At 45.1% G+C, this 56,214-nt stretch carries 63 protein-coding genes, 2 tRNA genes and 1 pseudogene (1 of these 66 only partly in view); 20 read left to right on the top strand and 46 right to left on the bottom strand.

Features of this window, described 5'->3' with window-relative positions:
- On the top strand, positions 1–119 hold the 3' end of the coding sequence (locus J4227_05475) for a hypothetical protein (GenBank protein MBS3109950.1). 808 nt of this gene lie to the left of the window's left edge; 119 of the gene's 927 nt are visible here — the last part of the coding sequence; its start codon lies off the left edge, out of view; its stop codon occupies positions 117–119.
- Between the two features lie 40 nt (positions 120–159).
- Here J4227_05475 and lysS read toward each other — a convergent pair whose 3' ends face one another.
- Positions 160–1,881, bottom strand: a complete 1,722-nt coding sequence (gene lysS / locus J4227_05470; protein MBS3109949.1) for a lysine--tRNA ligase — start codon at positions 1,879–1,881, stop codon at positions 160–162.
- Between the two features lie 240 nt (positions 1,882–2,121).
- The gene (locus J4227_05465; GenBank protein MBS3109948.1) at positions 2,122–3,483 is read right to left on the bottom strand and encodes a beta-ketoacyl-[acyl-carrier-protein] synthase family protein; all 1,362 of its coding nucleotides are present in this window, start codon (positions 3,481–3,483) and stop codon (positions 2,122–2,124) included.
- A gap of 142 nt (positions 3,484–3,625) precedes the next feature.
- Between J4227_05465 and J4227_05460 the strand changes: the two genes are divergently transcribed.
- From J4227_05460 to J4227_05440, 5 genes are all read left to right on the top strand, one after another.
- Positions 3,626–4,888: a PQQ-binding-like beta-propeller repeat protein gene (locus J4227_05460; protein ID MBS3109947.1), complete on the top strand. Its 1,263-nt coding sequence runs from the start codon at positions 3,626–3,628 to the stop codon at positions 4,886–4,888.
- 212 nt (positions 4,889–5,100) lie between these two features.
- A complete protein-coding gene (locus J4227_05455; GenBank protein ID MBS3109946.1) occupies positions 5,101–5,898 on the top strand; it encodes a hypothetical protein in 798 nt (265 codons plus the stop codon).
- A gap of 75 nt (positions 5,899–5,973) precedes the next feature.
- Positions 5,974–7,557, top strand: a complete 1,584-nt coding sequence (locus tag J4227_05450) for a hypothetical protein (GenBank protein MBS3109945.1) — start codon at positions 5,974–5,976, stop codon at positions 7,555–7,557.
- A gap of 29 nt (positions 7,558–7,586) precedes the next feature.
- The gene (gene pth2 / locus J4227_05445) at positions 7,587–7,925 is read left to right on the top strand and encodes a peptidyl-tRNA hydrolase Pth2 (protein ID MBS3109944.1); all 339 of its coding nucleotides are present in this window, start codon (positions 7,587–7,589) and stop codon (positions 7,923–7,925) included.
- 232 nt (positions 7,926–8,157) lie between these two features.
- On the top strand, positions 8,158–9,039 hold the full coding sequence (locus J4227_05440) for an amidohydrolase family protein (protein MBS3109943.1): 882 nt from the start codon (positions 8,158–8,160) through the stop codon (positions 9,037–9,039).
- Positions 9,040–9,056: 17 nt separating this feature from the next.
- Here J4227_05440 and purH read toward each other — a convergent pair whose 3' ends face one another.
- The 10 genes from purH to J4227_05390 all read right to left on the bottom strand — a co-directional run bounded on the left by purH (position 9,057) and on the right by J4227_05390 (position 18,099).
- On the bottom strand, positions 9,057–10,595 hold the full coding sequence (gene purH / locus J4227_05435; GenBank protein ID MBS3109942.1) for a bifunctional phosphoribosylaminoimidazolecarboxamide formyltransferase/IMP cyclohydrolase: 1,539 nt from the start codon (positions 10,593–10,595) through the stop codon (positions 9,057–9,059).
- Positions 10,579–11,229, bottom strand: coding sequence for a hypothetical protein (locus J4227_05430; protein ID MBS3109941.1), 651 nt, complete (start codon positions 11,227–11,229; stop codon positions 10,579–10,581). The genes purH and J4227_05430 overlap by 17 nt, the downstream gene beginning before the upstream one ends.
- Before the next feature lie 26 nt (positions 11,230–11,255).
- A complete protein-coding gene (locus tag J4227_05425) occupies positions 11,256–11,867 on the bottom strand; it encodes a phosphoribosylglycinamide formyltransferase (GenBank protein ID MBS3109940.1) in 612 nt (203 codons plus the stop codon).
- Positions 11,868–11,928: 61 nt separating this feature from the next.
- Positions 11,929–12,444 (bottom strand): hypothetical protein, encoded by a 516-nt coding sequence (locus tag J4227_05420; GenBank protein ID MBS3109939.1) that lies wholly within the window; start codon positions 12,442–12,444, stop codon positions 11,929–11,931.
- A gap of 76 nt (positions 12,445–12,520) precedes the next feature.
- Positions 12,521–13,366 carry a bifunctional methylenetetrahydrofolate dehydrogenase/methenyltetrahydrofolate cyclohydrolase FolD gene (gene folD, locus J4227_05415; protein MBS3109938.1) on the bottom strand — a complete coding sequence of 282 codons (846 nt, stop codon included), beginning with the start codon at positions 13,364–13,366 and terminating at the stop codon, positions 12,521–12,523.
- Positions 13,367–13,402: 36 nt separating this feature from the next.
- Positions 13,403–14,677 carry a serine hydroxymethyltransferase gene (locus J4227_05410; protein ID MBS3109937.1) on the bottom strand — a complete coding sequence of 425 codons (1,275 nt, stop codon included), beginning with the start codon at positions 14,675–14,677 and terminating at the stop codon, positions 13,403–13,405.
- 69 nt (positions 14,678–14,746) lie between these two features.
- Positions 14,747–15,406 (bottom strand): 3,4-dihydroxy-2-butanone-4-phosphate synthase, encoded by a 660-nt coding sequence (locus tag J4227_05405; GenBank protein ID MBS3109936.1) that lies wholly within the window; start codon positions 15,404–15,406, stop codon positions 14,747–14,749.
- A 79-nt stretch (positions 15,407–15,485) separates the two neighbouring features.
- The gene (locus J4227_05400) at positions 15,486–16,034 is read right to left on the bottom strand and encodes a 5-formyltetrahydrofolate cyclo-ligase (protein MBS3109935.1); all 549 of its coding nucleotides are present in this window, start codon (positions 16,032–16,034) and stop codon (positions 15,486–15,488) included.
- A 32-nt stretch (positions 16,035–16,066) separates the two neighbouring features.
- Positions 16,067–17,398 (bottom strand): phosphoribosylamine--glycine ligase, encoded by a 1,332-nt coding sequence (purD, locus tag J4227_05395; protein ID MBS3109934.1) that lies wholly within the window; start codon positions 17,396–17,398, stop codon positions 16,067–16,069.
- A gap of 59 nt (positions 17,399–17,457) precedes the next feature.
- Positions 17,458–18,099, bottom strand: a complete 642-nt coding sequence (locus J4227_05390) for a cytidylate kinase family protein (GenBank protein ID MBS3109933.1) — start codon at positions 18,097–18,099, stop codon at positions 17,458–17,460.
- 294 nt (positions 18,100–18,393) lie between these two features.
- Here J4227_05390 and albA point away from each other — a divergent pair, with 294 nt between their 5' ends.
- Entirely contained in the window at positions 18,394–18,675 is a 282-nt protein-coding gene (albA, locus tag J4227_05385; GenBank protein MBS3109932.1) for a DNA-binding protein Alba, read from the top strand.
- 18 nt (positions 18,676–18,693) lie between these two features.
- On the opposite strand, the gene J4227_05380 is transcribed toward albA, so the two are convergent.
- From J4227_05380 to J4227_05370, 3 genes are all read right to left on the bottom strand, one after another.
- Positions 18,694–18,918, bottom strand: a complete 225-nt coding sequence (locus J4227_05380) for a histone family protein (protein ID MBS3109931.1) — start codon at positions 18,916–18,918, stop codon at positions 18,694–18,696.
- A gap of 131 nt (positions 18,919–19,049) precedes the next feature.
- Entirely contained in the window at positions 19,050–19,361 is a 312-nt protein-coding gene (locus tag J4227_05375) for a 30S ribosomal protein S17e (protein ID MBS3109930.1), read from the bottom strand.
- The gene (locus J4227_05370; protein MBS3109929.1) at positions 19,361–20,995 is read right to left on the bottom strand and encodes a TCP-1/cpn60 chaperonin family protein; all 1,635 of its coding nucleotides are present in this window, start codon (positions 20,993–20,995) and stop codon (positions 19,361–19,363) included. Before J4227_05370 ends, J4227_05375 begins: the two co-directional genes overlap by 1 nt.
- 197 nt (positions 20,996–21,192) lie before the next feature.
- Here J4227_05370 and J4227_05365 point away from each other — a divergent pair, with 197 nt between their 5' ends.
- Positions 21,193–21,438 carry a hypothetical protein gene (locus tag J4227_05365; GenBank protein MBS3109928.1) on the top strand — a complete coding sequence of 82 codons (246 nt, stop codon included), beginning with the start codon at positions 21,193–21,195 and terminating at the stop codon, positions 21,436–21,438.
- Here J4227_05365 and J4227_05360 read toward each other — a convergent pair.
- From J4227_05360 to J4227_05325, 8 genes are all read right to left on the bottom strand, one after another.
- Positions 21,435–22,997 carry an amidophosphoribosyltransferase gene (locus J4227_05360; protein MBS3109927.1) on the bottom strand — a complete coding sequence of 521 codons (1,563 nt, stop codon included), beginning with the start codon at positions 22,995–22,997 and terminating at the stop codon, positions 21,435–21,437. The two genes, J4227_05365 and J4227_05360, sit on opposite strands and share 4 nt — an antisense overlap.
- Before the next feature lie 105 nt (positions 22,998–23,102).
- Positions 23,103–23,885 carry a 50S ribosomal protein L11 gene (locus J4227_05355; GenBank protein ID MBS3109926.1) on the bottom strand — a complete coding sequence of 261 codons (783 nt, stop codon included), beginning with the start codon at positions 23,883–23,885 and terminating at the stop codon, positions 23,103–23,105.
- Positions 23,886–23,999: 114 nt separating this feature from the next.
- Positions 24,000–24,136 (bottom strand) — tRNA-Leu (locus J4227_05350).
- Between the two features lie 270 nt (positions 24,137–24,406).
- Positions 24,407–25,012, bottom strand: coding sequence for a hypothetical protein (locus J4227_05345; protein MBS3109925.1), 606 nt, complete (start codon positions 25,010–25,012; stop codon positions 24,407–24,409).
- A gap of 120 nt (positions 25,013–25,132) precedes the next feature.
- Positions 25,133–25,918 carry a transcription elongation factor Spt5 gene (locus J4227_05340; GenBank protein ID MBS3109924.1) on the bottom strand — a complete coding sequence of 262 codons (786 nt, stop codon included), beginning with the start codon at positions 25,916–25,918 and terminating at the stop codon, positions 25,133–25,135.
- 76 nt (positions 25,919–25,994) lie between these two features.
- Positions 25,995–26,198 carry a protein translocase SEC61 complex subunit gamma gene (locus J4227_05335; protein ID MBS3109923.1) on the bottom strand — a complete coding sequence of 68 codons (204 nt, stop codon included), beginning with the start codon at positions 26,196–26,198 and terminating at the stop codon, positions 25,995–25,997.
- A 110-nt stretch (positions 26,199–26,308) separates the two neighbouring features.
- Positions 26,309–27,376, bottom strand: coding sequence for a cell division protein FtsZ (gene ftsZ / locus J4227_05330; protein MBS3109922.1), 1,068 nt, complete (start codon positions 27,374–27,376; stop codon positions 26,309–26,311).
- A gap of 192 nt (positions 27,377–27,568) precedes the next feature.
- Positions 27,569–28,351 carry an FKBP-type peptidyl-prolyl cis-trans isomerase gene (locus J4227_05325; protein ID MBS3109921.1) on the bottom strand — a complete coding sequence of 261 codons (783 nt, stop codon included), beginning with the start codon at positions 28,349–28,351 and terminating at the stop codon, positions 27,569–27,571.
- Positions 28,352–28,857: 506 nt separating this feature from the next.
- On the opposite strand from J4227_05325, the gene J4227_05320 reads away from it, so the two are divergent.
- The gene (locus J4227_05320; GenBank protein ID MBS3109920.1) at positions 28,858–29,604 is read left to right on the top strand and encodes a hypothetical protein; all 747 of its coding nucleotides are present in this window, start codon (positions 28,858–28,860) and stop codon (positions 29,602–29,604) included.
- 222 nt (positions 29,605–29,826) lie between these two features.
- Here the strand turns inward: J4227_05320 and J4227_05315 are convergent, their stop codons facing one another.
- The 4 genes from J4227_05315 to J4227_05300 form a co-directional block, all read right to left on the bottom strand.
- On the bottom strand, positions 29,827–31,245 hold the full coding sequence (locus J4227_05315) for an oligosaccharide flippase family protein (protein ID MBS3109919.1): 1,419 nt from the start codon (positions 31,243–31,245) through the stop codon (positions 29,827–29,829).
- A 53-nt stretch (positions 31,246–31,298) separates the two neighbouring features.
- Positions 31,299–31,439, bottom strand: coding sequence for a hypothetical protein (locus J4227_05310; protein ID MBS3109918.1), 141 nt, complete (start codon positions 31,437–31,439; stop codon positions 31,299–31,301).
- Positions 31,440–31,506: 67 nt separating this feature from the next.
- A complete protein-coding gene (locus tag J4227_05305; GenBank protein MBS3109917.1) occupies positions 31,507–32,694 on the bottom strand; it encodes a radical SAM protein in 1,188 nt (395 codons plus the stop codon).
- 78 nt (positions 32,695–32,772) lie between these two features.
- Positions 32,773–33,753 carry an Lrp/AsnC family transcriptional regulator gene (locus J4227_05300; protein ID MBS3109916.1) on the bottom strand — a complete coding sequence of 327 codons (981 nt, stop codon included), beginning with the start codon at positions 33,751–33,753 and terminating at the stop codon, positions 32,773–32,775.
- Positions 33,754–33,872: 119 nt separating this feature from the next.
- Between J4227_05300 and J4227_05295 the strand changes: the two genes are divergently transcribed.
- Together J4227_05295 and J4227_05290 are read left to right on the top strand one after the other, a co-directional pair.
- Positions 33,873–34,247: a hypothetical protein gene (locus J4227_05295; protein ID MBS3109915.1), complete on the top strand. Its 375-nt coding sequence runs from the start codon at positions 33,873–33,875 to the stop codon at positions 34,245–34,247.
- Positions 34,228–34,635: a hypothetical protein gene (locus tag J4227_05290; GenBank protein MBS3109914.1), complete on the top strand. Its 408-nt coding sequence runs from the start codon at positions 34,228–34,230 to the stop codon at positions 34,633–34,635. The genes J4227_05295 and J4227_05290 overlap by 20 nt, the downstream gene beginning before the upstream one ends.
- Before the next feature lie 79 nt (positions 34,636–34,714).
- Here J4227_05290 and J4227_05285 read toward each other — a convergent pair.
- The 3 genes and pseudogenes from J4227_05285 to J4227_05275 all read right to left on the bottom strand — a co-directional run bounded on the left by J4227_05285 (position 34,715) and on the right by J4227_05275 (position 36,536).
- A pseudogene (locus J4227_05285) lies at positions 34,715–34,897 on the bottom strand (DUF4256 domain-containing protein).
- A gap of 27 nt (positions 34,898–34,924) precedes the next feature.
- On the bottom strand, positions 34,925–35,200 hold the full coding sequence (locus J4227_05280) for a YdeI/OmpD-associated family protein (GenBank protein ID MBS3109913.1): 276 nt from the start codon (positions 35,198–35,200) through the stop codon (positions 34,925–34,927).
- A 397-nt stretch (positions 35,201–35,597) separates the two neighbouring features.
- Complete coding sequence (locus J4227_05275) at positions 35,598–36,536, bottom strand: Fic family protein (protein ID MBS3109912.1); 939 nt, start codon at positions 36,534–36,536, stop codon at positions 35,598–35,600.
- Positions 36,537–36,685: 149 nt separating this feature from the next.
- On the opposite strand from J4227_05275, the gene J4227_05270 reads away from it, so the two are divergent.
- On the top strand, positions 36,686–37,294 hold the full coding sequence (locus J4227_05270; GenBank protein ID MBS3109911.1) for a hypothetical protein: 609 nt from the start codon (positions 36,686–36,688) through the stop codon (positions 37,292–37,294).
- Positions 37,282–37,764, top strand: a complete 483-nt coding sequence (locus J4227_05265) for a HEPN domain-containing protein (protein ID MBS3109910.1) — start codon at positions 37,282–37,284, stop codon at positions 37,762–37,764. Before J4227_05270 ends, J4227_05265 begins: the two co-directional genes overlap by 13 nt.
- Positions 37,765–37,901: 137 nt before the next feature.
- On the opposite strand, the gene J4227_05260 is transcribed toward J4227_05265, so the two are convergent.
- On the bottom strand, positions 37,902–38,267 hold the full coding sequence (locus J4227_05260; protein ID MBS3109909.1) for a DUF1801 domain-containing protein: 366 nt from the start codon (positions 38,265–38,267) through the stop codon (positions 37,902–37,904).
- Between the two features lie 81 nt (positions 38,268–38,348).
- On the opposite strand from J4227_05260, the gene J4227_05255 reads away from it, so the two are divergent.
- Both J4227_05255 and J4227_05250 read left to right on the top strand, forming a co-directional pair.
- Positions 38,349–38,528, top strand: coding sequence for a hypothetical protein (locus J4227_05255; GenBank protein MBS3109908.1), 180 nt, complete (start codon positions 38,349–38,351; stop codon positions 38,526–38,528).
- A complete protein-coding gene (locus tag J4227_05250; GenBank protein ID MBS3109907.1) occupies positions 38,525–39,340 on the top strand; it encodes a tyrosine-type recombinase/integrase in 816 nt (271 codons plus the stop codon). Before J4227_05255 ends, J4227_05250 begins: the two co-directional genes overlap by 4 nt.
- Positions 39,341–39,443: 103 nt before the next feature.
- Here J4227_05250 and J4227_05245 read toward each other — a convergent pair.
- Positions 39,444–39,539, bottom strand: a tRNA-Lys gene (locus J4227_05245).
- Between the two features lie 264 nt (positions 39,540–39,803).
- Between J4227_05245 and cax the strand changes: the two genes are divergently transcribed.
- The 4 genes from cax to J4227_05225 are packed head-to-tail and all read left to right on the top strand — an operon-like array spanning position 39,804 to position 45,134.
- Positions 39,804–40,856 (top strand): calcium/proton exchanger, encoded by a 1,053-nt coding sequence (gene cax, locus J4227_05240; GenBank protein MBS3109906.1) that lies wholly within the window; start codon positions 39,804–39,806, stop codon positions 40,854–40,856.
- 55 nt (positions 40,857–40,911) lie between these two features.
- Positions 40,912–43,173, top strand: coding sequence for a DUF2157 domain-containing protein (locus J4227_05235; GenBank protein MBS3109905.1), 2,262 nt, complete (start codon positions 40,912–40,914; stop codon positions 43,171–43,173).
- A 2-nt stretch (positions 43,174–43,175) separates the two neighbouring features.
- Positions 43,176–43,691 carry a GDYXXLXY domain-containing protein gene (locus J4227_05230; protein MBS3109904.1) on the top strand — a complete coding sequence of 172 codons (516 nt, stop codon included), beginning with the start codon at positions 43,176–43,178 and terminating at the stop codon, positions 43,689–43,691.
- Between the two features lie 57 nt (positions 43,692–43,748).
- Positions 43,749–45,134 (top strand): hypothetical protein, encoded by a 1,386-nt coding sequence (locus tag J4227_05225; protein ID MBS3109903.1) that lies wholly within the window; start codon positions 43,749–43,751, stop codon positions 45,132–45,134.
- On the opposite strand, the gene J4227_05220 is transcribed toward J4227_05225, so the two are convergent.
- The 5 genes from J4227_05220 to J4227_05200 all read right to left on the bottom strand — a co-directional run bounded on the left by J4227_05220 (position 45,131) and on the right by J4227_05200 (position 48,909).
- Complete coding sequence (locus tag J4227_05220; protein MBS3109902.1) at positions 45,131–45,490, bottom strand: hypothetical protein; 360 nt, start codon at positions 45,488–45,490, stop codon at positions 45,131–45,133. The two genes, J4227_05225 and J4227_05220, sit on opposite strands and share 4 nt — an antisense overlap.
- A 53-nt stretch (positions 45,491–45,543) precedes the next feature.
- Positions 45,544–45,744, bottom strand: coding sequence for a DUF2283 domain-containing protein (locus J4227_05215; protein MBS3109901.1), 201 nt, complete (start codon positions 45,742–45,744; stop codon positions 45,544–45,546).
- Positions 45,745–45,924: 180 nt separating this feature from the next.
- A complete protein-coding gene (locus tag J4227_05210; GenBank protein MBS3109900.1) occupies positions 45,925–46,080 on the bottom strand; it encodes a hypothetical protein in 156 nt (51 codons plus the stop codon).
- 220 nt (positions 46,081–46,300) lie between these two features.
- Positions 46,301–48,187, bottom strand: coding sequence for an ATP-dependent DNA helicase (locus J4227_05205; protein ID MBS3109899.1), 1,887 nt, complete (start codon positions 48,185–48,187; stop codon positions 46,301–46,303).
- Complete coding sequence (locus J4227_05200) at positions 48,184–48,909, bottom strand: HAD family hydrolase (protein ID MBS3109898.1); 726 nt, start codon at positions 48,907–48,909, stop codon at positions 48,184–48,186. Before J4227_05200 ends, J4227_05205 begins: the two co-directional genes overlap by 4 nt.
- A gap of 156 nt (positions 48,910–49,065) precedes the next feature.
- Between J4227_05200 and J4227_05195 the strand changes: the two genes are divergently transcribed.
- Positions 49,066–49,335, top strand: coding sequence for a winged helix DNA-binding protein (locus J4227_05195; protein ID MBS3109897.1), 270 nt, complete (start codon positions 49,066–49,068; stop codon positions 49,333–49,335).
- A 39-nt stretch (positions 49,336–49,374) separates the two neighbouring features.
- Here the strand turns inward: J4227_05195 and J4227_05190 are convergent, their stop codons facing one another.
- The 9 genes from J4227_05190 to J4227_05150 form a co-directional block, all read right to left on the bottom strand.
- Entirely contained in the window at positions 49,375–50,676 is a 1,302-nt protein-coding gene (locus tag J4227_05190) for a hypothetical protein (GenBank protein MBS3109896.1), read from the bottom strand.
- A 130-nt stretch (positions 50,677–50,806) separates the two neighbouring features.
- Entirely contained in the window at positions 50,807–51,286 is a 480-nt protein-coding gene (locus tag J4227_05185; protein MBS3109895.1) for a hypothetical protein, read from the bottom strand.
- Between the two features lie 70 nt (positions 51,287–51,356).
- A complete protein-coding gene (gene rpsJ, locus J4227_05180) occupies positions 51,357–51,668 on the bottom strand; it encodes a 30S ribosomal protein S10 (protein ID MBS3109894.1) in 312 nt (103 codons plus the stop codon).
- Positions 51,669–51,753: 85 nt separating this feature from the next.
- Positions 51,754–53,040, bottom strand: coding sequence for a translation elongation factor EF-1 subunit alpha (gene tuf, locus J4227_05175; GenBank protein MBS3109893.1), 1,287 nt, complete (start codon positions 53,038–53,040; stop codon positions 51,754–51,756).
- A 174-nt stretch (positions 53,041–53,214) separates the two neighbouring features.
- A complete protein-coding gene (gene idi, locus J4227_05170) occupies positions 53,215–53,736 on the bottom strand; it encodes an isopentenyl-diphosphate Delta-isomerase (protein MBS3109892.1) in 522 nt (173 codons plus the stop codon).
- 59 nt (positions 53,737–53,795) lie between these two features.
- A complete protein-coding gene (locus J4227_05165; GenBank protein ID MBS3109891.1) occupies positions 53,796–54,410 on the bottom strand; it encodes a hypothetical protein in 615 nt (204 codons plus the stop codon).
- A 105-nt stretch (positions 54,411–54,515) separates the two neighbouring features.
- Positions 54,516–55,022, bottom strand: coding sequence for a DUF192 domain-containing protein (locus J4227_05160; protein MBS3109890.1), 507 nt, complete (start codon positions 55,020–55,022; stop codon positions 54,516–54,518).
- Positions 55,023–55,062: 40 nt separating this feature from the next.
- Complete coding sequence (locus J4227_05155) at positions 55,063–55,710, bottom strand: SdpI family protein (protein MBS3109889.1); 648 nt, start codon at positions 55,708–55,710, stop codon at positions 55,063–55,065.
- Between the two features lie 313 nt (positions 55,711–56,023).
- Positions 56,024–56,214 (bottom strand): hypothetical protein (locus tag J4227_05150; GenBank protein MBS3109888.1); only part of this gene is annotated, 191 nt, incomplete at its 5' end.

The raw sequence follows: 56,214 nt of genomic DNA, 5'->3' as shown, positions 1-56,214 counted from the left end.
TTGGCGGGAGCGATGCCCCCATGCTGTTCTTCAAGAAAAAATTCAGGCCCCATAAAACATACAAAACAGTTGTTTATTCCATAATGCCGCCAAAGAAGAAGAAAACAGCGAAAAAATAATATCCTGATAGTCGGCAGTATTGCCCACAAGCCCGATGCACTACACTTCTTTAAACATTCCTGCCACTTTTTCCCTGCCAAGCATCAAAATAAATGGGGCGAGCTTTGGCCCCCTTGTCTTGTCCAGCAAAACCCTGTAGCCTGCCTCAAAAACCTCCCTGCCCTGCATGCCCAGCTCCTTCGCAATGGCATAAATTTCCTCAAAAAGCTCCTTTTCCTGCCATTCTTTTTCCAAAAGCCTCCCGGCAAGAGTGTGCAGCGCTTTTTTTTGTGCTGAACTCAATGACAATCCCTTTGGAATCTCTTCCATGACTTCGAATTTTGCCTCGACTGGCGCATATTTGTCAAGCCATCTCCTGACTTTGCCAATCCTTTCCCAAATTATATCCTTCCTGGCGTCATCGTACTGCCCTGTTTTTTTCAGGCTCTTGACTATGTCTTCATCCTTGTTTGAGATCTGGGAAACAACAATTGCATGGGAAAATGACACGGGGCATGTCCTGGTTTCAGCATGGCCGTGGGATATCTGGAAGAGCCTTTTGATGTGCGCCTCTTCCTTCTTGTTCTCCAGGATAATTTCGCCGGCGCTGACACCTGCATAATAATCCTCCTCATCATATAAAACAGGCAAATCCTTCCAGGAAAAGCTTCTTGTGGTCATGAGCCTCTTGTTGTAAAAAAGCCTGAGAAGCTCGGGCGACGCAACCTCCAGCCAGTCCGACGGGTAAACCACATTGCCAAGCGAGGCTGACATCTTGACATTGTCAATCATCAAATGCTCATAAAAAATCGGGACCGGGCTCGGAAAGCCATGCACCTTTTCCACAATTTCAGCATTAATCCAGAATGCACTGTTCGGCACCTGGTATTCCTTTCCCGCGCCCTCTGAAACAACTTTCCACAAGGCCCATTGGCTTGCCCATTCGCTTTTCCAGACCAGCTTGCCATTGCCCTTCAAAGGGTCATTTTCCCCACGATGGCCGCATCCTGTGGCAGTATATTTTTCAAATGCATAATCCTTGCAAACATACTGGACTTTGCCGCCTTCAAAGCCAGTCACCTTCGGGGTAATTATTTTCCCGCAATTGTCACAAATCGGGGTCCAGGGCGACCATCCTTTTTTCAGGGCATTAGTCCTGTACCTGTTCTGGATTTCAATTATTGTCTCGATTTGGTCCAGGATTTTTTTGATATAAGGCCTGAAATTTCCTGCCTTGTATTCCGCGCGCATGGAAAACTTTTCCATTTTTTCAGTCACGAATTCATCCAGGACCTTGAAATACTCGGCAACGTGGTGGTCGGCATAGCTTTTGTGGCATCCTTCCGGGTCCGGCAGGTCTGTAACTGGCATCCCGATATATTTTTCATAGTCTTTGGGCACTCCTTCAGGGACTTTTCGCAAGGGGTCCATGTCCTCAGCCACCCAGATCAGCCGTGCCTTGGCTCCGGCATCCTTCAAGGCCTGGTAAACCGAGCTTCCCCTTATTGTATCACTCAATCTCCCTATATGGAGAACGCCTGACAGGGAAGCAGAAGTTTTCACTGTAAATTTGTCGAATTTGGGAGTTTCCTGCTCCAGATAACGAAATTTTTCCCTGCCAATAATCTCTTCAGCCAGCTGGTCAGCCCAGAATAATCCCTCAAAGTCTTCTGCCTTCTGGTTATTGTGATTATTTTTATTATCATTTTTATGGTTGCCATTCTTTCCATTGGTTTTATTATTGTGCAAATTATTTTTGTGATTGTTGTTCTTATTGTCCATTGTCTCAATCAACAATAGGGGTTATATAAATTTTGTCTAGAATAAGGCTTTGTCCGAAAACTCGCCTTTCGGCTTGGTTTGGGCATCCGCTCAGCATTGCAGCTTCTCGCAAATTGCATTTTTCTCCTCTGCAACCCCGAAAAATGCCTAACCCATCCTGGAATGGACTTCGCAAAATTGATGCCCAAACTAACTTTTCGGACAAAGCCCAAGAATAAAACAAAATACTAAAATCGGAAATTAGCCTTCATATTTTGCCAAAAGCAAAGTTGCATTATGCCCGCCAAATCCATAAGAATTAGTCAAAGCAATTCTAATCGGCTGCACAACTGCCACATCAGGCACAAAATTTAAATCAAGGGCCGAGCCTGGTATTTTGGGGTCGCCAGGATCAACCGTTTCATAATTAATTGTCGGGTGCACCTTGCCATGCTTGAGCGAAAGTGCAGTGGCAATTGCTTCCAGTGCCCCGCTGGCGCCCAACGAATGCCCAATCATTGACTTAGATGAATTGACCAATAGATTATACGCATGATCCCCAAAAACAGCCTTTATTGCCTGAGTTTCAGCTTCATCATTTTTTATTGTTGATGTGCCGTGTGCATTGATGTAATCAACTTCTTTTGGGTCAATGCCTCGTTCAGCCATAACTTCCTTCATAAGCCTGATTACTTGTGTGCCATTTGGATCAGGATCTGTAAGATTATATGCATCAGTTGTTGAATGATAATTTACAACCTCAGCAAGTATTGGTGCATTTCTTGCTTTTGCATGTTCAAGCTCTTCAAGCACTAGTACACCTGCTCCTTCTCCCATCACAAACCCATCCCTGTCTTTATCAAATGGCCGGCTGGCTTTTGTGGGGTCGTCATAGTGCCTTGTTGTCATTGCACCTGCCTTATTAAAAAGATAAAATGTATAACCTCCATCCCTAAGCAGAGCTTCAGAACCACCAGCCAGCATTAAATCAGCTTTTCCGAGAATAATTTGCTGATATGCATGTCCAATGGTGTCTGTTCCTGTTGCACATGCGGTTGCAATTACGCCCGATGGACCGTGAAACTTGTATTTTATAGCAGGCATTCCGGGCACAGCATTTGCCATAATCATTGGCACTGCCAATGGGCTAATGTTTCTATAATCACCTTTTAAGTATCTTTCATAATTTTCGACATCTGTTGTCTGGCCGCCGATGCCCGTTCCTATCATTACACCAGCCCGATCTGTATCAATCCCAAGAATTTCATATTGTTTCTGCTTGTCCGGGCCAACCAATCTAGTTTCCAGGCCCGCATTCTCAATAGCTTGTCGAGCTGCATCGATTGCAAATTTTGAGACAAAATCGCTTCTTTGGCCTTCCCTGAAGCCAAGCCTGCTCTCATCAAAATCCCTAACCGGTGCGTAAACACGTGTTTGAAAAACATCAATTATTTTTTTTTCACCGCGGTCCATAACCTCAGTCTGTCTGCCAATCCAGTCTTCATCAACTGCAATTACGCCTGACTTTCCCGCAAGTAAATTATTCCAGAATGTTTCAACATCATTGCCTATAGGGGAAACAACTCCGGCACCTGTTATAACAACACGTCTATTTGCATCCATTACACAGTGATAATAATGGTCATTTAAAAAGATTTGCAAAGGCATTCCAACCTATTTTTACATCTAACGCCTTTCAATAAATGAGTCCTTTATGCGCCACTGAGAAAAATTTATATATCCGCCAAAATATGGTAGAGCCTGGATGGGACTTTACAATTCAGTGCAGCATCTTCTTGGAAAAAGGACAGGCAGGCTTGAGATGTCCTCCAGCCTAGATATCAAGACTGACATAACCACAAGGCCTATCATTGCCGACCTCGACAAAATGAGGCAGCATGTGGCTGTTTTCGGCACCAAGGACGGCAGGCTGTTTGCCGTGAAGGAAGACAAGATCGAATGGGTGTTTTCGCCAGCCAAGGCTGCAAAAACAGACATGCAGCAATTGTTCCAGCCTACAGAATTCTCAGAATCCATACAATCAGAGCCAAGGATAATGGACATCAACTATGACGGCAACATGGAGATTGTCTTTGGCAGGGATGATGGCTCGGTCTATGCACTTGACTCAAATGGCAATTACATGTGGGAGTTCCAGGCAAAAGGCCCGGTAAAGACAACGCCCCTTATTTCCATTGACGGGCATGAAAGGATTGAGGACATCCTTTTCGGCAGCAGCGATTCAAATTTGTATTGCCTTGACAGCCTGGGCGGGCTTAAGTGGATTAGCAAGGCAGCATCCGGAATTGAGTCATCCCCTGCTTTCCTGATGGTGGGCGGGAAAAGGCGCCTTGTATTTGGGAGCAATGACGGAACCCTGTACTGCATTTCCATTGAAGGCAAGCTGGTTTGGAAGCACAAATGCCAGGGAAAAATCACTGCATCGCCTGCAGTTGGCGATGTTTTCGGGGACGGCGAAGACCATATTGTCGTGGGGACAAATGACGGGTTTTTGTACCTCTTTGACCATAATGGCGAAGTCCTTTGGACATACAAGGCAGGGGCCAGCATTCCCTCTTCTGCCACACTGGCGGACATAAACGGCGATAAAAAAATGGAAGTATTGTTCGGATGCTGTGATGACCAGGTATATGCGCTGGCTTCAGATGGCAACAAGCTTTGGAGCTACGAAACCAGCTTTTGGGTCGTTGCCCCTCCAATAGCGGCTGATGTGGATGGGGATGGGAGGCTTGAGATTGTCGCATGCTCATACGATCATTCAGTGTATGTCCTGGATGCTGAAGGCCAATTCCTGCTGAATTATGTGCCTGGTGTTGCAGGGATTACACAGCAGTCAGGGAGCTATTCTGATATCATGACAATCCCGCCTGGAAGGTACATCGGGAAGAAAATCTGGGAATACAAGACAGATGGCATGATAGTGGGCTCAAGCCTTGATGCTGCAAAGGTGAGCATAGTCGTGACAACAGGAAAGGGTAAAATGACTGTGCTGAAGCACAAAACTTAAATAAGCATTAAGCAATCAACATCCCATAAAAGCGAAATACTGCCGGATGCAATGTCCACCATGAAAAGGCAATATATAAAATATATAACCCATAAGACATAATATTCAAGGTTAATATAAGGTTAATATAATAACAATATAATATGTGATTGCACAGGGCATTGGCTCATGCATAATGCGATGCATGGCAGTTGAACAAAAAAGAGGTCAAGATGGCGGGAGAGTTCGAGCTTAGAAGGGTGCCAACATACATAAGCAATCTCGATAGTGAAATACAGGGTGGCATACCTGAAGGCCATGTAGTTCTTATAGCTGGAACAGCCGGCACAATGAAATCTTCCATTACATTCAATGTTCTTTACAACGAGGCGCTGAAAGGCAAGATCGGCCTTTACTTGTCTTTGGAACAGTCCTACCAAAGCCTGGTTAAGCACCTTGTGAACATGGGGTTTGACCTGAAGCAAATCAACTTGGTCATTTTGGATGACATTGGCAAGATCAATGACGCAGTTGCGAGGGTAAAATCAGGAAAAGGCGCAATGATAATCACTGACCTCGGGGCAATCAGAAAACAAGTCAAATCACTGAGCGACAAACAGGCCGGCGACTGGCTGAATGTCCTGAAAAACATACTGAAAAAAGTCAGGGAAAACTGTGATTTGGGCATTTTTGCACTGGACTCGCTGTCAGCGCTTTACGTGCTCTCAGATTTTGCCAATGCAAGGACACAGCTGTTTTACCTGTTTGAATTTTTCCGCGATTTGTCAATTACCTCACTTTTGATTTCTGAGATGCGGCTAACAGGAGATAAATATGGCGAATACCAAATTGAAGATTTCCTGGCGGATGGCATAATCCATGTGGAACTTGCCCCCCGGGCGCGCAAAATTGACAGAAATATCAGGGTCGTCAAAATGAGGGCGACCAAAGTGAACACAGATATCTTCACGCTGGAATTCAAGGGCGGCAAATTCTCTGCACTTTACGGCGGAAAGACACCGCTTGTGTAATTGTGCACAAGTGTCCCGGCTCCCTCATAACCATTAGCAGTAATTTTATAAACCACCTCCCCTTCTCATAAAATCATGTGCGGGGTCATAGGGATAATATCTAATCAAAACCGGAAAGATATGGGCGCCCTTGTAGCGCACGGGCTGTACCAGCTGCAAAACCGGGGCGATTTTTCCGCTGGCGTCGCGACAATCAGAAAATTCTCTATAAACAAGCAAAAGCAAAAAATGCTCCGCGAGCTGGCCGTTGAGCACACAGTCCTTGACCTGAATCCCTTAAAGATTGAAAAAGGGCATGGCAAGGTGTCAGAGGTATTCACAAAGGCCAAGCTTTCCCAGATGACCGGGTTCATGGGGGTTGGCCAGGTCAGGTACCCCACAGCAGGCTATACAGTCTCAGCATCGGACAAGGACTTGTCCCACGAGGAGAAATCCAGGATGAGCCAGGCCAGCATCCAGCCACTGCACGCCCCGCACGGCGGAATTGTAATCGTGCACAATGGAGATGTGCACAACTACGCTGAAATAGATGCATACTTTACAAATCTTGGGCTCAGGAAAGCTGGCAACAATGATGTGGAGGCAATCCTCAAGGTATTTTCAGAGGAATTCCATTCGAATTCGGAGAGTTTGGACGACGGCAAGAAGATTGAGATGGCTGTCAGGGGTGTCATGGAGCGTGTTAAGGCAACATACAGCGCTATTGCCATAATCAATAATGTCGGCCTGGTCGCATTCCGGGACCCGGAAGGAAGAAGGCCGTTGTTCTATGGCGTGGCACGGGAGCATGATGGCAATGAAGGCGAAATCACTGATTATGCGTTTGCCTCTGAAACAATTGCACTCGAAAAAATGCTTTTCAAGGGCACATCAAACAAGCTCTATGCATCAGGCCGGCAGGCTTATGATGAAATAGCGCCGGGCGAGATGATTTTTATCAACAGCAGCCTTGACGTGATAAGAAAGCAAATAATGCCTTCCAGAATAAAATTATGCCCTTTTGAAGCATCATATTTTATGCGGGCATCCTCCTATCTCAACAACAACCTTGTAAAAAACATCAGGAAATTAATAGTCGACGCAATGTGGAAGCGGTTCATGTCCACCCCTGAATACAATCATTTAATGAAGCACAAAACAGACTTGATCATTTGCCCTGTCCCGCGGACAGCTGAGGCAGCAGCCATACACCTGGCAAATACAACCGGCATTGCCTACAATTCATCAATTGAAAAGCACCCATTCTCGCCGAGGATATTCCTCCAGCCAACCCAGGAGCACAGGGAACTGGACACCATAGCCGACCATTATGTCTTCAGGGAGGAGGTTGAGGGGAAATATGTCATAATTGTGGATGATTCCATAGTCAGGGGCACAACCATCAAGCATGATATCAAGTACCTAAGGCATCTTGGCGCCAAAGAGATCCATCTGTTTATCACCTTCCCTGCCATAAGGCACCCATGCAACCATGCAATTGATTTCCACACAACTGAGGAGCTTATTGCGCACGGGAAATCACTTCCTGAAATTAAGAAGGCACTCGGGATGCAGGAGAATGAAGCCCTGGTTTATGCAACAAAAGAGGAACTGTCACAGGCTATCGGGCTTCCCGCTACACATATGTGTGACGAATGCTATGTAAATTCCGCTCATTGAGCTGCTTATTGAGCTGGCTGATCTTAAAAATGAAACAAGTAATAATAGTCAGAAAGGACTTAAAACTGCCAAAGGGCAAAATGGCTGCACAGGTTGCGCACGCCTCTTTGGAGGCAGCGCTAAAAACTGACAGAAAAATCCTGGACAAATGGAGGGCAGAGGGAGGCAAAAAAATCGTTTTGGAAGTCAGCGATGAAAAGGAGCTTAAAAAATACATGGCGCTTTGCCGTGACGGGGGGCTAAAGACTGCCCTAATAACCGACGCAGGCTACACAGTCCTCCAGCCCGGAACTGTGACCTGCCTGGGCATTGGCCCTGATGATGACACAAAGATCGACGAGTTCACAGGCAAGCTCAAAATGCTCTAATCCTCACAATATTGCATGCAAAATTCATTTGGATTGAATAAGATTGCAAAATCTTAAAAATGCCACCATCCTGCCAAAGATGAATAAAAAGAAGAGGTGCAGGGCACTTCAAGGTGTTCTCGGTTGGTATTATAATGTTAACCTGTTCGGGTTATAAGGTTATAAAATCAACGCAAAATAAACATTGAAATAATCAATTTATAAACTATAAACTGAGAAAACGCTGATTAGCATGAAAATTATCGACACCCAGGCAATGTACGGGCCACTGCTGAATGAGGGCTTTACACTTGATAATCTAAGGTTTATGAAAAAATTTTTTGACACGCAGGGAAACCACACCCATGACCTAAAATATTTTATTGTAGGGACAAATCCTGACTTGAACCCACTCATGGCTGATGTTGTGAAAGCCAATCCTGACTTATTGCTTGGGGCATATTTAATCTTGGCGCCGTATGCCTCCCCTCCCGACTCGCCTTTTGAGTACAGGGAAACCACACCTAAACAAATTGAGAAACTGGCGAAGAGGTCTGAAATCATCGGGCTGAAGGTGCCGACATCCCTGCTCGGCCTGGACATAGATGACCCTGCACTTGACCCTTATTATGAAATAGCCGGGAAAGCAGGCATCCCTGTGCTGAACCATTGCAGCTCAGATGACTTTGAAGAGAACACATCCGATGCAAAGATCAGGGACAGGCTTGAAAGGAACCCTGGAGTGAATGTTATCCTTGCCCACAACCTGGGTGGATTAAGGCAATCTGAACTGGGTTACAGAAAAAATTTCTTGCGTGATTATTCCAATGCCTTCACCAACACAACTGCCATGACTGGAGAATTAAGGAGGCTTGACAAGACAACCGGCCTGCTTGCGCCATCAACGCACAGCGACATCCATTCTGCCATAATGGAATATGACCTGCTTGCAAGCATGGCTGATGGGCAGCTGAATAAAAAATACTTATGGGGCACTGACTTTCCCTGGCTTTTGGATGTGAAACGGGCATTGACGCTCTTTGAAAAACTGCCGGAAGACGCCCAGCACCAATTTCTTGAAAATGCAAAAAGAGTTTTTCCACTTGAGGAGAGGCTTGGCATTAATTTTGGGTAAAATTAGGAACCTTCACTTCAGTGCTTGAACAACCTTATGCCCGAGAAAACCATTGAGATTCCATGCTCGTCAGCAGCCTTGACAACCTCATCATCCCTGATTGAGCCGCCTGGCTGCACAATGGCAGAAACGCCGGCCTTGGCAGCCTCATCCACCCCGTCCCTGAACGGGAAGAATGCATCAGAGCACATTACACTTCCCTTCACAAGGCCCTGGCTTTTTTCAACTGCAATTTTGACTGAGTCAACCCTTGACATCTGCCCTGCCCCGATGCCAACAGTGACCTTATCCTTGACAAAAACAACAGAATTTGATTTTACGTGCAAGGCAACCCTGATTGCAAAAATCATGTCCTCCAATTCCCCTGGCGAAGGTGTTTTCCTGGTAACAGCTTTGAATGTCCTGTTGTCCAATTTTGGGAAATCCCTTGACTGCACAAGAAGGCCGCCGGTCACAGTGCGCATTTCCATCTGCGGAGCCCTTTCCCCTATCTTTCCTGTTTCAAGCAGCCTGAGATTCTTTTTTGTTTTCAGCAATTCAAGCGCGCCAGGCTCAAATCCCGGGCAGATTACCACCTCAATAAAATTAGGCTTCATCAGCTCAGCTGTCCTTATGTCGCACTTCCTGTTCATTGCAACAACACAGCCAAATGCTGACAGCGGGTCGCAGGCCAGGGCTTTCCTGTAGGCTTCGGATATCTCATTGTCAACAGCAACGCCTGAGGGATTGGTATGCTTTATGATGGCACAGCAAGGCTCATCAAATTCCTTTACAAGCTCGAAAGCCTCATTGGCATCCAGGATGTTGTTATAGCTCAACTCCTTGCCGCTCAGCATCTTTGCATTCGCGACACAGGCCTCTTCCAACTTTTCACTCTTGTAGAACCAGCCTTTTTGATGCGGGTTTTCGCCATACCTCATCTCCTGTCCGTGCATAAAAAAAGGCCTGATCACTTTTTCGCCTGCAAGCCTTTCGCTCAGGTAATTGTCAATTGCAGAATCATAGGCTGCGGTTGTCCTAAACGCCTTGACAGCCAGTTTCTTGAGGGTTTCTTCGGCAATCCCGCCTTTTTCCACTTCATCAAGGAGACTGGAATAGTCCTTTGGGTCAACAATCACGGCGACATCCTGGAAATTCTTGCCTGCTGCCCTGATAAGCGAAACTCCGCCGATGTCTATGTTCTCAAGCGCATCTTCCATGCCTGGATTCTTGGCTATTGTGGCTTCAAATGGATAAAGGTTCACGACAATCATGTCAATTTCCTTCAATTTGTGCTCAGAAAGCTGCTCAGCATGCTCCTTCTTGCCGCGGATTGCAAGGATTCCGCCAAAGATGCTCGGATGCAGTGTCTTGACCCTGCCATCCAAAATTTCAGGGCTGCCAGTGTAGGATTCGACTTTAGTAATCTTTATCCCATTCTTTTCAAGAAGCGAGGCTGTTCCGCCTGTTGCGAGAATTTCTATGCCGTGCCTGGCCAGCCCTTTAGCGAAATCAGCAATCCCTGTCTTGTCAAATACGCTGATTAAGGCAGCCTTTGGCTTAATAATAATCACCATTCATCTCATAATTGTGCATCTCCGGGAACTCATCTTCCTGGAGGCTGTCCTGTACTTTCTCTTCCTTTTTTAGGTTATGCTTTTGGTTGAGCCAGTCCGCCATTTCCCTGAACGCCTTGGCACGGTGGCTCATCTTATTTTTCTCTGCCCTTGGCAGGAATGCCAATGGCTTCTCATGCCCATCTGCTATGAATATCCTCTCATACGGCATAACATCAATATCCTCGCCATGAACGCAATCACTGACCCTGCCAGTCAGCTTTCCGATAATCAGCTTGGTCTGCTGCCCGTCTGAAAATGCAACAGCGCTCCTGAATTCAGCCCCTCTGTTCTGCTCGTTTTCCAGGAGCTTCATCAGGCCTTTGTAGCCCAAAAGGCCATACATCAGTTTTGGATTGCTCCCTGGGAAATTTCCATAGGCATGAAAATAAAAGCCAGTGTCTTCCACTATTACCGGGACATTATGCTTTCGCGCAAATTTCTCGGCATTTTCAACTGCAACCTGCTCAATGGGCTTTTCCTTCATCTCATCCTTTTCCAGGTTGAGCTTATCTATCTTAATCCCATATTCCTTCATGATTGCCTTGACTTCTTTGACCTTATAATCATTCTGGGTTACAAAATAAACCTTCATTTCAGCGTCGCCCCTTCATAAGTGATTCATGCAGCTGACACAACCTTATTGCCCTCAACTTTCAGCTTGCCCTGTGAATAAAGTTTTACTGCAGTGATTATGATTTCCTGCTCTGCCTTCTGGACTTTTGCCTTCAATGTGTCCACACTCTCGCTTTCCTGAATTGCAACTGCCTTTTGCATTATTATTGGCCCGCCATCCACTGACTCGTCAACAAAATGCAGTGTGCAGCCTGTTATTTTTACTCCTGAGTCCAGGACAGTCTTGTGCACATCCTTGTCCATGCCGCCGGCAAAGGCGGGCAAGAGGCTTGGATGAATGTTCATTATCCTGTGCTTATACCTGTTGACAAACCAGGGGGAGACAATCCTCATATAACCAATCATCAAAACAAGTTCCACACTGTGCTGGTCAAGTATTTCCGAGATCTCCTTGTCAAAGTCCTCCCTTGACTTGTCGGCCGGGCTGACAGCAATCGCTGCAATGCCGTGCCTTTTTGCATTGTCCAGCGCCAATGCGCTCTTTTTGTCGCTTATGACCACTGTCACCCTGGCATCCACTTCACGGTTTTTTATTGCATCCAGTAGTGCAATCATGTCTGTGGCCCTTGTAGAGGATAGAACTCCGATTTTCAGCATTTTGGCTCAATCCCGGGAGAAAATGTAGGTTTATAAAAGTTACTGAAAGAATTCGCCTTCATCAGGCCTGGTTCTGGACCAATGCTTTAATCAAGCCGCCGGGCCCTGTCAATACCCCTTCAGGGGCTTTTTCACTATAAACCAACTGCGGCCTGCCATTGCCATACCTCTGCATTAAGTCCAATTTTTTTATTGTGTGAGGAGAGTTTATGTTCACCATCTCCAATACCTGAGCGCCTGACTTAAGTGGCCAGCTTATCAGGGCAAATTGAGAGGGATAACTTTCAATTATCCTGCCTTTTTTATCAGAGTCGTATGTTTCTATTTTCAACGAGTAGGGCCTTGTCTGCTGCCGGAGAGGCCCATGGGTTCCCACAACCCTATTAATTCCGTGAGCACTGAGCCTAACATAATTACCATCCTCAGTCCTGAAGAAATATTTCCCCCCAAATGGATAGTCAAAATTATAGATATCCAATTTCTCTGCGATGTCCCTAGTCAGAACCTTGCCGCGCACGATCGAGCCGTCAATCAGTTTAAGTTCCACAGATTTCGCAACAATTTTGTTTAGGTCCATGATATTACTGCCTCTCTACTTAGAAGTGATGAACTCTTTATAAACCTTATTTTTCACCTGCAGAATTCAATACTGTTTATTTGAAAGGATTATTCACCATAGCCTCATACGTATTTTCTAAAAGCATAGCCACAGTCATCGGCCCTACTCCGCCAGGCACAGTGGTAATCCATCCTGCAAAATCTTTTGCTGTATTGAAGTCAACATCGCCGCAAAGCCTGCCGTCCTCTGTCTTGTTCATCCCGACATCTATTACAATTGCGCCTGGCTTGATCATGCTCCCTGTTATCAGTCCGATTTTTCCGACTGCAACCACAAGGATATCAGCCTGTCTTGTGTGGCTGGCCAAGTCCCTTGTTTCCCTGTGGCATACAGTGACAGTGCAATCCTTTTGCAGCAGAAGATAGCTTGTCGGCCTTCCGACAATGTTGCTCCTGCCAACAACAACTGCATGCCTGCCTTTCAATGGTATTCCTGTTGATTCAATCAATTTTAATATGCCTTTGGCTGTTGCTGGAATGAATTTCGGAGAACCTGCTGCAAGGTTGCCAATATTGACTGGGTGAAATCCGTCAACATCTTTGTGTGGCAGAACTGCGTTCATGACCAGATTGGTGTCAAGCTGCTTTGGCAGCGGGAGCTGGACTATCATGCCATGAATCTCGGGCGAATTGTTCAGCTCATCAATCTTCTGGAGCACATCCTCATTCCTGCAATTCTCAGGAAGCTTGACATGCTGCATGTTGATGCCGACATCGTTGCCAGCGAGCATCTTCTTGTTGATGTAAACTGCCGATACAGGATTGTCGCCTACCTGGATTATGGCAAGGCCCGGCTTTGCATTGCCCTTGGATATTTTTTCCTTCAATTTATCTCGGATTTTATCGGCAAGCGCCTTTCCATTGATTATGTTGGCTGGCATACAATATGAGAGAAATCAGCGCTATATAAATCTTATTCACTTCATCTTCAATATGTCCAGCCCGGGATATAGCTCGAATTTCTTGCACATTTCAAGAATGTCCTCATTGACTCTGGTTATTGCGTCCCTGTCCTCAAACTTGGCAATGACCCTGGAAATTCCGTCCGCAATCACTTTCATTTCGCTTTCCTTCATGCCTCTTGTTGTTATTGCAGGAGTCCCGATCCTTATGCCCGAAGGGTTGAATGGCGAGCCAGGCTCATAAGGGATTGTGTTCTTGTTTGTGTAAATCCCTGCTTCCTCCAGGGCAATCTGTATCTCCTTGCCTTTTCCAGTCAAATCCCTGCCCATGCTTTTGGTCAGGTCTATTACCATAAGGTGGTTGTCTGTCCCGTCTGTGACAAGCTTTACCCCTTTTCGCATAAGCTCTTCAGCCATTGCTTTTGCATTTTTGACTATCTGCTTTCCATACTCCTTGAAGTCTGGCTGAAGGGCCTCGCCAAATGCAACTGCCTTTGCAGCTGTGATGTGGTCATGAGGCCCGCCCTGCAATCCCGGGAAAACAGCCTTGTCAATTGCCTTTGCATGCTTTTCCTTGCACATTATCATGGCCCCTCTTGGCCCCCTCAATGTCTTATGCGTTGTTGTTGTGACAACATCTGCATGCGGTACCGGGCTCGGATGCACGCCTGAAACGACCAATCCGGAAATATGCGAAATATCAGACATGTGGATTGCGCCAACTTCGTCGCAGATTTCCTGGAATGCCTTGAAATCAATTTTTCTTGGGTAGGCTGTCAGCCCGGAAATTATCATTTTCGGCTTGACTTCCTTTGCCTGTTTTCTTATGACATCCATCTCCATGAGCTCTGTGTCCTTGTTGACACCATAGCTGTGTATCTTGTACCATTTGCCTGAGAAATTAACAGGGCTGCCGTGCGTGAGATGGCCGCCGCAGGACAGGTCCAGGCCCATGAAATCATCGCCCAGGCTCATGAATGCAAAAAAGCATGCCAGGTTGGCAGGGCTGCCGGAATAAGGCTGGACATTCACATGCTCAGCGCCAAACAGCTTTTTTGCCCGCTCAACAGCAATGTCCTCAACCATGTCAACATATTCATTGCCTCCATAATACCTTTTATGCGGGTAGCCTTCAGAGTACTTGTTTGTAAAGACAGTTCCCATGACCTGCATCACTGCAAGGGAAACAAAATTTTCAGAAGGAATAAGCTCGACGCCATTCCTGATGCGCCTCAATTCGTGGTCTATAGTTTCAGCCACTGCCGGATCTTTTTTCCTGAGGTCGTCCATGAAAGAAATTGGTGCCATTTTTCCCCACCAATCAATGCGATTTTAGGGGTATTTATATGTTTTATTGTTTTATTGAGCTGGCTTTTCCTTCAGTTCAGCAGTGATATTCAGCTGCGGCTCGCCTGGCCTGGCCATAAAATCCAGAATGTCCTGGATCTTGACAACTGTAAGGCCATTTTTCGCGATAAATGCCTCAAGCTCCTCTCCAGTGGCTGACTCTGCGCGCTTATTGTCTATGATTTCAGCAAGAACAGCAATTTCAGGCTTGATGCCTGCCAGTTTCAGCAGGTCAATGGAAGCCTCTGTGTGGCCGCGCCTCTGGAATAATCCGCCAGGCCTGGCAATCAATGGGAAGGTGTGGCCCGGCATGCTCAGGTTTTCAAGCCTGCCTGCAACAAGGTCCTGGATAACGAGGCTCTTGTCACGTGCAGAAACGCCAGTGCCTCCCTTTTTGGAATCACATGACAGCGCGTACCTGCAGCCGTGGAAATCCTCTGAATAATAAGTCATCGGCGGAATCCCCATCTTCTTCAGCAGATGCTCGGTCATTGGAACACAGACCTGCTGGTAGCAGTTTTGCATGAGAAACTTAAGCTTTGGCGGGGTGGCAAATTTGGCGGCAATGACCAAGTCCCCCTCTTTTTCCCTTTCAGGGTCGAAAATTACTATGAATTTTCCGTTCCTGATGTCTATTATAGCCTGCTCGACAGAATGTGTTTTCAAGTCCATTTTTTCCGCTCTTTTTAATCTTGCACCAAAACTTAAATATGCCAAAACTTAAATATAGTTAATTTATTATTGCTGTCTATTACCTGCCAGGCTTTATAACTCTTTGCTCTGTCACAATGATATCCATTTTGACATCATTGCTGTGCCGCGGCACTTCTTCTGCAATCTGCATTTCAAAAGAAAGGGCAATTTTTGGGCAGCCAACCAATTTCAGGAACTTATCATAATACCCCTTCCCATAGCCGAGCCTGTTGCCAGTTTCATCAAAGGCAATCCCCGGGACAATAACCAAATCAATGTCCTCTTTGTCCATTTCAACAATCTTTCTGGGCTCAAGAATCCCAAACATGCCTTCCTTAAGCTCGTCAAAATAATTGATTACGGCCGGGATGATATGCGCCTTGGTTGTGGCAGGCACGGAAATCCTTTTTCTTGTCAGGTTTTCCTGGATTAAATCGTGGGTAAAAACTTCGCTGCCTTTGGAGACAAAGACCATGCAGCTCCTGGCTCTCTGGAATTCCGGCAGGGATTCGAGGTTAGCCCTGATAATTCTGCTCCAATCCTGAATCTGCTTTTCCTGAAGCGCGTTCCTCTTTTCCAGAAAATGCTTTCTTAAATTTTCTTTCATGGTGCGATATTTTCCTAACTGCCGGCACAAGCTTACCTTGGCGACATCTTCCTGATATGGTCAACTCTCTTATCAATCAAGTCAGTGGTGCCAATGTCCTTTCTGTGGAAAGCCGGGCCCTGCACAGCTGAAACAGCTTTTTCCGCCAGGTACTCTGCATTTTGAATTGTGTCGGCAATGCCCACAAATGCTATTGCCCTTGAGCCGAGCATGACCATTTTTTTTGGGTCACCCTTGCTTTGCTCCACTGATGCCAGGTAGATTTTCACACCAGCGATTTTTTCGCCCAGCGAAATCTCCTCTCCCCTGGCTGGCTTGTCAGGATATCCCTGTGGAACAGCATACTTGCACACAGTTGCCTTGCTGGCAAAGACAATTTCCAGATCGCCGAGCTCCTCATTTATTATTGCACGGCAGATTTCGACAAAATCTGTGACCAAAATAGTCAGGACATTCATTGATTCAGGGTCAGCAAACCTTGCATTGTACTCTATCAGCTTGACCCCTTCCCTTGTGAGGATATAGCCACCATACATGATGCCCTTGTAAAATTCGCCTGTCTCCTCATAAAGCGCAGCTGCCATCCTTCTCGTGATCTCTATCCCCTGGTCTGCTGCATCCTGTGTAAGAAACGGCAAGAGGTGGTTTTCCATGCTGTAGCTTCCCATCCCCCCTGTATTGGGCCCCTTGTCACCATCAAAAGCCCTTTTATGGTCCTGCGCTGCAGGAGTCGGCACAACTGCCTTTCCATCGCAGAAGCATTGGATGCTGAATTCCTCGCCGTCCAGCTTTTCCTCAATTACCACCTGGCCCTGCGCAAGAATCTCCTTGCAATAGTCCAATGCATCATCCTTGCCTTTCAGGTGGTCGCCCTGCACTTTGACTCCCTTCCCGCCAGTCAGGCCATCAGGCTTTATGACAAACTGCTTGCCTTCCTCTGCGAGCATGTCGATGAATTCAGCAATCCCGTCCATGGAATCAAAAACATGGAATTTTGGCAGCCCTGGAATCTTATACTTATCCATCAGCATCCTTGTGAATGATTTGCTGGTTTCCAGCCTGGCCAGGCTTTTTGTAGGGCCGACGCACGGAATCCCGTGGTCTGCGAGAAAGTCAACCACTCCCTCTGCCAAGGGCTGCTCAGGGCCGATTATGCAAAACTCAGGCTTAATCTTCTTCACGAAAAGCTCAAGCGCCTGGAAATCATTGTATTTTGCAACAATAAAGTCCTCGCACATTGCAATCAAAGCCGGATTTCTCCAGGCCATCACTGCATAAAGAACCGGCTTCTGGGGGCTGCGCTTGACAGCGTCAGCAATTGCGTGCTCCCGGGCGCCGCAGCCAATAAGCAGGATGTTTGCCATGGAAACCAAAACCAAATTATCATTTAAATAGCTTATTGATTTCAGGACGATTCATCAGGCTATTTTGCCCTTCCCGATCTTGCAGAGATGCGCCGGATCCCTGTCCTGTTCATGATTCGGGAATTTCCAGATGCCATCCTGCGCTCAGCGTTTTTCGCCTTATTTTTCCTGACAGTCTCGACCATCCTGAGAATTTCATTTGCACTTCTCCACTGGTCATTGTGGCTTGTGTCATAGACGATGTCAAAATTCTTCCTGCTGTTAATATCAACTTTGTAATAGCGCTTAAACCTTAACCGCTCTGATGCCGACCTTTTCTTAATGTATGCAATGGCTTCCCTGTACGTTGAGTAATTCTCATTCTTTCTCTTCTGGCTGAAAATCCTCTTGGCGCCTGTTTCCGGGTCGCATTGAAGCAAAATCCTGACAGACTTCGGGACAAAATGAAAGCTAAGCCTGCCGTCAAAAATCGCATTTTTTACACGCTTTCCCAGCCGTATCTGGTAATCATCAATCTGCCTGTCAATTTTTTTGTCCTTTTCGCCCCTTTTGTTCATCTCTGTGACGCTGATGCCCTTCTCCCTTGCCATTGACCTCATTATGGTCCCCACAGAATAATATTTCAGCCTGAATTTTTTTGCCAGAAACAATGCGACACTTGTCTTGCCGGAGCCGGGCATGCCTGATATGGTTATAATCATGGCTGAACAGAAGGCCAGGGCTTATTTAAATATTTTGCAATGATTGCGATTTTGCAGAAAATCCAGCTTTAGCTGCCATTCTTTTTGTTTAAATTGCGGGCATTTTTATTACTACCACTCCATAATGCTGACTGAATTTTATTGCTGTTATGCCCTGATCTTTTACACAAAGCTTTTTAAATATATAAACTCCATATGCGCTGAAGTTACCGAGTGCTTTCACCAATGGAAGACATTGGGGCGCGGCTGGCTCAGCTATGCTGCATAAGGATAACAGTTAACAGGGGGTGCAGTATGGGCAGCGACAATTCAATATTTATTGGCGGCAAGCCCTTCATGAACTATGTGACCGGGGTTGTGATGCAATTCACGACCAAGAACGCTTCTGAAGTCACAGTAAAGGCTAGAGGCAAATTTATCAGCCGTGCCGTTGACGTGGTGGAAGTGGCGCAAAAAAGATTTCTCACTGGCCAGATTGAAGTCATTAAAATCGACATTGACTCTGAGGAATTCCAGAACAAGGAAGGCAAGAATGTCAGGGTGTCATCCATTGAAATCCTATTGAAAAGGAAATAAGAAAAACTAACAACAATTCTACTGCTTTCTCGCAGCAAGCTTGATGTCTTCCCCGTGCACAGTCTTCCTTCCAGTGTGCTTGGCCATCTCAACTGCGCGTGCGCCTATCTCCACGCCTTTTGCTTCAAGATACTCTGCAAGTGCCTGGACTGCGCCTGCGCTGGCCCGCTTGGCTCCTGCTGCCATCAGCAATCTCCCAACCGGCGCTCCCGGTATTATCCTATTTTTATCCGCTCTTGGCATGATAGGCAATCAATTGCACTCCAATTATATTAAATTTGCGCTTAAACAGCTGAAAAAGCCATAAAGAACGGATAACTCAAGATGGAAAAAACAAAGAAACCCGGGAAAAACAAAAAAATATCCAGGCAAAATTATCGCTGGTTCCTGGAACGGCCGCTGCCGCCCCTTCTGCCTTGCCTGTCAGAGCTTCCGTACATGTCTCCCCTGTCAGAATATTTCTGCTGAGGCGGCGCTCTTGGCAGGGCCTGCCCTTCCTGGTAGCCCTTTTTCTTCAGCCTGGTAACATAGCCAGCAATGATATTCCTGATTTTGGGCGATGATTTTGTCGTCCACTTCGCTGTCAATGCCTTGTTCTTGCCGAAATCCTCGCTGAAAGAATCACTATGTGATTTCATGAGCTTTTTTGTCAGCCTCTTTATCATCTTTGTTTTAATTCGTCCCATTAGTATTCACCGCCCATACCGCCCATGCCCGGCGGCATCTGCGGCCCTCCTCCTGATGGCCCACTGGACTTGCCAGCTGCTATGAGGTCATCAATCCTCAATATCATTATTGCAACTTCGGATGCTGAGCTCACTGCCTGAGTCTTGATTTTCAATGGCTCGACTACGCCGTTTTTCATGGCATCCATGACCTTGCCTGTAAATACATTGATTCCGGCCCACTTCTGGCCTTTGTCATGCGCGGCCTTCAGCTCAGTCAGGACATCAATCGGGTCCAAGCCTGCATTTTCTGCAAGGGTCTTGGGTATGACTTCCAGTGACTGCGCAAAGGCTTTTGCTGCCAGCTGCTCCTTGCCTGATAGGGAATTCGCAAATTTGTAAAGCTGCTTGGAAAGCTCAATCTCGACTGCACCAGCTCCGCCCACAATCTTGCCAACCCTCAAGGCTGCAATAACATCCCCTACTGCATCACTGATTGCCCTTTCTATCTCATTTGTCACATGCTCTGTGCCGCCTCTTACAAGCAGGGTAACTGCCTTCGGGTTCTTGCAATCCTGGATGAATGTGTACTGCTCATCGCCGACCTTCTTCTCTTCAACAGAGCCGGAGAATCCTAAGTCTGACTTATCGAGGTCATGTATGTTGCTGACTACCCTTCCGCCGGTCGCCCTGGCCAGCCTTTTCATGTCTGATTCGCTGACCCGCCTCACGGCATAAACGCCCTTCTTTGACATGAAATACTGCGCAACATCATCAATGCCCTTCTGGCAGATGACCACGTTTGCGCCAGATGAAAGGATTTTTTCAACAAGGTTTTTCAGCATTTTCTCTTCCTGGTCCAAAAATGCCTGCATCTGGTCCGGCGAGGTTATCTCAATCTTGCTGTCAATCTCTGTCTTGGATATCTCAATCTCCTTGTCAATCAGCGCAATCTTGGCATTCTTGACCTGCCGCGGCATGCCCGGATGCACCCTTTCCTTGTCGATAAGCACGCCCTTGATAAGCATGGAATCATCAGCCGGCGCGCCTGACCTTTTTTCAATTTTCACATTTTCAGAATCAATGTTGCCGTCTGACTCAACAATCATCTTCACTGCGTCAACTGTCATCTTTGCCAGCTTTTCCTTGGAATACTCAGCGCCCTTTCCAGTCATTGCCGTTGTGGCAATCTTAATCAGGCTGTCATTGTCCTCCTTTGTAATCTTTTCAGAAATTGCATTCAGGATAACCTGTGCCTTTTCTGACGCAATCCTGTATCCCTTGGCAACAACTGTTGGATGAATGTTTTGGTTAAGCAACTCCTCTGCATTTTTCAGGAGCTCTCCTGCCAGCACCACAGCTGTTGTAGTCCCGTCGCCAACCTCATTTTCCTGTGTCTTGGCAATTTCAACTATCATCTTTGCTGACGGGTGCTCGATATTCATCTCTTCAAGAATTGTGACCCCGTCATTTGTGACTGTGACATCCCCCATTGAATCCACAAGCATCTTGTCCATTCCTTTGGGCCCAAGGGTTGTCCTGACTGTCTCTGCAACTGCCTTTGCAGCCATGATATTCGTTGAGTGCGCATCCTTGCCCACGCTTCTCTGGGCGCCTTCCGGCAAAATAAAAATCGGCTGAATTTGCTGAGCCATAATCTCATCCTCCTTCTGTTCTCTATTCAATTAGGTGTATTGCTTTAACTCCATATAATGCCCTATAATGGAGAGATACTAGAGGTTCATGGGAAAAATTGGGGTTTTATAAAGCTTATGAATGACGATTTGCATATCCCTGCGGATATCTCATGGGAACAGTTAATTTATTATACCCTATGGGATTTGGTAAGCGCATGGCAGGATTCCTGATATCGAACGCTGAAAAAATAAGGAAATGGGGATGGATTGGAATTGCCATTGGCGTTATACTGGTCATGATAGGAATTACGGGCGTATTTCTCCCAGTCCTACCTGGCGTGCCTTTCCTAATATTCGGCCTGCTGATTCTGGGATTTGAAGTGGCATTCCTCAAGAGAATGGAAAAGGCATTTTTCGAAAAAGCCAAAAAACCAAAGCCAAAGAATCATGACAATAATTAGCACGAACCTTTATCTTTATCCTTTTCATATGTCCTGCCCTTTTGCCCGTTCATTGCATTCTTAAGGGCTGTGCCATACAAAAGATTGCCTTGCTTTGTCGGATAATCTGTGTTTAGGCAGGCCATGCACAGCTTTTCCTGCGGGAACGAGATTGACCTGGCCAGCCCAGGAATAGTCTGGTAGATCAGGCTGTCAGCGCCCAATTCCTTTGCCATCCTGTCCAGCACTGTTTTTTCAATTGGCTTTTTAGGGTCGATCTTGAACCTGGGCGCAAACAACTCAGTTATGGTGGACATGTCTATCCCATAAAAGCAGGGTGCCACAATTGGCGGGCAGCTGACCCTTATGTGGACTTCCTTTGCCTTTCCAACCTCTTTCAGGTATTTTACAATGTTTCTGGTTGTGGTGCCGCGCACAATGCTGTCGTCAACCAGCAGGACTTTTTTCCCCTCGATTATATTTTTCTGGACAGTGAACTTGTTCCTGACCTTGTCCTCGCGGCTCCGGCCTTCAATAAATGTCCTGCCTGCAAACCTGTTCCTGATGAGGCCTTCACGGCTCGGCAGGCCAAGGGCATAGGCATATGCATCCCCAGCTGGTTTTGCGCTGTCCGGCACCGGAACAACCACATACTCATTTGTGTTAATGGGCAAAGTCTCAAGCTTGGCAAGCTCTTCTCCCAGCTTTGTCCTGGCCAAATACACTGATTTGCCGTCAAAATGCGATGCAACGTTGGAGAAATAGACCCATTCAAACATGCACCTTGCCTGTTTTTTTGATGGCACCAACTGCTTTATGGCAATCTTACCCTCCAGCACCTGCAGGACTTCCCCAGGTTGGAGGTATTTAATGTCAGTGACGCCAAAATTTGCCAGGGCGTTTGACTCTGATGATACGAGCAAGACATCCTCATAGTGGCCATAACACATTGGCCTGAAGCCTATCGGGTCACGAAGCACAATGAGCGTCCCCCTTGCATTGATGAAGGCAATATTGAATGCGCCATCAAATTTTTTGGCGAGGCTGGAAAAGACCTCTTTCATGTCCGGCCTGGATTTCGCCTGAAGCTCCCTTGAAAGATAATGCATCATGATTTCAGTGTCATTGTCAAACATTATGTGGTAATCAGCCTTTTCAACCAGCGGCTTTTTCAGGTCAGAATAATTTGCAATGTTCCCATTAAAGCAAAAAGAAAACCATTTCCACCTTCTGCCGTGCGTCCTTTCAAGGGGCTGCGCATTGTCTCTGTCATCTGCGCCGCATGTCGCATACCTTGTATGGCCTATTCCTGTGTTGCCTGCCAGGGACTTGAAAATTTTCAGCTGTTCATCCGGATTGGATTCCTTGAAAACCTCTGTGACAAGCCCAAGGTCCCTATGGGTTTCAAGCAATCGGGGCCTAAGGGGATTATAAGTTGTTATCCCTGCGCTCAACTGCCCGCGGCCCTGCAAATTCATGAGCAATTTATAGAGAAAATTCGGAGCCATGCCTTGGAATTTAGAGCCGTCCGGGATATGGACTGCTGCCACACCGCAGTTTTCATGGACATTATCTGTCATTGTGATTTCGAAATACAGCTTTTTTATAAAGCTTATTGTGCCATGCTTCAAAACATATAAAATGTTTTCTTGCTGAACATCCTCTTATTCAAAGATAAGAAAAAATTATTTCTTCGCGGGCGCTGCCTTGGCCACTGCTTCTTTTGCAGGCGCTGCTCCAGGCGCGCCAGGCGCTGCGGCGGCTCCGCCAGCTGCTTCCGCAGGCAGCAGTTCGTCGATGATGGCCTGCGGAATCTTGGCCTCGCCAAGCTTGCCCTTGATAAACCCTCTTTCCTTTCCTTCATTGGCCGCGATAATCTCTTTTGCCTTCTTGACAAACTCTTCGCGCCTCTTCAGGATCTCCTCTGCAAGCTTCTTCTTCTCCTCTTCCAGTTCCTTCAGCTCTGCTGCTGAAAGCTCTGTCTTCTGGAGCTTTATCTCCTCGTCGAATTTGCCTTCATCAACAAGCTTTATTGCTGCCTTTGCTGTAACGCCTTCAACCATTACGCCCATTGAGCCGCATGTTCCAATGATTTCCTTGACCTTCTCCTTCATTGTCTTGCCAAGGAGGCTGTCTTCTTTCATTTTTGCAATCTTGATAATCTGCTCAATCTTGATGTCTGCAATCAAATCCAGCAATGGGTTGCCGGAGCCCTTCTCTATGTTTGCCTCCTTTTTCACAAGCGCTGAAGCCGGAGGGGTCCCGATTGAAATCTCATATTCCTTTGTAGAAGTATCAACTGTTATCTTGACAGGCACCTGCATTCCCTTGAATGATTCGGTCTTTTTGTTTATATCTGCAACTACCTTGCCGATATTTACGCCGAGCGGCCCGAGTGCAGGGCCCAATGGCGGGGCTGCTGTTGCCTTGCCGCCTTCAACCAATGCTTCAACTTTTTCCTTGGCTATGTGCATCACCGTCTGATTATGCTATTTGGGATTTAGAGTTGCTTTAAAAGCTTTGCTCTTTGATATTGCTGTTTATGGCTTTATAAAGTTTGATTATTCAAAAGAAATTTTGTGCGGCGGAGGCGAGAGATTCGCGGCAGCTTCCAGCACGGTGCCGTTCTTCGCCTTTTTTAGGAGGATTCGAACTCGCATGGCGTGTGGGCGCCGCCTCGTCTTGAGCGAGGCGTCAAACCTGGCTAGACTTCTCCTCCTTTGCACAAAATCAGCAAATTATATATATTTGCGAAAATAAAGCAATACGTGGGCGCCGCTTCGCATTAGCGGGGTTTTTCTTTTTTATTCATAATTAAATAATTTAAATTTTATTCTTAATGGACTTAACCCTAATTTTTTCGTGATAAATCCACTATGTTGCAGAAGATTTTCGGATTAAACTGGAAAATATCTTGCCAGCTCAACAGAAGCTCAAATAATGTCCAGGAAAATTTGCCAGAAAATTAAAAACAGTTCTAACTATCTCACTAAGACAATGTTGGCCTGCCGCCTGGAAACATCTTGCTGTCCCAGAAAACCTGGGCTTCTTTCTCTCCTTCCTGCACCAAAATTCTCAAGAAGCTCAGCCAATCCTGTATTTTTAAGACACCAGGTGCATATAAGGCCGACATTTTGTCAAGATAATGGTCAAAATTTGCATTTCTTTCTATCCCCTGAATCCTGCTGAATTCAGCTTTGGCTTTGTCTGGCAACCCTGCCTTTATGTATGCTATTTTTAGATTGTGCCTGATGTCGATTTCCAGGGTAGGCTCATCTATGCCATGGGCTCCCAGGATGCCCAGTGCTTTCTCAAGGCTCTGGATGGCCTTTTCTGCTGAGCCAGTCTCGACAAGTGTTGGGGCAATGCTCATAAGGAGCCTTGGGTCATCCAAGAATTCAGATGGTATCTGATCCACATAACTTCTTGCGAGAGGAAATTTTTCCATGCGGGCATAATGCACTGCCGCGGTGATGATAACCACCGGATCACTTGGATTCTTTTCCAGAGCTGCTTTTACCTGGTCTGTAGCTTCCCTGAATTGCAACTCTGAATCAAGAGTGTACACCCTTCTGTAAAGCAAATCGCTATCCATGAGCAGGTGGCATATTGGATGCTTTTAAATCTTTGCAATTGTAACTACTGTTCAAAAGTTAAAATTCTGAGAAATCAAAAGAAACAACAATAAAAAAATAAAACTATAGAGGATAACCTCCTAAAACTCGTCCTCTTCTGGCCCGGAAGTGCCGGATGACTCGACTGAAGGCGGAACCTCAATTGATTTTTGCTCATCGCTGTCAGCATCCTCGCCCTCGTTTTCCCGCCTGATGACCTTGATTGCGTCCATCTTGACTGTGATTGGGATGGGCACGGCGGCTTCAAGCAGTTCAACAACAACCTCTTCCTTTGCCTTGTCTATCCTTGTAACCTTGCACTTCTCGCGCTTGAATGGCCCCGAGATAATCTCTGCAATGTCATTCTTGCGGATGTTCACTTCCTTCTTGACCTGCTCAAGCATGTGCTCTATTTCAGAATAATCAATCTCCTTTGGCAGAATGCCCCTTGCATAGGGCACGTTGAATGCCGACTGCTCAGCGTCGCTCCTTGATGGGGCCTCCAGGAAAATATATCCCCTCATGCCATGCGGCCTTATGACGGAATACAAATCAAGCTTTTTCTTTTTCGCATTGCTTGTGACAAAATCCATGACCTGGTCTTCCCTGTTTGCCGTTGTCCTCAAAGCAAAAATATGCTGCTTGACTTCAGCCTTGGGAGCCACTGCCACTTCCTTTGCAGGCAACTCCTTCTCAGCTTGCTCTTCTTCAGCCTCTTTGTCCTTGGCTGGCTCTGAAATCTCGTCCAGCATTTCAGCAAACTCGTCCTTGTCAGACATTTTTGCAGATTCCTGCTTTTCAGGCGCCGCACTTTCCTGCTTCTCATCTTTCTGGTCAACATGCTGCTTTTTCAGCTGCTCCAATTCCTTCTTGAAATCATCACTCATTTTGATATTCACCTTATATCCTTGTTTCCTCTTCAGTTTTGTTTTGTCAGGCTAAATTTGCCAATCGCATGGCATTTTACTTTAAAAATACCTGCTTGATCATTGTTACGACGAACCCTATAAATCCTATGAGCATCATCCCAAGCCCTGAAACCTTGACAATAGTCTTGAATTCCTCCCTGCTGGGCTTCTTTGTGACCCTCAGCACCCTGATGCATTCATTTACGAATGACTTGAATTTTCCCGGCGCTTCCGGTTCTTGCGATTGTGTCTCTTCCATTTTGGACCCTTTTTCACTTATTCATATACCTTGATGAAAATGAAGTTGCGCACAAGGCCAGCATAAAGCGCATTTGCCCTGCCTGCCTCTCACTCCCCTCTATCCCCTTATCAGTCAACAAATTCGATGCCGAGCTCTGTCTCAATCTCCCTCTTTTTTCCTGATGTTCCCTGCCCGGCACCAAGTATCTGGCTGGATTTAACGCCTGTTATTATAAGCATTGCCCTTATTGTGTGCTGCATGTCCTCGGATATCTGCGCTCCCCATATAATCCTGGCATCGCTGTCCAGTTTTTCCGAAACAGCCTCGACAACTGTCCTTGCCTCATTGAGAGTCATGTCAACTCCGCCGAGGACATTAATCAGCGCGCCATTTGCGCCTGAAATATCAACATCAAGCAATGGGTTTGAAATGGCCTTTTCAACAGCCTCAATCGCCCTGTTCTCTGTATCGCTTTCGCCAACGCCGATCAGGGCAACTCCTCCCTTGCCCATCACAGCCCTGATGTCTGCAAAGTCAAGGTTCACAAGGCCTGGCTTGGTGACCAGCTCGGCAATTCCCTTGACTGCATTTGTAAGTATTTCGTCTGCAACCTTGAATGCTGTGTGCAATGGGAGGTCAGGGGCGAGCTCCAAAAGCTTGTCATTTGGTATGACAATCAGCGTGTCAACGGTCTGCTCCATCTTTTCCAGGCCAATGACAGCGTTTTCATACCTTCTGTGCCCTTCCATCATGAATGGCATCGTTATTATCCCAACAACAAGAGCTCCGAGCTTTTTGGCAACTTCCGCCGCCACAGGAGCAGAGCCTGTCCCTGTTCCGCCGCCAAGGCCGCATGTTATGAAGACCATGTCGCAGCCTTCCAATGCTTTTTTAATGTCATGCTCTGATTCCCTTGCAGCATCTTCACCGATTTTTGGGATTGAGCCTGCGCCCAGGCCATGGGTCAGCTCCTTTCCAATGAGTATTTTCTTGTCAGCTGATGTGTAAAGCAGGTCCTGGGCATCGGTATTTATCGCAACTGTTTCTGCGCCTGCAACACCAACTTCGGTAATCCTGTTAATTGTGTTATTGCCGGCGCCGCCGCAGCCAACAACCTTGATTGTTGCCCGCTGTTTTGCGAGCAGCTCTTCCAGCTCAGCATCAATTGCGTTCTTTTTTGTCGGCGCCTGCTTCATCCCTGGGTAGGCTGGCTTTGCCTGTTGTTTCAGGTTGACTTCATCAACAATCTCTTTTAGGAAATCTGACATTGTGACACCTTCTTGCCTCCCTTGGCCAAAATATCAATCATTGGCTGGCAATGCCTGGATTTGCCCTCGGTGGCGCGCCGGCCTTTGTGGTAAAATCACTTGCATTTCTAATATATAAAATTAATGCTTGTGGCCTGAATGGTCATGCCCTGCATGGCTGTGCCCTTCATGCTCGTTGTGCGCATGGCCAGCATGCTCCTTTGCCCTGTTTTCATCCTGATGAGCCTTCCCTTCCTTATCATCGGCTTTGGGCTTGGCCACAAAAACAAGCTTTTTCACATCAGGAACAAGCTCAGCAAGCTGCTTTTCAATCATTTCAACGATTTCCTTTGGCATTTCCTGCGGGAAATCAACTTCAACTGTGCCATCCTTCATGCTGATTTCAGGCCCTTTCAGGCCAAGCTGCATCCTGAGCAGGCTTCTGACCTTCTCAAGGCTGTCTTCCACTATCCTCTTGATATCAATTGAGTAGACAACTTCTTTTCCAGACAGCGGATGGTTAAAGTCAACCAATGTCCTCCCGCCTGAAACAGTCTTAATGACTCCCATATGGTTGTCAATGTCAACCTGCATTCCAGGCATTGGCTGGATGTTTTCCTTTTTGAACCTAGCAGTTGGAACCAGCTGGAGAAGCTTGGCGTCCTTTTTCCCGAATGCACCTTCAGGCGGGATGTCAAAAGTATAACCCTTCCCTGCCTCCGTGCCTTCAAGATGGCCATCCAGGCCGGGCAGCAAATGCTTTTGGCCGACGCAAACAATCACCGGCGCATATTCAGCCTTGCCTGAATATAATCCATTCTCTTTTGCAACGCTTTCAATTGTTGTGTCAAAAATTATGCCCTCTTCCTTGCTTTTGCCGGTGTAGTCCAGCTCAATGAAATCCCCTTTCTTGATTTTTGTCATTCAATCCAACCCTTTATCCAATAAATAATGCATCTCAACGCCTGGTTGCCAAAAACTTTGCCGGCATTGCGTTGCCAAATGCCCAAAATATTCATTGCTTTCCCATCTACCTCCCGAGAATCTCCGAGAAGAAGACATTAATTTAGTGTTTTGGCATTATATTTAAAGTTTACTGTTTTGTGGCTTAGCAGGAAAGTTTACGTTTTGCCATCAATTCCGCGAGCACCTGGAAATAAGGCAGGCAGCAGTTTTCGGAGTGCGGTCACTCGCTCTGCTCGTTCGGCACTTAAGCGATTCCAAAAATCGTTAAGCTCCAGGGAGAAAACTGCCCTCGTGAGTAAGATGCCCATGCGAGCCGATGGCAAAACCTGAGCCTTCAGGCGAAGTTTTCTGCTAAGCTTGTTTTGTTATGTGCTGTTGAAAATGCTGGCAGCAACACCTGCTAAAACAGAGCCATCCCTCAGATAACTTTATAAAGGGTTCATTAGTCCCAATTCATTGGCAAAATGGCTACAGAAAAATCACAGCTTAGAATCAAGAGAAAAAACTGGTACCAGGTTTATACCAATTCGACTTTTGGCGAAACATTCATTGGCGAGCTGCCGCTGGAAATGCCTGACCAGATGAAGGGAAGGCACATCCAGGCAAACCTGATGAGCCTGACCGGAAATCCAAAGAACCAAAATATCAACCTGAAGTTCAGGGTTGAGAAGGTTGTCGGCGCAAAGGGAATAGCATACCCTGTTTCTTATTCAATTGTTTCATCCAGCATACGAAGGATTGTGAGGAGAAAGAAGGACAAGCTTGACTATTCCTTCAAGTGCAGTTCTGCAGACGGCATCAAGATGAAACTGAAGCCCATGTTCGTAACCAAGTCACAGACAAGGAAATCAATCCACATCAGCCTGAGAAAGGAAGCGCTTGCATTTCTGGAAGCAGTTGTCACAAAATCAAATTACCTGACCCTGTTCATGGATGTCATAAACTATAAAGTCCAAAGGGCGTTAAGGGACCATCTCAAAAAAACCTACCCACTGTCCATTGCTGAACTACGCGTCCTTGAAACAATTCCTGGCCAGGAGCTGAGCAAGGCCAGTGAAGAAACAAAGAGGCCATCCGAGCTTTTGGAAAGAAAAATGCCTGAAAGGCCATCTCCAAGGCAGGGCCAGCAGGACTCAGGCCAGGCAAGGGATGTGCAGCCTGACCAATCATCTGAAAATTCCGTGGAAACCACGGAAACAATCCAGCAATAATGTTTTTCTTTTGACTCCAATATAGAAACTTTGCTCAAGATTGAGCGCTGTAGAAAATCTCGGCTAACGCCTCGGTCTTGCCATCAGCTCGCATGCTCTGGCTCAGCGTGAAGATGCAAATTCCTCTTGCAATCTCCTTTGCATGTGCTTCTGTGGCATTGAAATGCTCGCATAAACGATGGCAAGACTTACATTTTCTATAGCACCTTAAGATCCCTTGCGTCACTCTTTTTTATCCGGGATGTCGCTCAAATCGAGAAACTCATCCAGCTCTTCCATCTTGATTTTCCTGGATGAAGTGTGCCGGTTATTATTACTGTCGGACTCTGTCTTGAGCCGCAAATAGGCCGAGACAGGATACTTCCTGTAGCCTGTTGTTTTCCTGAACATCTTGAGGAATTCCTCCTGGTTGAAATAAACAATCGAGACAAATGCGAGGAACATAGTCAGGCACATAAGGGAAAGCACCACAAACAACGAGCTGCGGAAAACGCTTATGACCACTATCTCAAGGACAGCAAAGGGCAGCAATGTAAAGGCAGTTGAAAATCTTTTGATTGCCATGTTGTACATCACAAACACATTTGTAAGCGCAAGAAATGTCGTGCTCAGCGCATAAAGGCCTATCAGATTTGCTATTTTGTAATCAGCGCTGAAAAGTATGTGCGCAAAAAAATTAGGGAATACCAGGTAGAGCAAGGTTATGGAAAAACCGATTGTTGCAGTGTAGGTCAAGGCATCCTTGAGCAAAGGGCTGCTGTCCTCACCATTGCTGTGCAATTCCGCTGCCTTGGGGAACATCACAGAGAGCATCCCTGTTGACACAAAGAATATAATCTTGCCCATCAGCGATGCAGCTGCAAAATAGCCCGCGTCCAGGCTGGTAAAAAATATCTTAACCATTATCACGTCAATATTCAGCATGATGCCAATTATAAGCGAAAGGCCGATTGACTTCAGGATGTAAGGCAGTATGCCAACATCGCCAATCCTTGCCGGCTGGATGGAAAAGAGGAATTTCAGCGGCACAATCACAAACGGGATTGTAAGCAGGGCCGCAAAGAAAAGGCCGAGCAGGGCGCCTGAGACTCCCATGCCGAGGCTGAGGAAGACTGCGCCGAAGACCAGGGTGAAAAAACCATCTGTCACCCTTCCGGCGCCCAGAAACCTGAATTTCTGGTTCCCGTTAAGCATGCCAAAAAATGTTGCAAGGATGACATAAGCCCAGATAAACAGCCCAAGGAACACAATCGGCACAATGGAGTCGTGCTTTATGAAATGCCTTATTGGCGCGCTCAATATAACCAGGGCAAGAAATATGGAGAAACCCACTATTGTCATGGACTTTGTTGTAAGGTCAAACATCCTCCTGATCTTGTCAAACTGTGTCTTTGCACGGAAATAGGAGACGTATTGAATCACAATATAGTTCATTATGTTCGTAAGAAAGAAGAATATGAAATATATGGAAAGCAGCGCCCCGAAGACGCTGTACTGCTCAGGGCCAAGCTTTCTTGCAGTGTAAAAATAAAAGATATAATTGAACATGTTCGCAAGCACTGAAGTGACCGCTATTATCATGGTGTTCTCCAGCAAACCATGATTAGCCTTCATCTTTCGCCGAAAATGCTCCAAGACCATGGTGAACCCTCCGCAAGCACTTGTTTTTTAGAATCAGCGGTATTTAATACTTTTTATTGCTGAGGCGCTTCAAGCTTTTCGAGGACGCTGATGTCTGCAAAATTCTCCGTTGCGCACTCGAAGCAGTAAAAATCATTCGTGCCCCTAATTGAAAAGACTGCAGGGCCTTCGCATATAATGCATTTCTTTGGCATCGACGGTAAAATAACTTTGGTGTTTTTAAATATTGTGATTTTACGAGGGAGAATGGTTAAACAGGAATTATTTCGGTCCTGCATGATATTCCTGTCTGTATAGAGGATCATCTGCAATTAATCTTGCGACATTTGCAACAGTAGGATCTGTCTGCGGCAAATTTTGCTGCCTTGCAAGGTCCATAATGCGATGAGGCAGATTTAGAACCAGGCAGGCATTCCCACCTTCTTCATGCAATTCACGAAATTGTCTCGCTGCCGGAGAAGTAATTATTTGCTCCAATGGTGTTTCTTTAACATTGCCCATTGAGAAGCTGGTTGTAAAGCAAGGCAACACTTCTCCTGAAGACCTTACATAAAAATGCCCTCTGCCCGCTGCGCAACCAGCATATTTCAACCTGTCAACATAATTTATCAAAACCATCGGCGTTTCATCCTGGATATGCTTAATTCTTTCGTCAAATGCAGCTCGCTCTTTAGATGTCATCATCACACCCTTATACCAACCATTTGCCGGACCGTAAGGAAAAAAAAGAGCCACAACTGCCCCATTATCATTGAAAAATTTCAGTGTCTCCGGATCTGAAAGATGGTCCTGGTTATGTTCTCTTACAGTAAAGGAGATTCCGTACGGAATCTTCGCTTTATGCAACCTGTCCATTGCATCCTCGACAAACCTGAAGGATCCTCTCCCACGCGACCTTTCAGAATATTCCCCAATTCCGTCAGCGCTCAAATTCCAAAAAATATTAGCATTTTTTTGCGTTAAATCGACGAATCTATTTTCTAAATTTATTGCGTTTGTAAAAACAAAGAAGAACATGTCTCTGTGATTGTCAATCAGGCTATAAACATCATCCGAAGTTTTTGGGTGGAGGGGTTCTTTGCCCAGAAGAACAATAGAATGTGAACCAAGTTCTTTTGCCTGGTTTACAATGGAATCCATCTCTTCTAATTTAAGTTTTTCAGTTGATTTGTCATGCGTACCGCAGCCATCGCATTGAAGCTGACAATATTCACCAGGGTTAATAAAAATGACCCTGGGCCCTGGAAATTTGTATTTTGCTTCGAATTTTTCAGAATTCTGCCATATCCTCGGAACGCGCATAAGGTGATTAATTCCGGCTTTGAAGACAAGTTTCGGATTCTCGCTGATAACTCTTTCCAGAACTGCAATAATCTGTTCCGACTGAAACCAAGGCTTTACTGCCTGCACAATTGATTTTACAAGGTAATGTGAGGCCTCCCTAGTCATAAAAAATTAACCATGGACACCTATTTAAAGTTTATTTATTCCCAGGTGAACAATGACCATGCCCGATGTGGTGTTTCTTTAGATCTGCTTGGTAAGGTCCAATTCCGCCTTTGGCTCTCCGGTAATCAGCAGAAGCTCATAGTCCCTAATAAAATCAGGGAACTTTTCCTTCATCCTTTTCATTTGCCTGTCAGCTGATTCATAATTCCCGGCGTCAAGCTCAAGCTCCAGCATCCAGGAGCCTATTTTCTGCTCATAATGGAATATATTCCCCTCGTCAATGCAATGCTGCTTGAGGGCAAAATTTTTCCTTTCAGTGTAGTTTTTCAGGTGCACCACAACCTTATAGAAGCTCATCCCTATCTTGGATACATCCAAGACCAGCCTGAACCTATGGATGATCCCATTTTTTTGAAGCTCAGCTATGCGATAAGACACAATCCTTGATGTCAATCCTGTTTTTTTTGCCACATCTGTCGACATTAACCTGGCATTTTCTGCAATGGCCTTGAGGATTTTCAGGTCTTTGCCATCTATCATGCTTTTTTCTATTGCCTTGTACCACGTCGAGCCCATGCCTCCCTTCTTAACGAAGTACCCGCGCGAAATTATCTCAACTTCAGCATGCGCCTCTATGTTTTGGTCGGTTATGAATTCCCCATACCTGTTATGGACATCAGCTGCAATTGAGTAAAATTCCTTTACATCCTTGACGCACAGGCTATAGATGATATCCCACTTCCCTGAACAGGAGGCCACCCACCAGGTCCGTTTTAATGATGCGAGATAATCAAGGATTTCCTTTTCTTCCTTGCTTGTGGCGTTCTGCAGCTTAAGATAGACATTCCAAACCATCAGGCCCAGCTTGCCCGCATCAAGGAAGGTGATATACTTCCTGATCAGGCCTGATTTTTCCATCCTTTTCATCCGGTACTCAATGACTGCGGGGCTTGACCTGGTTTTTTTTGCCAACGCCGATATGGACTGCCGTGCATCCATATCCAGCTCATAAAGCAGTTTTCTGTCAATGGCTGTCAATTTGAGTTGCGAATTGCCCATATCCTTATTTTACTACAATTATTATATAAATTTTGTTGTTTTTTATGAAAAATTATTAAATAATTTTAAATATTGGTATACACTATTAACTATTATATAATAGTAATATTGGTGAGAATATGGCAAAACAAGAATACCTGACAATAAAAGTGGCCGACGCGCTTAAAAAATACTATGACCGGAAGACTCCCCGTCCCATATACCTTTACGAAGTAACATACCCTATCATTGCGTGCGGCCAGGCATATATAGGCACCCAGTTCCGGATTGAGCATCGGCGTGATGAGACTATACAGGTCCATGCCATGAATATCCAACACCTGTGGAGGAAAATAGGCAAAGAGATTGTTGATGATTTGAGATGGACTTTGGGGACGCTGGAACATGGCCTGATTGACACCAATACATTTGAAAATCTGGAAGTGAAAATAAGGAAAATACGCCAGGTACCAATGGCTGGCAAGGCGGATGCCCATGAACAGAAGCAAGGGTGAGAAAATGGCAGATGTGAGCGAGCCCCTAAATGTGCACCAGGAATTGTACACCATAAATGCAGATGATCTGGTGTATGAGCGTTTTCCAGAAAGACTGAGGCAGGATTATGTTTATCAAATCCTGTATGACTATTATGAGTTTGTCCCGAACCCAAGAGGTCAAGTTTTTCAAGTTGCCAAAAGAACTGCCACAAGATATACAGAAGCCAAGGACCTCCTGGACCTGTGGAGCAAGGAAGGCAATGATATAACCAAACATTTCCGCGCATCAAAAGATGTTTTTGACAAGAACCGGATACACAAGGATGATTATAACAAACTGGAGCTTAGAATTCGCAAATTAGGGAAGGCTGATTTGCCCCCTCCTGCGCATTCTTCGTTTGTTTGATTAGAAAAACAAAAGCGCACAGTATCCCTTAAACACATGCATTAGAACTATGTTACTTTTCTGAAGCGTGTAGCAAGGTTTACCACCTTCGCTGTCTGCGTAAAATCCAGGCCCTTAGCGAGCCACGGAACGCCCTGGCGGCATAGTAAGATTCCGCGCCGTTGTGATATACGAAGACATTGCCGTAGCGGCGGTCAGCAAAGAGGGCGCCGCCGAGCCTTCTAATATCAGAAGGCATTTTCACCCAGCTCGACGTTTTCGTAAGTTAGGGGCTGGTGCTCCACGTATGTCAAAACCACTTTTTTGCCTTTGGTCTGCGGTGCGGGCAGCCAGGCCAACAGCAGGGTTGGCGTTTGCCTTCTTTTAGTTCCGCAACCATCCGCTGTATATGTTCAACCCTCGTTTCCGGCTTTTTGACTATGGTAATCCAGCAAATCCACTCATTACGTTGAATCAGAGTAAGGTTGTTCCATTTTTCAAGGATGTCTGAATTGGAAGACAAAGTTTTTTTTATATCTTCTGGCACATTGTGCGCAACACCATTTGCGATGGACTTTTTTGTCATAGTTTCTCCTTTATTATAAACAACTTTGAATATTTATTAAAGTTTTTGTTTTCAGTCACTTAATTTTCTTGCAGAAAAACACTAAAAACCCTCGGTTTTTGGCGCCCAAAAATGCATGGCATTTTTTATGGAATTTGGACGGAGAAAAATGAGACGGAGACCTTCAGAGTAGAGCCCATTTTTCGGAGTCGGTCAAGCCTTGCCAAAACGTCGACCATACTCGGCATCGATCGACTGACGAATGTCCCGGGGATAGCTATGACGCAGGGGCGCACAGTCCAATCAAAAGAGCGAAGCGATACTTTAAGGACAAGAATCAAAGGGCACACTCACAAAAATAGTAGCAAGAATCGGGGAGTTATTGTTAAAAGTAATTGTATGTGCACAATCCAAAGAATTATTCTTTCTTATTGTGCCCGTAACTTCTTATCTGGTCTATAATTAACTGAAGCATTCTGGAGATGTATTCTTTATATTCTCCTTTATCGGCAATATCTAATGATTGATAGTACTCTTCTCTTTTCTCAAATGGTATAAAAAACATAGGGAAACCCTTTTTCATTAAGATAAAATTCATAACTGTTCTTGCAGTTCTGCCATTTCCATCCTCAAAGGGATGTATCCATGCCAATTTTGCATGAACCAATACTGCTAATTCAAATGGGTGTAGTTTATTCTTATTTGCGCTATACCATTTAGAGAAGTTGAGCAAGTGCTTTTTGACTTCAGCATGAGGTGGCGGAACATGCGTTGAACCTTGTATCTGTACATCAAAAAATCTGATTCTTCCTCCATAAACAACTCCAGTGTTTTTTGTTAGAATCCCATTTATTCTTTCAAGGAATTTTGTGTTTAATTCGCCTTTATACAAGTTTATATAATCCAGACATTCTTTTCCGTTTATTGCTTCATTGTAATCTTCTGCACGTATTCCAGAAGGTATTACCTTATCTTTTAGAATAAGGGCGGTTTGTCTTAATGTAAGCCGATTGCCTTCAATTGCATTGGAATGGTATGTAAAACGTATTACGAAATCCTCATTCAGTTTTTCCTTGACACTTTTTGGAATTTGTTTAAGCCAAGTTGTGTAGCTTTCCTTTAAATCCTGCAAGGTTTCTGCATCATGCTCTGAAAGATATGTATAATTTGAGATTTTTGAAAAAGGTTTTGATTTATCCTCTATTTCTCGGGCATATTTTTTTAGTTCTTCTTTTGAAGGTTTCTTATCCCCTAAGAACACCCTTATCTTCTTCCATTTGTTTAAACTAAGCCTTATATTTTTTGTGAGGTAATAATACTCTTTTTTATTTCGTTTTAATATTTCGATATAAGCCATATGATGCTGTAAGGGCACGTAATATATAAAATTTTCGGTTAATTGTGCACTTACAAGGACAATAGTAAAGGGGCACACTCATGCTAAAAGCAAAAATTATAGGCTTAAAATCATAAAATTTATATATTATGTATGTTTTCAGCATACATATGGATGTTAGTAACATACAATTTACAAAAATTGAAGTTCAGATAGCCAACTATCTGTTTAAGCATTATAAGGATAGATACAACGCTAGGCAATTGGCTAGAATTTTGAATATAAATCACGCTCACGCTAATAAATTATGTAATATTTTGGTGGATAAAAAGCTATTAGCCAAAGAAGACATGGGGAATTCGGTCTTTTTTTATTATGAATATGGCAACAAGCTAGCAATAAAATTTATGGAGTATATGCTGAGTTTGGAAGAAAGAAACTTCCCTAAATGGTTAAGTGTGGTATCTCATAGTTTGAAGAAATTTAAGGACTGCATTGAAATGGGATTAATTTTTGGTTCATCTATAAAAACTAAGGATTTTAACGATGTAGATATTTTGCTTATGTATGATGCTAAAAAATCTAACGACATCAAAAAAATAAAGGATGAAATAAGAAAATCTGAATTAGTTGAAAAACCTATAAGATATGTGGATATAGCAGAAAAGGATATTGCATTAAATAAAAACGACAAAATTTTTTATAGTATACTATCAGAGAGTCTTGTATTTCATAATCCTGAAAAATATGTTGAGGTAGTTAGAAAATGCTGCAAATAGGCGAGCATCTAAAATGGTGTTTGAAAGGTCCAAAAAGACTGATAAAAACAAAGCCAGATTTGGATTTGGCGCAAAAGCACGTTAAGAAGTCAGAGTATAATTATAGTGTAGCGCAAACACTTGAAAGGTTGAAAATATATGACTGGGCTTTAAATGTCGGCTTTTATTCCATATATCACTGCTTTTTAGCAATCCTCGCCAAATATGGCCATGAGTCAAGAAATCAGACTTGTACGATAACTGTTTTGCTCACTTTGATAAACGAGAAGAAACTGAACTTGGATAAAGACTTGGTTACTCAATTTGATACACTTGATGTTGAAAAGAGCATCACAAATCCAACAGTAAAAGAGAGCAGGGAAATTTCAACTTATGGCGTTGAAACAAGCATTGATTTACAGCAGTTAAAAAGAATAAAAGAATTGATATTAAAAGTGCAAAGAGAGACGATTAGGATATTGCAAGAATAAAATTAACCATATACTTTTACTACAAATGCCATCATTGCAATTAACCGCTGTTATAAGCCCCGACGACTGAAAGGAGGAGAGCGCAGCGCGGCACGGAGCGTAGCGGAGTGAGTTCAAAAAATATTTTTCGTTAAACCTTATTTAGATTTATTTTCTTCAACTCTGAATTTCACAATTTCCTTTACTAAATCAAATGGGATAGGCTTATCCAGAGGAAATTTCACAGAGCCTTTTGCGGTTTCATAATCTGACATTTTTTTCTGGAACTTGATTATGCCAGAAGGAGTTGGATAGAAGCCAATGTGCTTTTTAAATGCAGCAAAATGAACCAAATGCTTCCCGTTCATATCAAAAGTCGGTATACCATAGCTCATTGTTTCTTCAGATTTTGGAGCCGATTTTTTGATTGTTTGCCTAAGCTTTTCTAAAACCCTTTGAATCTCTTTTGGAAATTGTGAAATGTACTTATCTATAGATGAAGTTTTTGGTTTAGTTGAAGCCATACATTGATATTTAAAATAGGAATAAATAAATCTTTCGATTAATCTAGAAAAATATTTTTTGAATTGCGTATAACACTATATATGCGAAGAAGGCAGGATTATGGGGTTATGGGGCTTGGGAAGGCAGAATTTAAGGGATTGGTGAGGAAAAAGTGTGCTCTTTTGAGGGTGGTGAAGACTGATTTTACGGGATTGGGCGGAAATTCTCCGAATTTTTTAGGATTACACATTTTAAGAGGAGAGCATTTCCCGGGGAAATGACTATTGACATACTCTATAATATGAAGAGAGAGATGCTACGCAGGAAGTTATCTCCAAGAACGGTCAAGACATATATGCAATATGTGAAATTATTCTTATTAGCAAATAAGGACAGGGAAATAAGAGCATTTTCCAAAAAAGATGTGCGAGAATTCCTTTACAAGATGGAAGAAAGAGGGGCATCAGGAAGTACACTAAATGTGGCACATAATGCACTCAGATTCATGATGATAGACATACTGCATAAGGCATGCTATCTAAAGATAAGATATGCCAAGACCCCTGTAAGAAAGCCAGAATACCTGACAAAAGAAGAAGTCCAAAAAATACTGAATGTCATAGAAAATCCAAAACATAAATTATTGGTCTCATTAATGTACGGTGCAGGGCTACGTGTAAGAGAAGTTACACAGTTAAGGATAAATGATTTCTCATTTGAAGAAAACATTGGATGGGTAAGGGGAGGAAAAGGAAATAAGGACAGGCCATTCATCATACCACAAAGAATAGTGGAAGAACTGAAAAGAGGGTGTGGGCACGAAAAGTTATGGTTATTTCCAGGAAGAAAAGGTGCATTAACAACAAAATCCGTACAAATGATAGTGGAAAAGGCAGGCCATAAAGCAAAAATCCGAAAACATGTCCATCCGCATATTTTCAGACACTCATTCGCAACACACCTGCTAGAGTCTGGACAAGATGTGGCCACAGTACAATCCCTGCTTGGTCATGTAACTCCGGAAACAACCTTAGGATACACTCATGCCGTAAGGCCAAAAATGATCAAAATAAAAAGTCCGCTGGATAATTAATTGTCCAGTTCCTTTCTCTTGCATAAACATTGCAAGGAAACGGCGGGCTTTATCGCGCAGATAGGTCTGCGGGTATTCGCTATATGATTTTATTAAAATGTCATGGGCCCCGGGGGATTCGAACCCCCGACCTATTGGTTTCCTTGCACTTCTCCATGCATAAGAGCCAATCGCTCTGACCAGGCTGAGCTAGGAGCCCATTGTGATTGTCTTTTCTGCGGCTGTTCATTTCAGCTCATGGATATTCTCGGTGAGTTCATGGGATTTGAGCAAAGTGAAAATCCCATTTACACGCCTCGCTTGTCAACCGAGAGTTCAGTTGCCATGGCTGAGCTAGGAGCCCATAATAGCAGCTTCTTCTGCTTTGAGAGGTAAAGTGAACAATATATAAGCTTTTCCACACGTGCTGCCAAACAGCAAGTAATTTATATCTGTTCAGGCAGGCATACCCTTAGCAGGCAACATGGGCAGAAAATTTGACCGATACATGGCTGGATTGTTATGGCTGATACCTGTAGCAATCTTAATACATTATTTTTCTGACTACAGGACCCTTGCATTTATTGTGGCTACACTGGCACTGGTTGGCCTGGCCAGGATGCTTGGCCGTGCAACAGAGAACCTTGCCGCACACAGCAATCCAAAAGTCGCCGGAATCCTGAATGCAACCTTTGGCAATTTCATCGAGCTGTCAGTGTCCATTATTGCCATATCCCAGGGCTATCTGGACCTTGTCCGCGGGTCAATTGTGGGAAGCATCATGGTTAACATTCTCCTTCTAATCGGATTAAGCGTTTTCATAGGCGGATTAAAGTACAAGGAGCAGAAATTCAATATCATATCAGCAGGCATATCCGGGACAATGCTGGTCATAGCCGTGACTGGCCTGAGCATGCCAACTATTTACAAGTACACAACCGGAAGCGATCCACAACTCCTCAGCACCCTGGTCTCAATTGTGCTTGCGCTTATATACATCGCCAGCCTCCTGTTCTCACTGTACACCCACAAATACCTGTTTTACTCAGAAGACATAATAATCTCCAAAATTGAGGGAGAGTGGAGCAAAAGGAAATCGCTGTGGGTGCTGTTCTTTTCTTCGATTGCAGTCACATTCATGGCCAACATTCTTGTGAATGACCTGACATCGTTCAGCCAGAAATTGGGGCTGGGGCATATATTCATTGGAATAGTGGTTGTCGGCGTAATATCCAACGTTGCAGAAATGATTGCTGCAATCACAATGGTCCTGAAAAACAGGATAAACATATCGCTTGAAATCGGGGCGAGCTCAGCCAACCAGATCAGCCTTTTTGTTGTCCCTGTGCTGGTTTTTGTCAGCTCATTTTTTGACCACAAATTCTCGCTGGTGTTCAACCTGTTTGAAATTGCGGCATTGCTGTCAACTGTCATGATCCTCAATTATCTTGTGACAGACGGAAGGGGGAACTGGCTCGAGGGCGTGCAGCTTATCGCTGTTTATACCATCCTTGCCATTGCTTTCTTTTTTGTCTAGGGCTTTTTTGGTGACCGATAAATATTTATATCCTATTTGACGCACAATGCTTAACGTGGTTAACAAAAAAGGGATGGCGTCTTTTGGCACCATTGTTGCAGTAATCGGCTCAATCTTGATTTTTATAGGAGTTGCATGGATAATTGCGCAAAACTGGCATATCTTCAGTTCAGCGGTCAAAATTATTATCCTTGTTTTTTTTACATGCGCAGCATTTGCAAGCGGAGTCATGGCCAGGCTAAAGGGATATGGGGGCACCGCAAAAGCATTATTTGTTCTCGGAGCCCTGCTGTATACCTCCAGCATTTTCCTGATAGCACAGATTTTTCACACAGATGTCTCTTTTCAGGGCACTGCATGGCTATTCCTGCCGGCATGGGCCGGTGTACTGTTCACTGCATACATCCTTCCATCAGCGATTAACCTTGTCCTGGCCCTTGTGGAGTTCCTTGTCTGGCTGTGCCTGCAATACTTTGCATTCATGGACAACGGCTTTGAATTTTCATTTGTCTATTTGTCCTTCATTTTATTGGCAGTCGGAGTCTTTTTTTTCGGGCTTTATTTGCTGCATAAATACAGGCAGCACGCGTTTGCCAGGCTTTATCAATTCTGGGCAGCGTTCTATTTTTTGCTGTATTCCTACCTCTTAAGCTTTCAGCTGATCCTGTCAGTGTTGTGGATTGAAGGAATGGACGCCGGGGGAGGCGTCATGGGGTTTTTTACAGTGGTCGCAATTGTGGCGATAATCATCTTTATTCTTGGGGTAATGCTGGCCAAAAAAAGCGATAGACAAAACCAGAGGGAAATATACTACTTCCTGGGAATTGTTGTCCTTTTGCTCGCGGTGATCGGAGTTTCAAAGCTGGGGTCAAATGAGATTGGGGAGTGCAGGCCTGTGAATTGTTATGAATATAATGGAGCAAACGAATGCAGCCAGGCCAGCATCTGTGAGTGGCGCAATATCAGCAATGGTGACTGCGTACAAAAAAACTGCTACAACATTGACTCTCAAGGGGCATGCGAAGGCAGCGGGTGCAAATGGACCAACCCTAATGCAGCGCCAGCACAGCAACAGTCAACCACCTCCTCCTTGTGCAGCAAGTCTGTAAGGGGCAAGTTCGGTTATGCTCTTGAATTTTCCAATACAGGAAAATCCTACTTGATCAAGGAAGCCCCCTCAGGCCTTCCCACAACTGGCGATAAGACTTTAGCCCTTTGGTTTAAATTCCCGGAAAGTTATCAATCGTCACCCTGCACGCTGGGCGGATTCGGCGCAAATAAAGATGGTGAAAATTTCCAGATTGAAGCCTGTGATTCAAGCCAATTCGGTGTTTTGGGTTGGAATAAAAATAGAGACTGGTTCACCATGGCATCCTCACAGCAGTACAAAGATAACCAGTGGCACCATGTGGCAGTTACCTATGAATCAGGAATAACACTAACGACTTTATACCTGGATGGCAAATTCAGGTCCAGGACACCCAGCTATGCATATAACACTACACCTGAGCGAGTGGTAATTGGAAATGAAATTGATTTAGAGGGCAGAGCTTTCAGAGGCTCTGTAGATGACTTTGCAATATGGGGAAGGGCGCTGACTGCTTCGGAAGTCTTGGATCTCTTTTCCAATTCATTCACAAATGAGAGCCTGAAAAAGGACCTTGCCATACATCTAAGTTTCGAGGATGCTGAAGGGGCTGTTAATTTCGCTGACAGCAGCGGGCACGGCAATATCTTGTCCTGTGTACAAACTCAAACTATCCCGACCTCCGCAATTAGCCCGGGCAAGGGTTATTGTTCCGATACTTATGGCGGAGCGGCAATTTCTTCTATTAGGCAGGAATACAACACTGTGTCGGATAAATGCCGCAGCTCAACTACCCGGTCAACATGCACTTCGGACAGGAATTGCAGCTGGGAAGCGGAATATTATGGCGCATGGAGCCGTTCCAGCATGTCTTTTGCATTATGGGTCATATGGATTTTTTCCAACCTTGTATTCCTTGGCGTAATCCTCGGGATTATTTTCTATGGCACGTGGCAGAGACTGCCCAAACTTGTAAACCTGGGAATATTCTTCTTTGCCCTTTTCATTATTACACGGTATATTGGATTTATGATGGACCTCAGGGGATACCTCAGCTTAAGCCTGATTTTCATAATTGGTGGCATTATCCTTTTGGCCGGTGGCTGGTTTATTGAGAGATGGAGAAGAAAGCTCATCCGTGAAATAAAAGACATGGACAAACCACGTGATTCAGGCCTGGCGAATGAGAACCCGGTCGAATCCCCGCAACCACCTAAACAGGGAGCATAGCTATGAAGCAAACAACAAGGCTGATTATCGGACTTTGTGTCCTTCTCGGTGTTCTGGCAATCATGATACTTATTCTCACATGGCCTTTAATGTTTGGCAAGGAAATCATTCTTGACACAAGGCCTGTTGACCCATTTGACATTTTTCGTGGGCAATACATCACAATTGCATATGAAATCGGGTCAATCCCCTTTGTCGAAGGCGTGAAAAGCGGGGACAATATCTATGTATGGCTGGAGGAAGATGAAAACCATGTTTGGAGATATGCCGGAAGCTCACCAGCAAAGCCGGAAGATAAGGCCTTTATCGCAGGCAAGGTAAATTATGTCTCGGGCAGCACGATGCGGGTGGAATACGGGATTGAGCAATATTTCTTTGAAAGGAATGCTGAATTCAGCACAAGGAACATGCAGGTCGCTGTTAAAGTTGACAGCAATGGAAATGCCCGGATAACGAGGCTGATGCAGGACGGCAAGCCAGTCGTGATAAACTACCAGAACGCTTCCCTTACATCCTGATTCTAATTGCATCTTAAAACAAAAAACTTTATATACACATTTTGAGACATTCAGGGCATGGATGATGGGGCGCGGAAGGAGATTGAAAAGAGGGTAAATGCAGGCGAAGACCCTGCTGTGATAAAGTCAGAGTATGTCGCCAAGGGATTCCTGGAAAATGAGCTGGACAATGTGCTGGGCAAAAAAGCCAAGCCCAAAAGCGACCCCAATGCAGGCAAGTATGCCGCAAAGGATTTCTTTGACACAGTTGGCTATGGCTTTTCATCGCAGCAATTCATAAACATTTTTTTCCTGCAGAGCGGGGCTGGGATTTTCCTGATTGGAATAATCAATGCCGTGAAAACCCTCCTCAGCGTCTTCACATCTACCGTGGTGCAGAGCTACCACAGGAACAGCGCTTACAATAAAAGGGTCGCCATAATTGCAGGCATTTTGTTTTCGCTCTCCATGATTCTGCTTGGTGTCAGCCTGGAGATGAAGAATTACTGGGCGTTTTCCGCATTGATACTGATTTCAGGCGTATTGGTTGCCATTTTTGGGGATTTTTACCTGAAACTGCGGGATAAGTCTGCGGGCAATGCCGTGATGCGGTTCTTGTCCAAATACGGGCTGATAGTCACTGCCGCCGCCCTCATCATAACCGGCTTTTCACTTGACAATATCCCTTACCTGGCTATCTCAGGGATGCACCTGAACAACAGTTTCCTTGTGCTGGGCATATCAGCCCTGGCTTTTTTGCTCGGCATCCTGATTTTCGCATTGGCCAGGCCAGAGCAGGATGTGACACACGAGCACGACAGCGTTTTTCCCCATATTTATGGCGGCCTGGCAAAAATAAAAATTGCATTCCAGGCATTCATGAAGGACAAGCTGACAGCGATAATGATAACATCAAGCATTCTTGTTGCGAGTGTGCAGGTCCTTGGCAATTCCTATTTTGGGATTTACATTTTCCAGAATGCCAGCCACCCCGGGCTGGGCAATTACATGAGCGTGGCATTGGTATTTACCGTGGCTGCATTGACATCCCTGTTCGGCCCCCTGATTTCCAGGATTAACGCAAGGGCATATGGCAAATTCCCGATGCTTGCCTTTGGCACAACATTCATGGCAATAATGCCTTTGACCTATTATTACAACCCGAACATAATCTCAATATCCATGGGGACAATTGTCGGAGTCATAGGCGGGGCCATAGCCGGGGTTGCACATGGCCTCCTCATAAATGACCTGCTCCACGAAACGGAACGGCAGAACTATTTTTCCAGCCTTGGCCTATTGTCCACTGTGCCATACATCATAACCGCGCCCATTGGTGCCTATATTGCATATAAATTCGGCCTGCCGGCATTGTTCCTGGCATTGGGCATTGTCCTCTTGGCTGTTGTATTCCTCTATTTCTCGGTTGTCTGGCTGCACAGAAAGCATAAGACAATGATTTAAGCCTGCCATTTATTCTCTTTAGTGGTCAAAGACAGAATTAGCTGCATCTCTGCGGCGAGTTTGTGATAATGGCTGTGTCTGGCAGCCACAAAAATTGACTTGATGTTTATCTTCGGGTCGCTCTTCAGCGTCATTTTGATGGACTCGCCCGAATAGCAGACATTTTCGATATTGCTACCCATGTACCAGACAAGGTTGGACTGCTCTGGCGGGATCTCAACCGTAGGCTCCTCTTCAAAGATTGTCTTGCCCCAGCTCATTATGACTGCGCCTAACGACACGGCAAAGCCGATGAGAACAACAGTTGCAATCAGCGGGGAAACGCCCCTTCTGCCAAAAAAGCCACTTCTGCGCATAATGGAAGAATATTGGGCATCATCTTAAATATTTTTCGGAATAAGAACAGAAGCTAAGCCGGCATAAGGTTTTGAACTTGAAACTCCTTCAAAACATCTGGATTTCTTTCCCTGACAAAAAGCAATTCTACACCTATGACTTGGCCCTCTTTATTAAAATCAGCTATTGTATTTTCATCTATCTCTTTAGTGTGGTCTATTTTATCATCCCTCAGTGTTATGTACATAGCATCCGCATCATATCTTATTTTCATTATAAGAAAAAAGAGGTAATCACCTTTATATCCTTTTCCTTTACATATACAACTTTAAGGGTGTGGCCATTGAGCTTCTTTACAGCATAATGCTTTTTGCCATTTGTTCTTAGTTCATCAGGCGATTTGATGGTTTCCTGACAGTGAATATAATGCAAGCAAGGTGTTCAGCATTTTTTCTCACTTCTTCAGAAACTTCCCGAGGCTGAGGTTTTTCATGGTGTCCTTCATCATTGCCTCGACTTTTGTGGAAATCTTCATGCCGTTGGCTTCGCAGTACTTCCTGAATTCCTCAAAGACGTCATCGTCTATTGTCATGGAAACTTTCTTTTTCATTGTAGAACCATCCAAAAATGTTTAGCTCTCAGTTCGGGAGATTTCTGAGCACGGCGAAGAATATCTCCCTTGCTTCCGTGCGAGCTGAGGCCAGCTCTGCTGTTGGCTTCGCAGAACTTCCTGAACTCTTCAAAGACATCTTTATCCATAACTATGGATATTTTCTTTTTGGACACTTTGCACACCTGGGCCATTATATGGATAAATCTATATTTATAATTTATGTTTTTATGTTAAAGAAGTTGTTTATTTCCTCAATATACCTGCTGGTGACCCTCAAATTATAGTCGGGCGGGAAGCACCTGGCATAGTGCGGAAAGGCAAACCTTTCATCCAGGAAGACTATTATCCCCCTGTCAGTCTCGCTCCTTATGCACCTCCCTGCGCTTTGCATGCATTTTGTTATGGCCGGGAAAGTGTATGCATAATCAAACCCTTTCCCATATTTCTTGTTGTAATAGTCAATCAACGCCTTTGTCTCGACATCAGGCGGATTGAGCGGGAGGCCTACCACCACCACTGCCTTGAGGAAATCGCCTGGCAGGTCTATTCCCTCGCCAAACGAGCCTGTCGCAGTGCCGAGCAAAACCGCCCCCTCTTTGCTCACGCTTTCCTTCTTGAATTTTTCCAGCAGGCCCTGCCTTTGCCCCTTGTCCATCCTGCTGTCCTCATAAAATATTTTTTTGGTGCAATGCCTGGTAAAAATTTTGGCGACAGTGTCCCGCAGGCTGTAGCTCGGGAAGAAAAATGCTGAATTCCCCGGAACCGCATTGGCAATATCTGCACAGATTTTTCCAATTTTCTCAAATTGCTGCGGGGTTCGCTTGGTGTATTTTGTTGTGGTGTCAGGCACGACCATCCTCAGCACATTGTCCTGCGGAAACGGGCTGCCGAATTCCATGCTCATGGTCCTTGAGTCAAAGCCCAGAAGGTCAGCATACATTGTCGAGGGGGTCAGCGTTCCGGACATGCAGATTATCGAATGGCAGCTTTCAATCGCATCCTTTGTGACGATGCTGGGGTCAAGGCAGTTGTAGGCAAGCCTGACATAAGGCTCCCCTGCAAAGTTCCCAACTGACAATACCCTGACATAGCCTTCATCCTCGCCCCGCCATGCATCCAGGAATCTCGCAACGCTTCCAACAAAGCTGAATCTTTGCTTGTTCCTGATGCTTTCAGCTGCCATCTCCATGTCCTCAACCATCATATCATAGTCGGCAATCTTTCTTGCGGGCTCCATCAGCGATTCCCTTGTAACAGCCATCTCATCCTTGAGGTCCCCTGACAATGCGTTGAGCACATTTTGCAGGCCAACAAGGTGCGACAGCACTGCCTCATGCTTGAATTTCCTGGCTTCCTGTATGGCCCTTTTCATGATAAAGCTCGAAATATGTATGCTCATGAGGCTTCTCAGCCGCGCCGGCAGGTTATGCGCCTCGTCCACAATGACAATTGCATCCTCCATCTTTTTTTCAATGCGCCTGAAGAATGAATCCCTCACTGCCGGGCTGAAAAGATAGTAATAATCCCCTATGATGACTTTGGCCTCGCTGCCAAGAAATGCTGCCATCTCATACGGGCATAATTTTTCCTGCGCCGAAACCTCAATTATTTTTTCAGTGTGGTTTATTGCCCGCTTAAGCTCGTCGGCAACAGTCCTTGCCTTGACGCTTACCTTGTTGTTTTTTCTGAAGTTGGTGTAGTAGTCACACTTGTCTTCCTCCCTCAGCTGGCGGCAGTAGTCAATAAATTCGCCGGAAGTTGTGCGATCCATGCCCGGGAAAATGCACATGTGCTTTTTTCCGATTATGTCAGTTGCTGAAAATTCCGTCCCAAACTTTTCCTTGATGGCCTTTAGCGTGTCAATTGCTATGACATGCTGCGTATGCCTTGATGTGAGGAAGAAAACAGTTTTTTTGTTTTCAATGGCAAATTTCAATGCAGGGCCGAGGCTGGCGACGGTTTTCCCCAATCCTGTGGGCGCGTGTATTATCAGGTGCTTCCTTTCCTTCAGCGCATGCCGGATGGCCACAATAAGCTTGTCCTGCTCGTTGCGGACATTCCCAAAGGGAAAAAGGAACCCTTCATTATCATCCTTTTCATTCATAGCAATGACAGGAACTGGCTTGTGTTTTTAAGGTTAGGCAGGCAGTAAGTGGGCCTGTGCTTTTTGAGCTCAGAAAATGGGGTTATGCCAGTCGCTACAGCCATTGTCCGGCAACCATTCCTTTTTCCGCTCAGTATATCATGCACTGTGTCCCCGACGACCAGGATTTTTTTCCTGTCCAGCCTTTTCCCAATCCTTTTTTCCAAGAGCCTGATTGATTTTCTGAGAAAAACTGCACGGCTGCTGGCTTTGTCGGCATAACAGTCCATGGCAAAATATTTTTTCAGGCCCGAAGCATTCAAAACCTGGCTCCCTGTATTTTTTGTATTGCCCGTTATCATGACCATGGGGATTTTCCTTCTCCATAACTGTCGGAGAATCTCCCCTGTCCCTGGCAATGGCCTTACCCTTATCACGGCAATTGCCTTTTTCATCCTCCTGGCCCGGTCAGCCCATAGCGCGGGCAATTTCCTGTCTGCTTCTTTCTTGCTGATGCCATAATGCTTTAGGATATTCTCGACAAATGGCTTCTCCGGCAGGCCGTGCCCGGCGTTCCAGACTTTCCTCGACAGCCTTATGTTCCAGATTTTGCGGTAATTCTCAGTCTCAATCCTGAAATAAAAATTATTAAGGCTCACCAATGTCCCGTCAAGGTCAAAGAAAACTGCGTTTATCTTTTTTGTTGCATACATCTTATTGTATATATCTGCATAAAAATCCATTTAAAAATTTTTCCATTGCCAACTTTTTCAAATTTTGTAAAAAATGACAAAACAAAATATTTATAAACTCCAACATATATGCTATAAACTATAATTTTCAGTCAAGCCCCGGATGCCGGGGCTTTAGCTAGCATGAATTTACCGAGGGGCAGTGGGATGAAAAACAAGAAAATCTTCAACACATTTTTTCGGGAGAAACCCTCAATGATGCTTGTCAACCTCTACAATGCCAAAGGCGAAATGTACGCTTCAGCGCTGGCAAAATCAGTGGACTGCACCTATTCACATGTTGTAAAAATCCTGCAGGAGATGCAGAAGTCCGGCCTTGTCAATTTTGAGAAAACAGGCAGGCTGAAACTTTTGGCCCTCACAAAGCTCGGCGCAGAAGTTGCAGAGTCAATTGAAAAGGTCAGGCAGATATTGTAAGCGCTGCCAAATTTATTTCTTCAAAAACCTACTTATTACCTAGAACTGTATTGGAACTGCTCCGGCAACAAGGCCTGACCCGAAAGCATCCCCCAAAACCTTGCTTCCCTCTTTAACTTTAATTAGCCTTGGCTGCTGGCCAGTGCCAACTTTAAGCAAGTCCCGATAATCAAGGGCAATCTGGTCATTTTTCAATGCAGTGCCGCTTAGAACCAAGTCCATCTCTTCCAGTGTCATCGGAGGCCTTTCCCTATATTCAGGATGTATCCCAATGGCATTCATATTTTTTAATTTATTGAGGTGGCGCAGATAGACCCATTGGTTTGTGTTTATGCCTTCTTTCCTGGCTTCATCAAGCGCAATGAGCCATGTTGCGCTGGACATGTTGCCGTACTTATGGACGTTGATTAGGGTTTTTTCAAGAGGCACGCCTGCAACGTCCCCTGCCTTGTGAATTATCCATAAATTTGCCTGATGCGGGTCAAAAATGACATCGTCTAAGTGCCAGCCTGCGGCATCAGCTGCTTTTTGCGCCAAGTCAGCCATTGTCTTGGAAGCATGGATGAAGACATATTTGCCAAAGGCCATGCGGCACATATTTCGGCCGTCATGAAGTATATAATTAAGCTTATTGTCATGGGGGTCGGCTGAAGTTGCCAGGCCTTGCACACCCTTTTCCAAATCACTGCCCGGCTTCAATATCATTGCTCCAGCCCCATCACTGAAAAGGTTGGAATTGATGTCCCTCTCCACATAATCTGCCTGCTTTGTGAGATGCTCCAGCCCAACTATCAAATATGGGCCCTGTTCATTGTACATTATCCTGTCTGCTGCATGGCCAACCGCGAAACACGAGCCGGCACACGCACCTGCCAAGTCTACGGCGTAATTGACATTTCTTGCGCCGAGCATCTCAGTAATTTTCGCTGCCATGCTGGGATACCTGTTTGGGTTGCTGATGCTGGCAACAATGACCCCTTTCAGTTCCTCTGGCTTCATCCGGGCATCGTCCAAGGCATCCTTGGCAGCCATAAATGCCATGTAAACTGCATCCTTGTCCTCATCAAGGACGCGCCGTTCAAGAACACCGCTGGCCTTCAGCACTTCCCATTCATTCTGAAAAACCTTTGGATTTGACTTGGTTCCATCCAAGCCTATATTGTACCATGGCTGCCCGTCCATGAAAAAAGAATTGTCCCTGACATTGCCCGGCAGATACCTTCCTGTGCCAGCAACCTCAGCGCTCCTGGCAGTCAAAACCCTATAGCCCTGAGCCTGCAAAACCCTTGCATAGTCCACAAGATTAAGAGGCATTTCCTTGAGCACTTGCGAATTTCTCATTGATTTTTAAAATTGCACGGGATATAAAAACCTTTGCGAGGGATATCACTCGCAAGTGAAAAGAAGGTGAAAAATTTCCTCACTTCGCATTACTCTAAAATGAGCCAGCTTGTCAATTGCGGATTTAAGCCTATTGCCGGCTGCTATCTGGCACCATTAATGCAGAATTATGCTCATTTATTATTGACTCAATTGATTTGAAACCCTCGGGGCTTTCCAGCCAGTCCCTTACCTGCTCTATGTATTGGCGGCCGGCCTGTAACTTTGTAACACCCTTAATCGACCTTAACTCATCATTTTGCCTTATCCTGGACCAATATTCAACTGCACTATCCACTCTGATTTTTGCTTCGCGCAGATTTTCGTCTATGAGGGCAATTTTCGACTCTTCCAGGTTTTGAAGGAACAATGACTTGTAGGCTCCTTGCTCAGCATTGTAAACTGCCTGGTATAAGTCGCTGCTTGATTTAATATTATGATTCCTGAGAACTCCGCTGGCTTTCCTTATTGCGGATAGAGCCTCATTATATCTCCCTTCTGTTGAGTATGACGCAGCCCTGGCTAAATACGAATCCCTTTCTCTCTTTGCTTCATGATATTGTGATGCCATGCTTTTTACCTGCCGATTATTTTTTTCAAAAAACAGAACTCTTTTTTTATTAAAAATCATAAAATAAAAATCAAACATCAACCATCTCAATCTCAATGTTAAGCCCTTCAGGAATCGGAACCCTCATGACCAATCTCAGGGCCCTTTCATCAATGCCAAGGTCAATGAGCCTCTTGTGGACGCGCATCTCAAACCTGTCCCATGTGGCTGTGCCGTTCCCTGCCGGGCCTTTCCTTGTGGTAAGCTTAAGCCTTTTTGTGGGCAAAGGAATCGGACCGCGGATTTCAACCCCTGTCTTGTCAGCAATCTCTTTTATGTATTGGCAAGTTTGGTTTATCTTTGTAATATCAATGCTTGCCAACTTGATCCTTGCTTTTTGCATTTTTTCTCCTCATTGATTGCCTAGGGGTTTGCCACACGACAATGCCTGGTTAGCCGTGCTGTCCAATAAAAGACAGGTTGAAGGCTTACTTCTTGACCAGGTCAATGCACATGCCCGCTGCGACTGTGGAACCTGAGTCCCTTATCGCGAACCTTGCCAGGTGCGGGATATCCTTGTATTTTTCAATTACCAAGGGATGCACTGGCTTGATTTTCACGATAGCCGCATCGCCGTTCTTGATAAAGTCGGGCTTCTCCTGCAGTACTTCTCCTGTTGCAGGGTTCAGCTTCTTCACCAATTCGATGAACTGGCACGCTACCTGTGCTGTGTGGATGTGGAACACAGGCGTATATCCTACTGTGACAACAGTTGGATGGTTCAGCACCACAATCTGCGCAGTGAACTCTGTTGCAACTGTTGGAGCATTGTCAACATGGCCCAGGACGTCGCCCCTTGCGATATCCTTCTTGTTCAGGCCCCGCACGTTAAAGCCGATGTTGTCGCCAGGCTCTGCCTGCTGCATCTGCTCATGGTGCATCTCAATTGTCTTGACTTCGCCGGTAACGCCCTTGCCTTCCCTTCCTGGCACGACGATGACCTTGTCGTTGACTTTCATAATGCCTGTTTCAACCCTTCCTACAGGGACTACTCCAATTCCTGTGATGTTATACACATCCTGGATTGGCAGCCTCAATGGGAGCTGGGTTGGCTTTTCAGGAGTCTTAAACTGGTCCAGGGCTTCAAGCAATGTCGGGCCTGTCCACCATGGGAAATTTTCTGATTTCTTGGCGACATTGTCCCCCTTAAGGGAAGCCAATGGAATGAATGGCACTTCATCAGGCTTGTAGCCAACTGTTTTCAGGAGGTTTGACACCTCAGCCTTAACAGCTTCATACCTCTTCTGGTCATAGCCGACCATGTCGAGCTTGTTCACGCCAACAATGAGCTGCTGGACACCCAAAGTCTTTGAAAGGAACACATGCTCCTTTGTCTGGGCCTGCACGCCATCGCTTGCATTGCCTGAAACAATCAGAATTGCCGCGTCTGCCTGTGATGCCCCTGTAATCATGTTCTTGATAAAGTCCCTGTGGCCAGGCGCATCGATTATTGTGAAATAATACTTCGGAGTCTCGAATTTCTTGTGTGAAAGGTCAATTGTGACTCCCCTTTCCTGCTCTTCCTTCAGGTTGTCCATAATGAATGCGAACTCGAATCCGACTTTTCCAAGTTCCTTAGCCTTGTCCTTGAGCTTTCTCATAGACTGTTCGTCAATATTTCCAGAATCATACAAAAGTCGTCCAACTGTGGTTGATTTGCCGTGATCGACATGCCCGATAACAACCAGGTTAATATGTTCCTTATTCTTGGCCATTTTATATTACCTCCTCATTAAACAATGTTCCCCACTCTTTCAGTATAAGGACGCATAAATGCGTCGGAATTGGGATTTAGCAGGGCTTTATAAATCTTATTGTTGTGACGTCTATATCCATATACACAATTTCTGCGCACAAGATGCTATTGTCCCTCATTTTGCCATTGCCCCTTATTTATAATCCGCATAATTGCCCATATATTTTTCAAATGCAATCTTAAACCAATAAGTGTATTTTCCAGGATGCACCTTCATGCCCTGCTGAAGCTCATCAACTCCGGTCCATTCCCAATTATCCACCTCATCGGGATTGGGCTCAGGGGCGCCATTGAATTCCCCGATGAAAACATGGAGAAATTCGTGCTCGGTCAGGCCGTTGTCAAGCCCAACCTTGTAGATGAATGTAAAAAGCTCCCTGAGCGCGCATTTAATGCCTATCTCTTCCATCAGCCTTCTCTCCGCGGCCTTTTCTATGGATTCGCTTGGCCGCGGATGCCCGCAGCACACATTGCTCCATTTGCCGCCTGAATGGTATTTAATGTTTGCCCTCTGCTGAAGAAGCATTTCCCCGTTCTTATTCAAAATTAATATAGAGAAGGCGCGGTGCAGCAGCCCTTTTTTGTGCACGCTGGTTTTTTCCCCGGCGCCGATTTCCCTGTCATTTTGGTCGACAAGGATTATTTGCTCTTCCATAAACAAGCATTAGCCGGCATCGCTTAAAAATTTTATCCAAGAAATAATCACACTGGCCACTAAGCCTGTTTTTCCGGAGTTGCCTCAATCAGTGCCCGCACTTTATCCCCCAGTTCCAGCGCCCTCCTTCTTGGGCCCCTGACAAATCCAATCATGCTGCTTACAAATTGACTGGAGTTGTAAATATTTCTGAAATGGGCACTTACATATCTTTTTCCAAGCATGGTCAATTGCTTTATGGTCTCCACATCTTTCTCATGCGGTTTTAGCAAAGCATAAACTTTTTTCAGTTCACCGGAATTATCCATGATTGTTCCTTCTTTCTCTACATGCATATGACTGGCAACACTATCCGGAATGAGTTCTGTTATATCCTTAAACATCCCCACTACTAGCATGTCCTGAGTGACATTGTCGTGCAAAATTATATCAATTACCTGTTCTGGCGCAAATAACGCTTCTCTCTCAGTTTCAGTTGCTTTATGATATCCATATGTCCCGACATTCCTAATACCCTCATAAGGGCCAATCGCACTGCGCTGCACAAGGACAATATCACCCGGAGCTATATTCCTAATATAACTGCTGGTAAGCTTGGCCGTGGCATTATTTGGCAGCCTTGCTATGGCATATTTTCCAACATTATCTACCCTCTCCACCTGTACAATGGGCATGCTGTTTCCTCCTGAAGAAAATTTCGGAAAAACAATTAATCCACCTAATCAACCTGCTGATAAATTTCAAGACCCCTTTTTTAGGATACCAGAAACACCATGCTTTTAACTTTTTGCAACAATGTCAGCCTGGCTGCCAGTTTTTATGCCCAGTTTTTCCGCAAGGCCGGCATTTATTTCAAGCACGTATTTTGCCGGCGCAGTTGGCTCATTAAGCGTGCATGGTTCCCCGCTGCAAGGCTGGGCATTCGGCGCAATGTGCACCACCTTGCCGTCCTTATTAATCCATATGATATCGAGGGGGATAAGGGTATTTTTCATCCAAAAGCCATAAATCCCCTCCCTCTCAAAAATAAAGAGCATGCCGGCCTGCTCGTCAAGGCTTTCCCTGTTCATCAGTCCCCGTTCCCTGTCAACTGGAGTTGTCGCGCGCTCAATTTCAAAGCACACTTCCTTAAAGCAAACCAGGTCCTGGCTGTCAGGCAGCAGGCTCCCAGAGCATCCTGAGAGGACTGCCAGCACAAGCATAGCAATAGAAATTAAAATACCTTTTCCATATCGGAATTTTATATTATGGTAAATTGCCCTCTTCGCCTTCCTTCTTGGTGCCATTTTGATATTAACCCGGATAAGAATGATCTTTTGCTGCTTGTTATTTAATCTTTCGCTCCTTGGCGTTCCTATACTCCAGGTAAGAATAAACCACTGAAACAATTGCAGCCAGCATTATCGACACTATCACGATGATAAACTGGTAATCCGGCATAAAGAATGATAAAATGGATATAATCCCCGCAGCCTTGAAGAGCTTGCCGCCGAGCTTATGGGGTTTGTCCCAGACTTTTTCATCGCTGAGAGTCCACGGCGTCCTAATCCCAATGGTCCAGTTCATTTTTGCGTGGCCCATGAGTATCCCAATATAATAGAACAGGACGCCCAATGCCGGCATAATCATCTTGCCCATGTCAAATTCATGCCCGAGATTGTAGGCTATTGTAAGGGAGTATATATAGAGCAGGAAAAGCATCATCAATGCAATGAACCAGTCAAAATACGGCCGGAACTCATCAATATTTTTTTTCTTCGGGTCTATGGCCGGGATAATAACCAGCAACAGCAAAACAGCAACAGATACAATGGGCATGAGAAACACGCCCCAGAATTTCGGCATGTAGCCATCAACTTCGCCACTGGCATTCCAATGCGATGCAACCCTGTCAGGCATTTTCCCGTAAAAATAAAATGCACCCGCAAATGATAAAGCAACTGCAACAATTGCAATCCAAACTGCCTTGTTCATGGGGCGGCATAAAGCCCCATCATTATTAATGTTATCGGTTAAAGATAGCACTTGTTAAACATTGTACTTTCTGAAAAGTAGTTAATTGAACAAAGATTTATAATGAGGGAATTGTTATTCTATCGTCGTGAACACAGAAAAAACCTGAAATTTTAGGGTTGTCGTCTATGGCGCTTTCCGCAGAAACGCTACAAGCCCCAGATGACAGTTCTCGGATAATTTCTGATATCTGGCAGATAAATCGATACGGAAACTTGCTTTTCTTAGATATCTGAGCAATCCGAGAATGTTGTTTTGAATGGTGACAGAAATTTTAATCTTCAAAATCAATAATAATCGGAACATGATCACTGTATTTTATCCAATCTTCATAATTGCCGACTTCAACATTTTTTAAAACAAAATGTTTAGGGCGAGCCTTTGAAAGAAACCTCTGGGCTTTAGCCCAGAGATGAATTTCAAAGTTCAAAGGCGAGCAATAAACTTTTTCTTTTCTGATAATAA

It is taken from the genome of Candidatus Woesearchaeota archaeon (assembly GCA_018303405.1).
In the GTDB taxonomy this organism is placed as follows: domain Archaea; phylum Nanobdellota; class Nanobdellia; order Woesearchaeales; family JABMPP01; genus JAGVYD01.
Note: the sequence above shows the minus strand (reverse complement) of the source record. Positions and strands in the feature narration are given on the sequence as shown.

Coding starts and splice junctions, on each gene's coding strand:
- J4227_05215 (MBS3109901.1), bottom strand. CDS start 45,744: ATGAAAATAAGATATGATGCGGATGCTATGTACATAACACTGAGGGAT.
- pth2 (MBS3109944.1), top strand. CDS start 7,587: ATGAAACAAGTAATAATAGTCAGAAAGGACTTAAAACTGCCAAAGGGC.
- lysS (MBS3109949.1), bottom strand. CDS start 1,881: ATGGACAATAAGAACAACAATCACAAAAATAATTTGCACAATAATAAA.
- J4227_05225 (MBS3109903.1), top strand. CDS start 43,749: ATGGATGATGGGGCGCGGAAGGAGATTGAAAAGAGGGTAAATGCAGGC.
- J4227_05290 (MBS3109914.1), top strand. CDS start 34,228: ATGAACAGAAGCAAGGGTGAGAAAATGGCAGATGTGAGCGAGCCCCTA.
- J4227_05365 (MBS3109928.1), top strand. CDS start 21,193: ATGGCAGGATTCCTGATATCGAACGCTGAAAAAATAAGGAAATGGGGA.
- J4227_05375 (MBS3109930.1), bottom strand. CDS start 19,361: ATGGGACGAATTAAAACAAAGATGATAAAGAGGCTGACAAAAAAGCTC.
- J4227_05220 (MBS3109902.1), bottom strand. CDS start 45,490: ATGCGCAGAAGTGGCTTTTTTGGCAGAAGGGGCGTTTCCCCGCTGATT.
- J4227_05380 (MBS3109931.1), bottom strand. CDS start 18,918: ATGCCAAGAGCGGATAAAAATAGGATAATACCGGGAGCGCCGGTTGGG.
- J4227_05265 (MBS3109910.1), top strand. CDS start 37,282: ATGCTGCAAATAGGCGAGCATCTAAAATGGTGTTTGAAAGGTCCAAAA.
- J4227_05335 (MBS3109923.1), bottom strand. CDS start 26,198: ATGGAAGAGACACAATCGCAAGAACCGGAAGCGCCGGGAAAATTCAAG.
- J4227_05370 (MBS3109929.1), bottom strand. CDS start 20,995: ATGGCTCAGCAAATTCAGCCGATTTTTATTTTGCCGGAAGGCGCCCAG.
- J4227_05405 (MBS3109936.1), bottom strand. CDS start 15,406: ATGGACTTGAAAACACATTCTGTCGAGCAGGCTATAATAGACATCAGG.
- J4227_05310 (MBS3109918.1), bottom strand. CDS start 31,439: ATGCCAAAGAAATGCATTATATGCGAAGGCCCTGCAGTCTTTTCAATT.
- J4227_05260 (MBS3109909.1), bottom strand. CDS start 38,267: ATGGCTTCAACTAAACCAAAAACTTCATCTATAGATAAGTACATTTCA.
- J4227_05465 (MBS3109948.1), bottom strand. CDS start 3,483: ATGGATGCAAATAGACGTGTTGTTATAACAGGTGCCGGAGTTGTTTCC.
- J4227_05340 (MBS3109924.1), bottom strand. CDS start 25,918: ATGAGTGATGATTTCAAGAAGGAATTGGAGCAGCTGAAAAAGCAGCAT.
- J4227_05165 (MBS3109891.1), bottom strand. CDS start 54,410: ATGCCCATTGTACAGGTGGAGAGGGTAGATAATGTTGGAAAATATGCC.
- cax (MBS3109906.1), top strand. CDS start 39,804: ATGGGCAGAAAATTTGACCGATACATGGCTGGATTGTTATGGCTGATA.
- J4227_05390 (MBS3109933.1), bottom strand. CDS start 18,099: ATGATTATAACCATATCAGGCATGCCCGGCTCCGGCAAGACAAGTGTC.
- J4227_05410 (MBS3109937.1), bottom strand. CDS start 14,677: ATGGACGACCTCAGGAAAAAAGATCCGGCAGTGGCTGAAACTATAGAC.
- J4227_05420 (MBS3109939.1), bottom strand. CDS start 12,444: ATGGACCTAAACAAAATTGTTGCGAAATCTGTGGAACTTAAACTGATT.
- J4227_05160 (MBS3109890.1), bottom strand. CDS start 55,022: ATGGCACCAAGAAGGAAGGCGAAGAGGGCAATTTACCATAATATAAAA.
- J4227_05185 (MBS3109895.1), bottom strand. CDS start 51,286: ATGGCATCACAATATCATGAAGCAAAGAGAGAAAGGGATTCGTATTTA.
- J4227_05315 (MBS3109919.1), bottom strand. CDS start 31,245: ATGGTCTTGGAGCATTTTCGGCGAAAGATGAAGGCTAATCATGGTTTG.
- J4227_05200 (MBS3109898.1), bottom strand. CDS start 48,909: ATGGATTTTTATGCAGATATATACAATAAGATGTATGCAACAAAAAAG.
- J4227_05345 (MBS3109925.1), bottom strand. CDS start 25,012: ATGGATAGCGATTTGCTTTACAGAAGGGTGTACACTCTTGATTCAGAG.
- J4227_05230 (MBS3109904.1), top strand. CDS start 43,176: ATGAAGCAAACAACAAGGCTGATTATCGGACTTTGTGTCCTTCTCGGT.
- J4227_05320 (MBS3109920.1), top strand. CDS start 28,858: ATGGCTACAGAAAAATCACAGCTTAGAATCAAGAGAAAAAACTGGTAC.
- J4227_05425 (MBS3109940.1), bottom strand. CDS start 11,867: ATGCTGAAAATCGGAGTTCTATCCTCTACAAGGGCCACAGACATGATT.
- albA (MBS3109932.1), top strand. CDS start 18,394: ATGGGCAGCGACAATTCAATATTTATTGGCGGCAAGCCCTTCATGAAC.
- J4227_05430 (MBS3109941.1), bottom strand. CDS start 11,229: ATGAAGGTTTATTTTGTAACCCAGAATGATTATAAGGTCAAAGAAGTC.
- tuf (MBS3109893.1), bottom strand. CDS start 53,040: ATGGCCAAGAATAAGGAACATATTAACCTGGTTGTTATCGGGCATGTC.
- J4227_05305 (MBS3109917.1), bottom strand. CDS start 32,694: ATGACTAGGGAGGCCTCACATTACCTTGTAAAATCAATTGTGCAGGCA.
- J4227_05190 (MBS3109896.1), bottom strand. CDS start 50,676: ATGAGAAATTCGCAAGTGCTCAAGGAAATGCCTCTTAATCTTGTGGAC.
- purH (MBS3109942.1), bottom strand. CDS start 10,595: ATGGTGATTATTATTAAGCCAAAGGCTGCCTTAATCAGCGTATTTGAC.
- J4227_05270 (MBS3109911.1), top strand. CDS start 36,686: ATGGATGTTAGTAACATACAATTTACAAAAATTGAAGTTCAGATAGCC.
- folD (MBS3109938.1), bottom strand. CDS start 13,366: ATGCCAGCCAACATAATCAATGGAAAGGCGCTTGCCGATAAAATCCGA.
- J4227_05205 (MBS3109899.1), bottom strand. CDS start 48,187: ATGAATGAAAAGGATGATAATGAAGGGTTCCTTTTTCCCTTTGGGAAT.
- J4227_05155 (MBS3109889.1), bottom strand. CDS start 55,710: ATGAACAAGGCAGTTTGGATTGCAATTGTTGCAGTTGCTTTATCATTT.
- J4227_05450 (MBS3109945.1), top strand. CDS start 5,974: ATGTGCGGGGTCATAGGGATAATATCTAATCAAAACCGGAAAGATATG.
- purD (MBS3109934.1), bottom strand. CDS start 17,398: ATGGCAAACATCCTGCTTATTGGCTGCGGCGCCCGGGAGCACGCAATT.
- J4227_05400 (MBS3109935.1), bottom strand. CDS start 16,034: ATGAAAGAAAATTTAAGAAAGCATTTTCTGGAAAAGAGGAACGCGCTT.
- J4227_05460 (MBS3109947.1), top strand. CDS start 3,626: ATGGGACTTTACAATTCAGTGCAGCATCTTCTTGGAAAAAGGACAGGC.
- rpsJ (MBS3109894.1), bottom strand. CDS start 51,668: ATGCAAAAAGCAAGGATCAAGTTGGCAAGCATTGATATTACAAAGATA.
- J4227_05295 (MBS3109915.1), top strand. CDS start 33,873: ATGGCAAAACAAGAATACCTGACAATAAAAGTGGCCGACGCGCTTAAA.
- J4227_05275 (MBS3109912.1), bottom strand. CDS start 36,536: ATGGCTTATATCGAAATATTAAAACGAAATAAAAAAGAGTATTATTAC.
- J4227_05325 (MBS3109921.1), bottom strand. CDS start 28,351: ATGACAAAAATCAAGAAAGGGGATTTCATTGAGCTGGACTACACCGGC.
- idi (MBS3109892.1), bottom strand. CDS start 53,736: ATGGAAGAGCAAATAATCCTTGTCGACCAAAATGACAGGGAAATCGGC.
- J4227_05300 (MBS3109916.1), bottom strand. CDS start 33,753: ATGGGCAATTCGCAACTCAAATTGACAGCCATTGACAGAAAACTGCTT.
- J4227_05360 (MBS3109927.1), bottom strand. CDS start 22,997: ATGACAGATAATGTCCATGAAAACTGCGGTGTGGCAGCAGTCCATATC.
- ftsZ (MBS3109922.1), bottom strand. CDS start 27,376: ATGAAGCAGGCGCCGACAAAAAAGAACGCAATTGATGCTGAGCTGGAA.
- J4227_05195 (MBS3109897.1), top strand. CDS start 49,066: ATGAAAAACAAGAAAATCTTCAACACATTTTTTCGGGAGAAACCCTCA.
- J4227_05255 (MBS3109908.1), top strand. CDS start 38,349: ATGCGAAGAAGGCAGGATTATGGGGTTATGGGGCTTGGGAAGGCAGAA.
- J4227_05250 (MBS3109907.1), top strand. CDS start 38,525: ATGACTATTGACATACTCTATAATATGAAGAGAGAGATGCTACGCAGG.
- J4227_05455 (MBS3109946.1), top strand. CDS start 5,101: ATGGCGGGAGAGTTCGAGCTTAGAAGGGTGCCAACATACATAAGCAAT.
- J4227_05440 (MBS3109943.1), top strand. CDS start 8,158: ATGAAAATTATCGACACCCAGGCAATGTACGGGCCACTGCTGAATGAG.
- J4227_05280 (MBS3109913.1), bottom strand. CDS start 35,200: ATGACAAAAAAGTCCATCGCAAATGGTGTTGCGCACAATGTGCCAGAA.
- J4227_05210 (MBS3109900.1), bottom strand. CDS start 46,080: ATGAAAAAGAAAGTTTCCATGACAATAGACGATGACGTCTTTGAGGAA.